41 protein-coding genes are annotated in these 45,052 nt (G+C 59.8%); 22 read left to right on the top strand and 19 right to left on the bottom strand.

Annotated elements, in window-relative coordinates; translation table 11 throughout:
* Positions 1-431 precede the first annotated feature (431 nt).
* The 4 genes from IG617_RS21975 to IG617_RS21285 all read right to left on the bottom strand — a co-directional run bounded on the left by IG617_RS21975 (position 432) and on the right by IG617_RS21285 (position 2,770).
* Complete coding sequence (locus tag IG617_RS21975) at positions 432-959, bottom strand: site-specific integrase (protein ID WP_209008675.1); 528 nt, start codon at positions 957-959, stop codon at positions 432-434.
* A complete protein-coding gene (locus IG617_RS21500; protein WP_209008674.1) occupies positions 928-1,407 on the bottom strand; it encodes a hypothetical protein in 480 nt (159 codons plus the stop codon). Before IG617_RS21500 ends, IG617_RS21975 begins: the two co-directional genes overlap by 32 nt.
* A gap of 277 nt (positions 1,408-1,684) precedes the next feature.
* A complete protein-coding gene (locus IG617_RS21290) occupies positions 1,685-2,029 on the bottom strand; it encodes a hypothetical protein (RefSeq protein WP_153771111.1) in 345 nt (114 codons plus the stop codon).
* A gap of 240 nt (positions 2,030-2,269) precedes the next feature.
* On the bottom strand, positions 2,270-2,770 hold the full coding sequence (locus IG617_RS21285; protein WP_192111257.1) for a lactoylglutathione lyase family protein: 501 nt from the start codon (positions 2,768-2,770) through the stop codon (positions 2,270-2,272).
* Between the two features lie 100 nt (positions 2,771-2,870).
* On the opposite strand from IG617_RS21285, the gene IG617_RS21280 reads away from it, so the two are divergent.
* The 4 genes from IG617_RS21280 to minE all read left to right on the top strand — a co-directional run bounded on the left by IG617_RS21280 (position 2,871) and on the right by minE (position 6,074).
* Positions 2,871-3,770 carry a LysR family transcriptional regulator gene (locus IG617_RS21280; protein ID WP_192111256.1) on the top strand — a complete coding sequence of 300 codons (900 nt, stop codon included), beginning with the start codon at positions 2,871-2,873 and terminating at the stop codon, positions 3,768-3,770.
* Between the two features lie 359 nt (positions 3,771-4,129).
* Complete coding sequence (minC, locus tag IG617_RS21275) at positions 4,130-4,918, top strand: septum site-determining protein MinC (RefSeq protein ID WP_192111255.1); 789 nt, start codon at positions 4,130-4,132, stop codon at positions 4,916-4,918.
* Between the two features lie 65 nt (positions 4,919-4,983).
* Entirely contained in the window at positions 4,984-5,805 is an 822-nt protein-coding gene (gene minD / locus IG617_RS21270; protein WP_192111254.1) for a septum site-determining protein MinD, read from the top strand.
* A complete protein-coding gene (minE, locus tag IG617_RS21265) occupies positions 5,802-6,074 on the top strand; it encodes a cell division topological specificity factor MinE (RefSeq protein ID WP_153771118.1) in 273 nt (90 codons plus the stop codon). Before minD ends, minE begins: the two co-directional genes overlap by 4 nt.
* Before the next feature lie 123 nt (positions 6,075-6,197).
* Here minE and IG617_RS21260 read toward each other — a convergent pair whose 3' ends face one another.
* From IG617_RS21260 to IG617_RS21245, 4 genes are all read right to left on the bottom strand, one after another.
* Positions 6,198-6,713, bottom strand: coding sequence for a redoxin domain-containing protein (locus IG617_RS21260; RefSeq protein WP_192111253.1), 516 nt, complete (start codon positions 6,711-6,713; stop codon positions 6,198-6,200).
* A 118-nt stretch (positions 6,714-6,831) separates the two neighbouring features.
* Positions 6,832-7,530 carry a pseudouridine synthase gene (locus IG617_RS21255; protein ID WP_192111252.1) on the bottom strand — a complete coding sequence of 233 codons (699 nt, stop codon included), beginning with the start codon at positions 7,528-7,530 and terminating at the stop codon, positions 6,832-6,834.
* A 1-nt stretch (position 7,531) separates the two neighbouring features.
* Positions 7,532-8,572, bottom strand: coding sequence for a class I SAM-dependent methyltransferase (locus IG617_RS21250; RefSeq protein WP_192111251.1), 1,041 nt, complete (start codon positions 8,570-8,572; stop codon positions 7,532-7,534).
* Positions 8,573-8,720: 148 nt separating this feature from the next.
* Positions 8,721-9,365: a class I SAM-dependent methyltransferase gene (locus tag IG617_RS21245; protein WP_192111250.1), complete on the bottom strand. Its 645-nt coding sequence runs from the start codon at positions 9,363-9,365 to the stop codon at positions 8,721-8,723.
* Between the two features lie 101 nt (positions 9,366-9,466).
* On the opposite strand from IG617_RS21245, the gene IG617_RS21240 reads away from it, so the two are divergent.
* On the top strand, positions 9,467-10,414 hold the full coding sequence (locus IG617_RS21240) for a LysR family transcriptional regulator (RefSeq protein ID WP_192111249.1): 948 nt from the start codon (positions 9,467-9,469) through the stop codon (positions 10,412-10,414).
* Here IG617_RS21240 and IG617_RS21235 read toward each other — a convergent pair.
* Both IG617_RS21235 and IG617_RS21230 read right to left on the bottom strand, forming a co-directional pair.
* Complete coding sequence (locus IG617_RS21235; RefSeq protein ID WP_192111248.1) at positions 10,392-10,982, bottom strand: GDYXXLXY domain-containing protein; 591 nt, start codon at positions 10,980-10,982, stop codon at positions 10,392-10,394. The two genes, IG617_RS21240 and IG617_RS21235, sit on opposite strands and share 23 nt — an antisense overlap.
* A complete protein-coding gene (locus IG617_RS21230) occupies positions 10,979-12,331 on the bottom strand; it encodes a DUF2157 domain-containing protein (protein ID WP_192111247.1) in 1,353 nt (450 codons plus the stop codon). The genes IG617_RS21235 and IG617_RS21230 overlap by 4 nt, the downstream gene beginning before the upstream one ends.
* 131 nt (positions 12,332-12,462) lie before the next feature.
* On the opposite strand from IG617_RS21230, the gene IG617_RS21225 reads away from it, so the two are divergent.
* The 4 genes from IG617_RS21225 to IG617_RS21210 all read left to right on the top strand — a co-directional run bounded on the left by IG617_RS21225 (position 12,463) and on the right by IG617_RS21210 (position 16,745).
* Positions 12,463-13,800 (top strand): NAD(P)H-dependent oxidoreductase, encoded by a 1,338-nt coding sequence (locus IG617_RS21225; protein ID WP_192111246.1) that lies wholly within the window; start codon positions 12,463-12,465, stop codon positions 13,798-13,800.
* 269 nt (positions 13,801-14,069) lie between these two features.
* On the top strand, positions 14,070-15,080 hold the full coding sequence (locus IG617_RS21220) for an ABC transporter substrate-binding protein (protein WP_192111245.1): 1,011 nt from the start codon (positions 14,070-14,072) through the stop codon (positions 15,078-15,080).
* 109 nt (positions 15,081-15,189) lie between these two features.
* Entirely contained in the window at positions 15,190-15,981 is a 792-nt protein-coding gene (locus IG617_RS21215; protein ID WP_192111244.1) for an ABC transporter ATP-binding protein, read from the top strand.
* Positions 15,978-16,745 carry an ABC transporter permease gene (locus IG617_RS21210; RefSeq protein ID WP_192111243.1) on the top strand — a complete coding sequence of 256 codons (768 nt, stop codon included), beginning with the start codon at positions 15,978-15,980 and terminating at the stop codon, positions 16,743-16,745. Before IG617_RS21215 ends, IG617_RS21210 begins: the two co-directional genes overlap by 4 nt.
* A gap of 79 nt (positions 16,746-16,824) precedes the next feature.
* Here IG617_RS21210 and IG617_RS21205 read toward each other — a convergent pair whose 3' ends face one another.
* The 3 genes from IG617_RS21205 to IG617_RS21195 all read right to left on the bottom strand — a co-directional run bounded on the left by IG617_RS21205 (position 16,825) and on the right by IG617_RS21195 (position 21,175).
* Positions 16,825-19,353, bottom strand: a complete 2,529-nt coding sequence (locus IG617_RS21205; protein WP_192111242.1) for a DUF3141 domain-containing protein — start codon at positions 19,351-19,353, stop codon at positions 16,825-16,827.
* 13 nt (positions 19,354-19,366) lie between these two features.
* Positions 19,367-20,131, bottom strand: coding sequence for an enoyl-ACP reductase FabI (gene fabI / locus IG617_RS21200; protein WP_192111241.1), 765 nt, complete (start codon positions 20,129-20,131; stop codon positions 19,367-19,369).
* Positions 20,132-20,254: 123 nt separating this feature from the next.
* On the bottom strand, positions 20,255-21,175 hold the full coding sequence (locus IG617_RS21195) for an alpha/beta hydrolase (protein WP_192111240.1): 921 nt from the start codon (positions 21,173-21,175) through the stop codon (positions 20,255-20,257).
* Positions 21,176-21,503: 328 nt separating this feature from the next.
* On the opposite strand from IG617_RS21195, the gene IG617_RS21190 reads away from it, so the two are divergent.
* A complete protein-coding gene (locus IG617_RS21190) occupies positions 21,504-22,208 on the top strand; it encodes a ParA family protein (protein ID WP_192111239.1) in 705 nt (234 codons plus the stop codon).
* A gap of 84 nt (positions 22,209-22,292) precedes the next feature.
* Here IG617_RS21190 and IG617_RS21185 read toward each other — a convergent pair whose 3' ends face one another.
* On the bottom strand, positions 22,293-23,795 hold the full coding sequence (locus tag IG617_RS21185; protein WP_192111238.1) for an aldehyde dehydrogenase family protein: 1,503 nt from the start codon (positions 23,793-23,795) through the stop codon (positions 22,293-22,295).
* A gap of 282 nt (positions 23,796-24,077) precedes the next feature.
* On the opposite strand from IG617_RS21185, the gene IG617_RS21180 reads away from it, so the two are divergent.
* From IG617_RS21180 to IG617_RS21165, 4 genes are all read left to right on the top strand, one after another.
* The gene (locus tag IG617_RS21180) at positions 24,078-24,599 is read left to right on the top strand and encodes an isoprenylcysteine carboxylmethyltransferase family protein (protein WP_192111237.1); all 522 of its coding nucleotides are present in this window, start codon (positions 24,078-24,080) and stop codon (positions 24,597-24,599) included.
* Between the two features lie 193 nt (positions 24,600-24,792).
* Positions 24,793-26,379 carry a peptide chain release factor 3 gene (locus IG617_RS21175; RefSeq protein ID WP_192111236.1) on the top strand — a complete coding sequence of 529 codons (1,587 nt, stop codon included), beginning with the start codon at positions 24,793-24,795 and terminating at the stop codon, positions 26,377-26,379.
* Positions 26,380-27,059: 680 nt separating this feature from the next.
* Complete coding sequence (locus tag IG617_RS21170; protein ID WP_192111235.1) at positions 27,060-27,260, top strand: hypothetical protein; 201 nt, start codon at positions 27,060-27,062, stop codon at positions 27,258-27,260.
* Between the two features lie 89 nt (positions 27,261-27,349).
* Entirely contained in the window at positions 27,350-28,003 is a 654-nt protein-coding gene (locus IG617_RS21165; protein WP_192111234.1) for a class I SAM-dependent DNA methyltransferase, read from the top strand.
* 881 nt (positions 28,004-28,884) lie between these two features.
* Here the strand turns inward: IG617_RS21165 and IG617_RS21160 are convergent.
* Together IG617_RS21160 and IG617_RS21155 are read right to left on the bottom strand one after the other, a co-directional pair.
* Complete coding sequence (locus IG617_RS21160; RefSeq protein ID WP_192111233.1) at positions 28,885-29,547, bottom strand: FAD-binding oxidoreductase; 663 nt, start codon at positions 29,545-29,547, stop codon at positions 28,885-28,887.
* A 72-nt stretch (positions 29,548-29,619) separates the two neighbouring features.
* Positions 29,620-31,437, bottom strand: a complete 1,818-nt coding sequence (locus tag IG617_RS21155; protein ID WP_192111232.1) for an ABC-F family ATP-binding cassette domain-containing protein — start codon at positions 31,435-31,437, stop codon at positions 29,620-29,622.
* 211 nt (positions 31,438-31,648) lie between these two features.
* On the opposite strand from IG617_RS21155, the gene IG617_RS21150 reads away from it, so the two are divergent.
* The 5 genes from IG617_RS21150 to IG617_RS21130 all read left to right on the top strand — a co-directional run bounded on the left by IG617_RS21150 (position 31,649) and on the right by IG617_RS21130 (position 37,734).
* The gene (locus tag IG617_RS21150; protein WP_254170670.1) at positions 31,649-32,125 is read left to right on the top strand and encodes a BA14K family protein; all 477 of its coding nucleotides are present in this window, start codon (positions 31,649-31,651) and stop codon (positions 32,123-32,125) included.
* A 211-nt stretch (positions 32,126-32,336) separates the two neighbouring features.
* Positions 32,337-33,923: a peptide ABC transporter substrate-binding protein gene (locus IG617_RS21145; RefSeq protein ID WP_192111231.1), complete on the top strand. Its 1,587-nt coding sequence runs from the start codon at positions 32,337-32,339 to the stop codon at positions 33,921-33,923.
* Positions 33,924-34,038: 115 nt separating this feature from the next.
* A complete protein-coding gene (gene oppB, locus IG617_RS21140) occupies positions 34,039-34,962 on the top strand; it encodes an oligopeptide ABC transporter permease OppB (protein ID WP_192111230.1) in 924 nt (307 codons plus the stop codon).
* A gap of 11 nt (positions 34,963-34,973) precedes the next feature.
* A complete protein-coding gene (locus tag IG617_RS21135) occupies positions 34,974-36,101 on the top strand; it encodes an ABC transporter permease subunit (protein WP_192111229.1) in 1,128 nt (375 codons plus the stop codon).
* A 10-nt stretch (positions 36,102-36,111) separates the two neighbouring features.
* Positions 36,112-37,734: an ABC transporter ATP-binding protein gene (locus IG617_RS21130; protein ID WP_254170669.1), complete on the top strand. Its 1,623-nt coding sequence runs from the start codon at positions 36,112-36,114 to the stop codon at positions 37,732-37,734.
* Between the two features lie 42 nt (positions 37,735-37,776).
* On the opposite strand, the gene IG617_RS21125 is transcribed toward IG617_RS21130, so the two are convergent.
* Entirely contained in the window at positions 37,777-38,523 is a 747-nt protein-coding gene (locus tag IG617_RS21125) for a GntR family transcriptional regulator (RefSeq protein ID WP_192111227.1), read from the bottom strand.
* Between the two features lie 477 nt (positions 38,524-39,000).
* Positions 39,001-40,074, bottom strand: a complete 1,074-nt coding sequence (locus IG617_RS21120; protein ID WP_192111226.1) for a dipeptidase — start codon at positions 40,072-40,074, stop codon at positions 39,001-39,003.
* Between the two features lie 216 nt (positions 40,075-40,290).
* On the opposite strand from IG617_RS21120, the gene IG617_RS21115 reads away from it, so the two are divergent.
* Positions 40,291-41,028, top strand: a complete 738-nt coding sequence (locus tag IG617_RS21115; protein WP_192111225.1) for a L,D-transpeptidase — start codon at positions 40,291-40,293, stop codon at positions 41,026-41,028.
* A gap of 90 nt (positions 41,029-41,118) precedes the next feature.
* Here the strand turns inward: IG617_RS21115 and trhA are convergent, their stop codons facing one another.
* Positions 41,119-41,769 (bottom strand): PAQR family membrane homeostasis protein TrhA, encoded by a 651-nt coding sequence (gene trhA / locus IG617_RS21110; protein ID WP_192111224.1) that lies wholly within the window; start codon positions 41,767-41,769, stop codon positions 41,119-41,121.
* Between the two features lie 269 nt (positions 41,770-42,038).
* On the opposite strand from trhA, the gene IG617_RS21105 reads away from it, so the two are divergent.
* Together IG617_RS21105 and IG617_RS21100 are read left to right on the top strand one after the other, a co-directional pair.
* Positions 42,039-42,887, top strand: a complete 849-nt coding sequence (locus tag IG617_RS21105) for a HamA C-terminal domain-containing protein (RefSeq protein WP_276529846.1) — start codon at positions 42,039-42,041, stop codon at positions 42,885-42,887.
* 10 nt (positions 42,888-42,897) lie between these two features.
* Positions 42,898-44,931: a DEAD/DEAH box helicase gene (locus tag IG617_RS21100; RefSeq protein ID WP_192111222.1), complete on the top strand. Its 2,034-nt coding sequence runs from the start codon at positions 42,898-42,900 to the stop codon at positions 44,929-44,931.
* Positions 44,932-45,052: the final 121 nt, after the last annotated feature.

Here is a 45,052-nt window from a genome sequence, read left to right as displayed (position 1 = left end):
CCCGCCTCATGCTCGGCGAGGATCCCGATGATCTGCTCGTCCGTGAATCTTGTTCGCTTCATTGTCCGTCCTCAAATTGGGTCGGACTCTAATCGACAGTGGAGGAAAAATCCCGTGGCAGGTCACACTCATCACGCAAGTTGTTCCGCAGCCCCAAGAAGTTAGTATGTAATGACCAGCGAAATTTACACGGCCTTTGGCGGCATTTCGAAGTCGGGTTCGATAATCTCTGGCGTAGCTATGCGATGAAAGGTTAGGGGTGCTAACCGGGCCTCGATATACATCTACGCTAAAGGAACGAAACTTCGGAACGCCCGAAGCCGCATGCGATAGCGGAGTTGTTAGGGGTAGCCAAAAGGTTGCTAAGACAATCCATTGAGCAATCGAGCCTAAGGTCCTCATAAGCATTTTATTATCTCCAAAATGAATAGTTAGGCGGCGTCGAGCGCGGACAATTTCGCAGCCACATCGTGCGATTTTAGATGCGTGTATCGAAAAAGCATGCGTGGGTCTTTGTGGCCACTGATCAATGCGACTTCGGCAACGTTCAGTCCTCTCTCAAAAAAACGGCTGACCGCTTCATGCCTAAGATCATGAAAACGAAGGTTACTTATACCGGCTCGATCTACAAGCCTATCCCAAGCCTGCCGGAGTGCGGTGTCGGTAGTTGGCAAAACCCGTTCATTGCAGCGGGGGAGCTGCGTCAAGGTTGTCTGAGCAGACGTTGTTAACGGAACTTGTCGTGGATGCCCATTCTTGGTGTCTGGCAGTAGTGCAAGGTTGTTGTCCAGGTCGACGTTGGTCCAAATCAGCTTTAGCAATTCTCCTCGGCGCATAGCGGTTTCAATCGCTAGTTCGATTGCAGGCCAGAGGAAAGGCGAACGACTATGTTTCGCAGCTTCACGCAGAGCCTCGTACTCGCCGTGTTCAAGACGGCGGTTTCGCGATTTGATCCCCATCGGTATCCGGATTTAGTGGGAGCATCACACCCCATTCTTTCCTTGCGATTTCGATCGCGTGCCTGATCAGCACCAGATCGTATTGGCTGGCTCTAAGGCCATCTTTGTTGCGTCGGTCCCGAAACTTGCAAAGGGTAGGAGCGTCAAGATAGGCAATCGGAGTGGTGGCAATCCGGTCCCGTCGCAGACGTGATAGTCTACGCTCTTCTACCGCTCGTCCTTTTTTCGATGGAGTGATTTCGCGCTCATACTTCTCAAGCAGAGTGCCAAGAGTGACGTCGGCGAAGGTCGCCGCCTCAATAGGCTTGCCTAGGTCGATATTACTTTCGACTTGCCGTGCCCATTTCTCCGCGTCTTTACGCGAAGCAAACGACTTGTTTTGTGGCTGGGCACCTTTGCGCCGTACCTGCACTTGCCATTTATTCCCGCGCTTCCGAATGGTCGCCATTGATCATCTCCTGTGACACCAGTGTGACAGGGCTGATCGTCGGGTTATCTAAGGTGTTGCGCCTGTTGAACTATCAGTGTTCTCAGAGGGGGATTGAAAATCCGCGTGTCGGTGGTTCGAATCCGCCTCCGGGCACCACTTTTCCCGAAGATAAAATACGGCGAAACTAGCGGCCGGTGTCGCTCTAGGACCTGCCGCGGCCCCTTAGATAGAACCGCAGCATTTTTCTGCCGCGTTGACTGTCCGGCCTAGACTCAAGTTTCAGATCAGTATGCGCTTAGACGAAGACGCGGGCCAGCGATGCGACGGCCATGGCTCTTGCCGTGCGCTCCGGACCCTTGAGCGGGCCGTTGGCGTTTGCGGCCAGCCGGGCCGGCGGGGGAAAGGACAGGCCGTTGAGGTCGGTCGCCTCAAGGTCGTCCAGATCCGTTGCCTTGGCCGCGTCTTCGGCAGCAAAGCGAATGGTGTCGAACAAGGTCACCACCGCCTGCCAGACCTCGATCGGCGGGCTGTCGTTCGTTGTGCACCAGCGAACGATATCGGCAGGTTCAGCCTTCAGGTATACCGCAGCCTCTTCGGCCGAAAGTCCGAAAAGGTCAATAATAGCCTTGAAGTTGCTCATGGTTTGCACCGGTTCTCTCCGTTCACGCTTCAATATTGCACTGCAATATGGCGAAAGTCGAGCCGATAACAGATTGGTGGTTAAGTTGTTCGCTGGTTAAACGCGCCGCAGGGGTCATTTCGCCAATGGGGACGCAGTCCTGCGGAGGTTCTCCGGGCGGTCTGCGGGCGCTGTCCTGAATGGCGGAAAACCTGGCCGAACGGCGGGGAAGGCGCCGATGCAGCCAGGGATCCAGGTGCCTCAGTGCTCGTAGGCGCCGGCCGAATAGGTCAGCTCATAGCCGTGGCTGTAGATTTCAAACACGATGCCGAACGGATCTTCCACATAGACCATGCGATAGGGCTTCTCGTCCGGGAAATATTCTCGAACCGGCATGCGCTGTTTTCCGCCTGCTGCGACAATCTTCTTGGTCAGGCCCTCGACGTCCGGATCCTGGATGCAGAAGTGAAACAGACCGGTGGTGCGGTAGTCGAGCTTGTCCGCAGGGGCGCGGTTGCCCTTGAATTCGAAGATCTCGATCCCGATCCGGTCGGATGTGGACATATGCGCAATGCGCAGGCTCCCCCAGCCTTCGCCGAAGACGTCGGTGCACATGCGGCCGATGTCGCTGTCGTCTTCCGTGATCTCCGTCGGCGGCATGATCAGATAGAAGCCGAGTGTTTCGGAATAGAATTTGACGGCGGCGTCGAGATCGGGAACCGACAGTCCGATGTGTGAAAAGCTCTTGGGATAGGGTGTCATCCTGGACCTCCTTGGCGTTGCGATAGCTGCAATTTAGGGATTGAGGTTCAGAATAAAAAATTATTATAATTAATAGATATCATAACAAAAAGTTTTGATCATGCTGAATGCGACCTGGCTCGAGACGTTTGTGACCCTTGCCGAAGAAGCGAGCTTCACCCGCACGGCGGCGCGCTTGAACATGACCCAGCCCGGGGTGTCCCAGCATCTGGCCAAGCTTGAGGCCGCGGTCGGTGTGCCGCTGGTTCAGCGCATCGGCAAGACCATCGTTCTGACCGATGCCGGCAACGCTCTCAGGGACCATGCGCGGGTGCGGCAGGCCGAGGAGCAGGCGCTGCTGGAACGTATTGGCGAGGATCGACCGGATGTCGGGGCCGTCGGCATTGGCGCCTCTGGCAGTTTCGCCACGGTGCTTTACCGCCGCTTGCTGCCGCATCTGGTCGCTGCGCGAGAGTTGATCGTGACGCTGGAGGCCGCGCCCCAGTCACGGGTGATTGAAGCCGTTGCCGCCGGACGGCTGGACCTCGGGGTCGTGAGCCGGGATCCGCGGCAGACCCGGCTGGAGGCTGAGAAGATCGGCGTTGAAAATCTCTGTCTTGCCTTGCCATCGGGTGCGGGCTCCACCACGCCGGATCTGGAGGAGCTGCAGGAGATGGGCTTCGTCGACCATCCAGATGGCGCAGCTTATGCTGAGATGCTGATGCCGGAAAATTTCGACGGCTTTCAAAGTGCCCAGGCCCTGCGCCGGCGTGGTTTTGTCAACCAGATCAGCCAGATCCCGGCGCTCGTGGCAGCCGGTGCCGGCTATACCATCTTGCCCCGCAGTGGCATCGATGGCTTTGCCGGGCCGGCGTCGCTGCAGATCGCGGCCTTGCGCCATCCGGTCCATCAGGAGCTGTGGCTGATCCGCCGGGCAGGGCGCCTCCTGCCGACCCGCTGCCTCTGGGCAATGGCGGAAATCAGATCCCTTGCCGAGGAGCTTCATGCGCCGTCAGCGTGAGCTTTTATCGTCTGGTTTTTCGACGCACCGATTCCCTGCGGGGCCGTGCGATTCTTCAGCCCGCGCGTCGTTTCGCGGCAAAACGGCTCAAAAACATGAGGTCGGCGTACTTTGGGGTCACGGAGTTCGCCGATAGGGCTAGGTGATTGTTGCAGTTGCGTTTCCGCCCCATCTGCCGCTCGTCCGGGGCTCTTTGTCGGCAGGTTCCTGATTTGTCCAATTTGCGTTCCTGGCCGGTTTTGCAGCCATTAACAGTGGAAAACAGCGCGCCGCCTAATTGTCCCGCGCCAGGAATGATACCTCTATAAGATCAGAAACAGACCGCGTGTCTCCAGCCTTGAAAGCGCCACGAGCCCCTTATGAAGTTCAAGGGTAAGTCCTTTATCGCCATCGTTCTCACGCCGGAGACGCCCTCCGACGCGTGGTTTGCCGAGCTTGACCGGATCATCTCCCGCACGCCCGGCTTCTTTATCGATCGGCCGATCATTCTGGATGTGCGCGGCCGGAAGATGCCGATCGAGGACCTGGAAGAGCTGCTTGCAGGTCTCGCCGAGCGCTCCATCCGCGTCATGGGCATCGATGGGGTTTCCGGCACGCGCCTGAAACCGGGCATGCCGCCAAGCTTCGGCGGCGGGCGTCTGGCGTCCGACGTAGAGGTGCCCGATCCCCAGCCCGGAACATCTGATGAAGCTGAAGAGGACAAGCCTGAGGCGCCAAAGGCCAAAGGCACACAGGCATCAGCCAGGAATGGGAAGAACGGCAAGACCGAGGGCGCTTCGGAAGAGCCGATAAGAGTGGCGACCGGGCCTGCTCCGGACGGCCAGTCCATCGTCATCACCGAGCCCGTGCGCTCGGGTCAGAGCGTCATGCATCCGGCGGGCGATGTGACGATCCTCGGATCGGTCTCCTCTGGCGCCGAGGTCATTGCGGGCGGGTCTATCCATGTCTACGGCGCCCTGCGCGGCCGGGCTCTGGCTGGCGTGTCTGGCAACGACAATGCACGGATCTTCTGCACAAAGCTGGACGCCGAACTGGTCTCGATCAACGGTCTCTACCAGATCGCAGATGATTTTAGCGGCGACGTTCTGAGCAAGGCGGCCCAGATCAGGTTCGAAAACGAGAAACTGATCTTCGAGCCGCTGGCCTGAACAGTCGCCGATCAAAGGGTTTTCCGGGGTCGCACCGGGAAAATTGGAAAACAGGAAAGCACACCATGAGCAACGCCACAGTCATCGTGGTCACTTCGGGCAAGGGCGGCGTCGGCAAGACGACCTCGACCGCCGCCATTGCCTCTGCGCTGGCCAAACAGGGATACAAGGTATGCGCGGTCGACTTCGACGTCGGCCTGCGCAACCTGGACCTGATTATGGGCGCCGAACGCCGGGTGGTCTTTGACCTCGTCAACGTCGTGCGCGGCGAAGCCTCGATCAAGCAGGCGCTGGTCCGAGACAAGAAGCTGGACAATCTCTACCTGCTGCCGGCCTCCCAGACCCGCGACAAGGACGCGCTCACCGACGAGGGTGTCGCCAGCGTCATCAACGAGCTGCGCATGTATTTCGACTGGATCGTTTGCGACAGTCCGGCCGGCATCGAGCGCGGCGCGACCCTGGCCATGCGCTATGCGGATGAGGCGATCATCGTCTCCAACCCGGAAGTCTCTTCCGTGCGTGACTGCGACCGGATCATCGGTCTTCTGGATTCCAAGACCGTGGTTGCCGAAGACGGTGGACGCATGCCAAAGCACCTGCTGATCACGCGCTATGACGTGGAGCGGGCAAAGCTCGGCGACATGCTCGCGGTCGATGATGTGGTCGATATTCTGTCCGTGCCGCTGATCGGGGTTGTGCCTGAAAGCCGCGACGTGCTGAAGGCGTCCAACGTTGGCCTTCCGGTCACTCTGTCGGACGAGGCATCGCCGGCGGCCAAGGCCTATATCGAGGCCACCCAGCGGCTTCTGGGAGAAGACATTCCGGTCACGATTCCCTCCGAGAAGAAGGGTCTGCTTGGCAAGCTCTTCAGGGGGAGGGCTGCATGAACATCATGGCCTTCTTCGGCAGGCGCGATGACAGCGCCTCCGTCGCCAAGAACCGCCTGAAGATCCTTCTCGAGCACGAACGTGGCGGCAACTCCTCCTCCGACGCCAAGCTGATCTCCTCCCTGCGCGAGGATATCCTGGCCGTCGTTGCGCGCCACATCAACATCGATCCGGATGCGGTGCATCTGGAAATGGACCGCACCGGCGACACGACGACCCTGGGCATCGACATAGAGCTCCCGGACACCGACATCCGCAAAAGCGCCTGAAGAGGGCGGCAGCAAAGCGCGCGAGGCTACACCTCGCCGCTTCGCCGCGCGATGCAGCTCTACCTCCCTCGCGGCCCACTCACCCACCCTGCCTTCGCAGGGAAGGCAGGGTGGGTGAGTGAGTTACGCCGTGCCTCTGACCGGGCGGTTGTTGGTGATGTTGAAGATCATGCCGTCAAGCAGCTCTTCAAGGTCGGGCCGGGCGGCAGGGCCGTTGGAAATATCCACCAGCATGAGCGTTCCATCAGGGCGGATGGCAAAGGCGCCGGGCTCTGCGAAGTTTTCGGTGGTTTCGGCCTCAGACAGCGGTTCGGAGACGTAAAGGCCGAGCGCTCGCATCTGCGCTTCGCTCATGCCGTAGCAGAGATCGAAATCCCAGCCGAATTCGTCCATATCCGCCTGTGCCTTTTCTTTTGTGTCGGCGGAAACAACGAGGACGTCCATGACCTCGGTCCAGGCCGGCAGGACGGCGTTGAGCTTGTTCAGGTAGCGCTTGCACCGCGGGCAATGCTTGCCACGATAGACAAACAGCATGGTCCAGCGGTCCTTGGGTTGGCCGATAGAGATCGTATCTCCCGAAAGAGACGGAAAGCTGGTCGGTTCAATTGGTGCGCCTACGTGCGGCTTGGCCGTTGTCATTGCAGATCCTTTGGTGCTGGCAAATCCAGATGATGAGATCGTATCTGTTGATCACCCGGTGCCGTCGCAGACCAATAACATTTGCGCGAGCTGCCAGCCAGGGAGGTGACCAGCGCCGTCAGGCGAAGATCTTTGCGAGCTGGTCCTCGTCCAGAAGCATCCATTCGCCCTCGGACACGCCGTCGAGACCAAGCCTGCCGATATGGGTGCGGGTGAGGGCGGTCACGTGGTTGCCGGCGGCGGCGAACATGCGGCGGACCTGATGATAGCGGCCCTCGTGCAGGGTGAGGCGCACATGGGTGTCATCAAGGACTTCAAGTTCAGCCGGTTTCAGCGGCTTGTGCTCATTTTCCAGCATCATCTCGCCGGAGGCAAAGAGCGTTGCTTCAGAGCCGTTCAGGGGGCGGTCGAGCTCGGCCTCGTAGATCTTGGGCACATCGGCCTTTGGCGAGATCACCCGGTGCAGCAGATCGCCATCGTCGGTGAAAAGCAGGGCGCCCGAGGTTTCCTTGTCGAGCCGTCCGATCGTCGACAGGGCAGGCTTGCGGACCCTGAAGCGGTCAGGCAGCAGGTCATAGACCAGCTTGCCCTGATCCTTCGTCGAACATGTGTAGCCGAGCGGCTTGTTCATCAGGACCACCATGCCGACAGCCGGGTCCAGAGGTTCATCATCGAACAGGATGTCTTCATGGGCCGTCTTGGCATCGGCCTTGAGCGTGTTGCCGTCCCGGTCGGTCACCCAGCCGTGCTTGATCGCGGTCTGGATTTCCTTGCGGCTGCCGTAGCCGAGGTTCGCGATGAGTTTGACCAGGCGCATGTCACTTGCCCTTCCGCTTGATCGCGCGGATGACCTTGTAGCCACCTTCATCGGCGATCATTTCGACCACGCCGAAGACGTCGTTCAGCGTCGCCTCATAGGGCAGGTGGCGGTTGGCGACCATGTAGAAGGTGCCGCCGCTGCGCAATCCGCCCGCCGCTGTCCGGATGAAGGCCTGGCCCACATCCGAGCGGTCGGCCTTGCCGGTCTGGTGGAACGGCGGATTGGAGACGATGAAATCATAGGGGCCTTCGATGCCCTTTGTGACGTCCGACCAGATGCCATTGAGCACTTTCTTGCCCTTGAAGGCAGCAAGGTTCTGCTCGGCCAGGTCGAGCGCGCGTTTTTCTGCTTCGTAAAGGTCCATGGCCGCAACGCCCGGCGCGCGTTCCAGAACGGTACGGGCGAGATAGGCAAAGCCGCAGCCCAGATCCGCGCCCTTGCCCGCAAGTGTCTCGGGCAGGTTGTCGGTCAGCAGTTTGGAGGCGGCGTCGATCCGGTCCCACGCGAAAATACCTGGCCTGCTGAAATAGGCCCCCTCCAGGATCTCGCGCGGTGCGTCCAGCTGAAGCCATTCGTCGAGCAGTGCGGTGTTGATCGTGCCCGGCGACACGGTTGCCCAGAAGACGCGGCATTTGTTCTTTGACAGTTTGCCGGTCAGGCCGGCCAGCGCGTCGAGATCAGCCTCGGCGGTCTTTGCGCCTTCGGTGTTGGGCGCGCAGGCCAGAACAATGCCGCCGGCTGCGGCCTTTTTAACAGCGCGTGCAAGCAAGGCACGCGATTCCTGCCTCTGCCGGGTCGGCAAGGCAAGGACGAGCGAAAAACCCGTCTCGTCTGTTTCGGCGACAACCTTGTAGCCGGCCTGGTCCAGAGCATCGCGGTCTGGCGCGAAGCTTTGCTCGCACGTGAGCACTGCGGCGGGGATCGTTCGAAGTTCCCGGCCCATCCTGGCGCGCAAGAACAGGGCCTTGTCGCCATCAGAAAGGCCAAGCATGCCTTCATCAAGAGGCAGCATCAGGGTTTCAAGCACGGTATCGGTCATTGTCGCCAATCATAATGAGGCGCACGGATCATGAGCCAGCGCACCTGGGAATTGGCGGAGCTATAGGCATCTTCACCGGCAAGGTCAAAGCCAAGCGGTAGAAGAGGGCAGGAAAACCCGCCGGTCGGCGGGTTTTCAATTGAAACGCTCAGAGGGCGGGTTTGTGCGCGACGACGAATTGGCTCGGGATTTTCGGAAAGGTGATGGTCTCGATGAGGTCCAGGCCATTCGCCGTCATCAGATCATCCACATCGCCAGTGGTCATGAAGCGCACCGTCGGTGCCTTGCCGAAAAGGCGCAGTGCCCAGACCAGCGGGCCGAAAAGGATCTTCTTGTGACCGAGGCAGACGGTCTTTGTGATCAGCAGGCCGCCCGGTTTCACAAGCTGCGTCAGTCGCCTGGTTGTGGCGGCGGGATCTTCTGTCAGATGCAGGAAGTTGAAGGCGAGCACCGCGTCATAGCCGCCGTCGGCGCCATTGGCTGCCGGTGCCAAACGCTCGTCGAAGGGATCTGCCTGCACAAAGCGCAGATTGGCCTGCGGCTCCTGCGCGAGCTTCTCGTTTGCGATCTCGATCATCCCGGCGGCAAAGTCGGTGGACAGATAGGATTTCACCGTGGGCGCAAGCAGCAGAGCTGTCGATCCGGTGCCGCAGCCGACTTCCAGAACGTTGCTTTCTGGGCCAAGGTGCTCACGCACCCGGGCCAGCCACCGCTCATAGCCGGCCTGATCCTTGATTGGCGTCTTGGCGTAGCGACGGGCAAGTTTGTCCCAGAAGGGGGCGCTTGAGGTCATGCGGGCTCGGCTCACAGGCTGTTCATAAGATATTGAATAGGTAGCGGACGCAATCCCTTCGCGAAATTGCGGAAAAATGAAGACGTGATATACATATTTGCATGAATTGGCAGGCTATCTCTTTTGACTGGAACAACGCGCGGGCATTCCTTGCCACCGCTGAAGAGGGCTCTTTTTCAGCTGCGGCCCGTGTCCTTGGGTTGACCCAGCCGACCCTTGGACGGCAGGTGGCAGCGCTTGAGGCGGAGTTGGGCGTTGTCCTGTTCGAAAGGGTTGGCAGATCTCTGAAACTGACACCTTTCGGCACCGATCTGCTGGACCACGTCAGAGGCATGGCAGAAGCGGCGCGCTGTCTCTCGCTGGCCGCATCGGGTCAGGCCCAGTCGAGCGATGGCAAGGTCTGCATTTCCGCCAGCGACCTGATGGCGGCCTACCTGCTGCCGGAGCTCATCGGCGAACTGCGCCGGCGGGAACCGGGCATCCACATTGAAGTGCTGGCGTCCAACGCGCTGAGTGACTTGCGCCAGCGCGAAGCCGATATTGCCCTGCGCCATGTGCGTCCGGACCATCCGGAATTGATTGCCCGCCTGATCCGCGAAATGTGCGCCAGTTTCTATGCCTCGCCCCGGTACCTGGCTGAACATGGACGCCCGGAGACCTTTGAGGACATGGCGTCCCACGCGCTGGTCGGCTTTGTCGACGATGGCGTGTTGCTGGACCATCTGAACCGCAGCGGTGTGCCCGTGACCAGTGCCAATATCATCTGCAACTCCGCTGACGGCAATGTTGCCTGGCAGATGGTGCGCGAAGGCCTGGGCATCGGCATCATGGCCGACGATATCGCCGAGCGCTGTCCGGATGTCGAGCGCCTGTTTCCCGGGATCGACCCTTTCCGTTATCCCCTGTGGCTTGTCACGCACCGGGAGCTGAACACAAGCCGCCGGATCCGGCTGGTGTTCGATTTCCTTGCCGATGCCTTCAAGCAACCCAGGCCGGTGAAACGGCGGGCGGCTGACCGTCCGACCCTTAAAACGCCTGCTCGGACTTGAAGGGCTGACCGTCGACAAGCAGCCTGACCGGCAAGGAACGGCCATCGTCGGCGACACGCGCCACAAGCCGAATGCGGGAGCTGTCCATGCGCTCGATCTCAAGCCCGGTGCCCTCGGGCACATAAAAGGCATCCAGATCATAGTCGACCACCACCGTCGCATCGGAGACGGAGCGAACGATACCGGCAATGGCCAATGGCCCTGCCACTGATCGGTTCGCCGTGATCAGGGTCGGTTGACTGAGCCCATCTCCATCTGCGTCCACACCCACATAGACCTTGTCGCCCGATGAGAGGGTCTCGCCGGATTTCGCAAGACCGGCGTCCAGGCGCGTGATGGCAAGGTTGATGATGACGTAGTCGCCGCGCAGGAGGTCACGTGGATCGATCGGCCGAACCTCAAGCGTCACTTCGGTGCCGGTCATCTGCACGTTCAGGCGATCGGCAAGGGGGATGGCAATGAACGCCAGCTGGATCAGGGCCAGGATCCCCCATTTCAGCCAGGGCGATTGCCAGAGTGAGCGGACGGTCGTCTCGTCGGGTGACTGTGTTATGGATGCGCTGGTCATGACCGTGCCTCCTGGGCAGTGGCTTGCTGGGGCGCTCGACGCCGCAACATGCGTGTGACGGCAAAGGCGAGGCCGAGCAGAACCACGCCTGCGATCAGGAAGAAGACCGATTGTCCGAGGAGGCTCCCGACAGTGACGTCAAGAAGCCAGAGAACGGCAGCTGTCAGGCCGGCATAGCCGCATAGCGTCCAGAAACTGTTGTTGTGGAGCGTGCCCATCAGACTGATCGCGACCAGCGCTGAAAGGTTCAGGGCGGCGACAAGGACAATATTGGGTGAAATCACCGGGATCAGAGCCGCCAGGAGAGCGAGGAGCACTGCTGCGAACAAGACCCTTGATTTACCGGTCTTGAAGGAGAGGAGAAAACCGGCAGCGTTCATGGCAATCGCCAGCCCGACCGTCAGGACGACCGGCGCAGTCGTCAGCGGGCTCCAGAGCGGGGCATGGCCGAACTCCGAGTGGAAGAGCAGCACAAAGACCAGCAGGCCGCAGAGCAGCGCAACGCCCACATCCTGCAGGCAGCTCGCCAGCAGCCAGCGACCGTGGCTCCTTTGCGGATAATAGTCCGACCATTTGACCAGAAGTTCGCCGATCTGGCCAAGCTGGACAAGGGAGGCGGCCAGTCCGGCAAAACCGGCAATCGCCATGGCAAACAGGATCGAATCTCCGGCCTGGAGGGCTTCACCCGTGTCCGCGAGCCAACGGCCAAAGGTGATCAGCAGCAGGGATGTCGCGGCCCAGCGGCACAGGCGGTTCGGATGGACGACCGGATGCGCAAGGATCGCGAGCAGCAGGACGAGGCCGATCAGGCTTTCCAGCAAGGGGGTCGCTCCAATGTCCGAGCGCCCGATTTGCCAGGAGATGGCTGCAACAGCTGCAACAATCAGCGAGGTTCGGGAGCCTGCAATCCATGCTGCAGCCAACGCGCCGAGGCAGACCAGGAAGGCACCACCCGGCCAATTTGTCGGAAGATGGAAAATCTGGCCGACAAGGGCCAGCGCGCCGACGAAGACGAGGGTTGCGAAGGCCGTCGCCAGATCGGCAAGACCCTTGCGTCCCGAAGCGGCGGACCAGGCGGCCAGACCATGGGAGCCGAGCACGCAGGCAATAATGCCGATGAGCTTTACGTTGCGCGGGATCGCGCCCCAGTTGGCGGCAATGAAGGCCGCCAGGGCCAGCGCGATACACAGGACCCCGATGCCGCCAAGCACCATGGGCACCTTCGATCGGCCGTCTTCTAAGGCTGTGGAGGCAAGGATGTTGGCTGCGCCATCAGATGTGAGCCAGCCTTTCTCCACCCAGGTTTCAACGTCGTCGCGCAGGCGCTTCTTGTAAATCAGGTCGAACATCTAACGGGCCATTTTTGTTTTTCGGTCGAAGACATACCCCAGTGCCGATCATGTTGACAGCCAAGTTTGTTGAGAGTTCGATGGGGTTGGAGGAATAGGGTTCCGCCCTCCGGAGCCCGGGAGGACCACATATGAACCTATCACGCATGCTTGGCCAAAGGGCCGAGGATGGCCGTCCTGTTCGTGTCGGCCTGATCGGAGGCGGCAAGTTCGGCTCCATGTATCTGACCCAGGCGCGCCTGACAAAAGGGATCCAGATCCTCGGCATTGCCGATCTTGATCCCCAGCGCCTGCGCACCACCTTGAAGCGCGCCGGCTGGCCGGACGAGCAGACCGACACGTCGTCTTTTGCCGCGGCCTATCAGTCGGGCCGGACCTATATCACCGACAGCGCCGATGACCTGATCGCAGCCGACGGTCTGGACGTTCTGATCGACGCGACCGGTGATCCCGCCGCCGGTATTCGCCATTGCCTGGCCGCGTTTCGGCACGGACGTCATATCGTCATGGTCAATGTCGAGGCCGACGCATTGGCTGGGCCATTGCTGGCAAAGCACGCCGACGCAGCCGGTCTCGTCTATTCGCTTGCCTGGGGGGACCAGCCTGCACTGATCGCCGAGCACGTGGACTGGGCCCGTACCTGCGGGTTCAAGGTCGTCTGCGCGGGCAAGGGGACGCGGTATCTGCCGAGTTACCACCACCTGACGCCGGACACGGTCTGGGACACGCTGCGCACCTATCTGGCCCTAGATCATCCCGATCAGATAAACCTCAAGATGTTCAATTCCTTTCTGGATGGCACCAAGTCGGGCATCGAGATGACCGCGGTCTGCAACGCCACCGGCCTTACGCCGCAAGAGGATGGCCTGGCCTTCCCGCCGGCGACGCGCTTCGAGCTGTCTTCCGTCTGCAAGCCAAGGGAGAACGGCGGAACATTGAGCCGCAGCGGCACGACGGAAGTCACCTCGTCGCTCTACCGCGATGGCACGGACGTGCCGCATCATCTGGCCATGGGCACCTATGTGGTGATTGAGGCAGAGACTGATTATGCGCGTCAGTGCTTCACCGAGTATCACATGCTCGAAGATGACAGTGGTCAGTTCGCAGCCCTCTACCGGCCGACCCACATGATCGGAATGGAGCTGGGTGTTTCCGTTGCATCGGCTGCTCTGCGCAGGGAACCGACCGGCGCGCCCACCGGATTTCATTCAGATGTGGTGGCAACCACCAAGAAGGCGATGAAGGCGGGCGAAATGCTGGACGGCGAGGGCGGCTTCACCGTCTGGGGCCGTCAGTGCCCCGCAACGGCATCCCTGGCGGCCGGTTACCTGCCTTTGGGCCTTGCAAGTGAGGTCGCGCTGACCCGCGATGTGGCCGAGGGACAGATGCTGACCTGGTCCGATGTGACGCTCGATACTGCCGACCCGGCCTATCTGTTTCGCAGGGAAATGGAGCAGACCTTCGGCTGATTAGGCGGCATTCGACCTGTTGTCTGCTTTAATTTTTGGCTGCATGGTCAAAAAACAGTGCGAGACCGGGCTGATTTTCAGCCAATGCGCGAAAATCGGCCCGGTCAAAGCCTCAAGGTTTCATGGCTTTATATCCATTTAAATTGATATTGCCCAATCGAGTGGCAGTGTTATGGTGATTTGATGGGCAGATGGAAAACGTGTTTGCTTTTTGAGCAATTGCCTCTCAAAAATTGAAACCAACAGCAATCCAACCAAGGGGCATTCTCATGCGTCGTATCCTGGGCATGGCCGCAGCCATCGCTATGTCGGCAACCTCCGCACTGGCGGCAACGGACATCAAGTTCACGCTGGACTGGAAATTCGAAGGTCCGGCAGCACCGTTCTTCATCGCGCTCGACAAGGGCTATTTCGCTGATGAAGGTCTGAACGTCACGATCGACACCGGTGCCGGATCGCGTGAATCCATTCCCCGGGTTGCCACCGGCACCTATCAGATGGGCTTTGGCGACATCAACGCGCTGATCAAGCTCATGGACGAACAGCCGGACCTTGGCGTCAAGGCCGTCATGATGGCCTACGAGCGTCCGCCTTTCGCCGTGATCGGCCGCAAGAGCCTCGGCATCACCGATGATCCGAAGTCCCTGGAAGGCAAGAAGCTTGGTGCTCCCCCGCCCGATGCAGCTTTCGGCCAGTGGCCGGCCTTTGCCCAGGAAGCGGGTCTCGACACATCCACAATCACCATCGAGAACGTCGGCTTCCCCGTGCGCGAACCGATGCTGGCCCAGGGCAAGGTTGACGCCATCTTCGGCTATTCCTTCTCTTCCGTCCTAAACCTCAAGGCACAGGGCATTGCTGACGACGAGATCGTCACCCTGCTGATGGCTGAAAACGGCCTCGACATGTATGGCAACGTCGTCATGGTCAACACGGCCTTCGCCGAGGAAAACCCGGACGCGGTCAAGGGCTTCATCAAGGCGCTGGTGAAGGGCTATCTGGAAGCCATCGCCGATCCGGCAGCGGCCATCCCCTTCGTGCTCGAGCACAATGAAGTTCTCGACAAGGACCTTGAGACCGCCCGTCTCGAGATGGCCATCGACGGGTCGATCGCGACCCCGGCAGCCAAGGCCAACGGCTTTGGTGGCGTCGATATGGACAAGCTCGCCAAGTCCATGGACTTTCTGAAGATCTCCATGGGCGTCAGCGACACGCCGCCGGCACCGGAAAAGGTCTTTGATCCAAGCTACCTGCCGCCGGCTGAAGAGCGCATGATCAAGTAATCGACCTTTCGAAATGTCGATAGATCTGCCGGGTCGGGCCATGTGCCCGGCCCGGCACACAGGTTGAATGCAATAAAAAGGCGGCCACAGCCGTCATAAGGACTTTTGAGTGACCGGATTTGTTGAACTGAGAGATGTCCGGCTGACCTACGGCGGGAAAGCGGATGGAACGCTGGCCCTCGACGGGCTCAGCATGAGCGTCAAGAAGGGCGAATTTGCAGCGGTTGTCGGGCCATCTGGCTGCGGCAAGTCCACCTTGATGAAGCTGGCGACCGGGCTGATCAATCCCCAGTCGGGAACCGTGGAAGTCGCCAACAAGGAAGTCTCCGGCCCGGTGTCCATTGCCGGCATGGCCTTCCAGAACCCGTCCATGCTGCCCTGGCGCACGACGCTCGAGAACGTCATGCTGCCGCTCGAAATCGTTCAGCCGCATCGCTCCAGGCTCAAGTCCGAAAAGAAGGCCTACATCGAGAAGGCCGAGTCTCTTCTGGAACTCGTCGGCCTGAAAGGCTTCGGCGACAAGTTTCCCTGGCAGCTGTCTGGCGGTATGCAGCAGCGCGCCAACCTCTGCCGTGCACTGGTGCACGATCCCGCGCTCCTGATGCTCGACGAACCGTTCGGGGCGCTCGATGCCTTTACCCGGGAAGAACTCTGGCAGGTGATGCGCGATCTGCACGGCGAAAAGCAATTCACTGTCGTTCTTGTAACCCATGACCTGCGCGAAGCGGTGTATCTCGCCGACCGTGTTTTCGTCATGAGCGCCCGTCCGGGCAAGATGATCAACGAACGTCACGTCGAATTTGCCCGTCCGCGGCCCATCGATCTGACCTATGAAGCCGCCTTCAACGACATCGTCCACGAGTTGCGTGGCCAGATAGCTGATGCGAGGGCTGCGGCATGACCAACGAACGCTGGATCAAGGCAGCTCCCTGGCTGTGGTCAATCGGCCTTTTTGTGGTCTGGGAAGCCGCCGTCCATATTTTCGAGTTTCCGGTCTATATCCTGCCGGCGCCGAGCGACATCTGGGGCGCCATCGTCAAATACTGGTCGCCGATCTGGAAGAACTCGCTCCAGACAATGTTCACGACCCTGCTCGGCTTCCTTCTGGCTGTCGTCGGTGGTCTCGCTCTTGGCCTGGCCATCGGCTGGAGCCGGGCCATCTACGCCGGGCTTTACCCGCTGATGATCGGCTTCAACTCGGTGCCGAAAGTGGCTGTCGTGCCGATCCTGGTGATCTGGTTCGGCATCGGCACGGTTCCTGCCGTGATCACCGCCTTCCTCATCGCCTTCTTCCCGATCGTCGTGAACGTGGCCACTGGCCTGGCCACGATCGAGCCGGAGATGGAGGACGTTCTGAGAGCGCTGGGCGCCAAGAAGATGGACATCATGCTGAAGGTCGGTATTCCCCGCTCGATGCCGTATTTCTTCGGCTCGCTGAAGGTGGCGATCACGCTGGCTTTCGTCGGATCGGTGATTTCCGAGACGGTGGCTGCAAACTCCGGCATCGGCCACATGATGCTGTCGGCGCAATCCCAGTTCAATGTACCGCTGGTCTGGGCCGGGCTCTTCGCCCTCGCGGTGCTTGGCATCGTCATGTACGCGATCATGGCCTGGCTGGAAATGCGCATGACCGGATGGGCGCACCGCTCCGGCAATCGTCCGTAATGGGGAGACGCCGCTTTGGCGCTCGGACCTGGAATGAGAAAAGGGCGGCCAGGTGCCGCCCTTTTTGTTTTGGTATCATTCATTCACCCGCGGGTGTCGTCTTCCGAGCCGCAGGGCGTTTGGTGCTGGTCCTGCGCCGCGCGGTCACCGCTTTCGGCTTGGCTGGCTTGTCGGAGAACTCCCGCTCATCTTCGTCAGGTGAGGCATCGATCAGGCCTTTGACGGCAAGCGGATCTTCGGTGATGTCTTCGGTCAGGGGCGGCAGCTCGAGAACCTCGCGGAACCTTTGCAGCATGTCCAGCGTATGCGGGGCCATTTCATCGATGGCTCCGGGCACATATTGCACCACCTCCGCCGCCAGCCTCCGCTCTTCCTCGGTCTTGAGCAGTTTCGGCAAGGTGTTGATCGCATCTTCGCGGGAAAACTCGATCACCAGGTTCTGTTCGTGAAGGATCAGCGAGCGCTCGTCGACGGTCAGCGACTTGAACGGTTCATCCTTGGTCAGCACCCTGGCCGAGCGCTCGAGCCGGTCGCGGCGCACGCTGCCGCGCGAATCCGCCAGAAGGATCAGCATACGGATCACCGCTTCGCAGAAGCCGCCCTGCTCGATATGGCGGAGCGCCAGACGAACCGCCGGCAACGTCTTGAGTTCTTCCTTGTCCTTCAAGGTTCTGCCCGGCTGGTGCGTGCGGCCGAACCAGCGCGCATAGGGGGTGCCCCAAAGGCTGTAGAAGCTCATTTCATAGGCCGTGTCGCGAAGATCCCGGTACATGTCGAGAGACTGTTCGAACAACTCTGCGCCGATGCGCTCCGCCTGCACGAAGGGGTTGTCCGCTTCCGCCGGCTGGCGCGCGGCACGGGTTCTTTCGGCAAGATCGGCGAGCGGGGCGACAATCGGGTTCTGGCTGGAGAACAGGGCGCGTTGCATGCGCAAGGGATGGGTCCGGCGCCGGAAATCGGCGCTCTGTTCGGTGACGAAGGCCTGAACGAAGGGGCGCACGGCGACGTCATAGATCTCCGCCTGGTGTTCCGAGTGGCGCGCAACCGCTGCAAAGGGCACCTCGTCGGCGCGGCCATCGTCCAGCTCGGCGATGTCTTCCATCTTGCGTTCGTGGAAGCTGACCGTGAACGTGCGCTCTGCCAGTGGGCCTTCGAAGTCATCGATCTTCATCTCGTAGAGACCGGGCGCGAGCGCCTCGATCGTCTTCAGCGTGGAGGTGACTTCCGTATGCTCCTTGAGGGCGATCTTTGAGGACACGAAGATGCCCAGGTGCCCGACCTGCTCGTGCACCATATAGACAATGCGCTGCCCGCGGATCGCGATTTCGCGCTCGTCCGTATAGGTGTCGATGATCCAGTTCAGCGCCTGTTGCGGCGGGGTGATGTTGTCGCCGTGGCTGGCAAAGACGATGATCGGCGAGCGGATCGCCTTGAGGTCCACATGGCGCCCGGTTTCCAGGTTTGCCTCGTTCTTCGCGAGCCGGTTGCCGACGAACAATTGCTCGACGATCCAGCGCATTTCCGCTTCGTTGAGCAGGAAATATCCGCCCCACCAGCGTTCGAAATCCAGGAAACGCTCCGGTTCCGTGTCGGCCTTGGCGTAGAGGTCGAAATACTTGCCGAAAAAATTCCGCGATGGGTTCAGCATTTCGAAGTTCTGGACGATGTCTGCACCATCGAAGACCCCGTGGCCGAGGTCGGAGTAGAGCATTGCGTTGGTGGTGCCGCCCAGGATGCCGCCATTGTAGCGCATCGGGTTCTCGCCAACGCGGCCCGCCCAGGTCTGGACCGGAGCGCCATTGAGCAGGATCGGACCGGTCAGGTCCGGGTTCATGGCCGCCAGCAGCAAGGTCGCCCAGCCACCCTGGCAATTGCCGGTGATGATCGGATGGGCCGCGTCCGGGTGCAGTTCCATGACCTTGCGCACGAAGGCTGCTTCGGCGCGGGTGACATCGGCCAGCGTCTGGCCTTTTTCCGGCATCCGGCGGAAGCTGACGAAATAGACCGGATGGCCGTCATGCAGGGCAACACCAACCTGGCTGTCCGGCTTGAACCCGCCGATCCCTGCGCCGTGACCGGCCCGCGGATCGATTATGATGTAGGGCCGCTTCCAGGGCTTGAGCTCGACACCTTCCGGCGGAAGGATTTTCAGCAGCATGTAGTTGCAGGGACGCGGCAGGTTCTTGCCGTCGACGGTCACCTCATAGTCGTAGATGAGAACAGGCGGGCAATCGGCTTCTTCATGTTCGACGAAGTTGTCGCCGCGCCGGCGCAGGGTGTCGAGGGTCAGGACCATCCGCTGGGCGCTGTCGGTGAGATAAGTCTGCCAGGCATCCATCAGACCGCCGGCTTCCGGCCTGTCGTTGAGGGACTGCGTGACCTCGGTCATCTTGGCCAGGCTCTGCTGGGTGCGCGCGCCATGGGTCGCGGAAATGTTTTCCAGATGCTTGGACAGGCCGCGAAGCATCATCTCGCTTGTGGCCGATATCTCGGAGAACTGCGCCTGATAGGCGGTCATCCGGTCGCTGGGCGACCAGGCCGTGGCATCGGTAAGCCGTTTTAGAAGTTCGTTCTGGCCTGCTTGCAGGGCGTCGAAGATGTCCTTCATCTTGGTCTTCCTCTTATCCGATGATGCTGTAACCGCCGTCGATGGGATGAATCCCGCCGGTGACATTTGCTGCCTCACGGCTGGCAAGGAACGCGGCATAGGCGCCGACGTCCTCAATGGTGGCCAGGTGATGGGTGGGCGCGCGTTCGGCGGCGTCATTCAACAGATTGTCAAACGCATCGATGCCCGAGGCCGCGCGGGTCTGAAGCGGTCCGGGCGACAGTGCGTGTACGGAAATGCCCTTCGGCCCCAGTTCCGCCGCTGCATAGCGGGTTGCCGCTTCGAGAGCGGCTTTTACCGGGCCCATGATGTTGTAGTGCTCGACAACCCTTTGCGCGCCCATGAAGGAGACGGTCATGCAGGTGCCGCCATTTGGCATCAGGGGTTCGGCGCGCCGGATCAGCCGCAGGAACGAATGCACCGAAATGTCCATGGCAAGGCCGAAGCCTTCGGCGGAGCAATCGACCACGCGGCCATGCAGATCGTCCTTCAGGGAGAAGGCGATGGAATGCACCAGCGTGTCGAGCCTGCCCCAACGCTCCGTGATCTCGTCAAAGAGTGCGTCGGTGTCCGCCTCGCTGCGCACATCCAAAGGCGCGATGATCTCGGCGCCCAGGCTTTCGGCCAGCGGGCGCACATGGGGTTCAGCCTTGGCGTTGAGATAGGTGATGGCCAGCTCGGCACCCTGTGCCTTCAGCGCTTTGGCGCAGCCCCAGGCGATGGATTGGTCATTGGCCACGCCCACAACAAGGGCTTTCTGGCCGGTCAGATCGAACATCGGCAGCTCCCGGCTTCCCTCCGGCCGCGCCGAAGGTCTCTCCAGGATCCATATTGCACTGCAATATTGTTTTTATGAAGCTCTGATGTCTTTTTGCCGGATTGGTAGTGCTACGGATGCGCCTCAGCGCGAGAGCATCCAGTTCAGCACCAGCCGCCAGTCAGTCATCCGGATCGGCGTGCCATGGGTGCCTGTGTCAAACAGTGTGAAGCGGATCGGATAGCCGGACGCAGACCCGCGGATCTGCTTGAAGAACTTGGCCTGGGTTTCCCAATTGTAGACGCTGTCGTCGCTGCCATAGCCCATGTAGAGTGGTACGCGGCGTGACAGGGCACCCGAGGAAAGAAAACCGGGATCCTTTGGCGCGCCGAACAGCATTATGCCGCTCAGCATCGAGGCGTAGTTCCGGTTCTTCAGAAGGTTCCAGCAGATGATGCCGCCCATGGAGCCGCAGGCCACGACAACCTTTGCACCTGGCGAAACCTGCTTCTGCTGCTGGATGAGGGCTGCAATGTCCTGGGTGCCCTTATCGCCGAAGCTGGAAAACTCGGGCGACAGATAGGCGCCGCCATTGCGCACCATCAGGTTCTTGATGCGGTTGAAGTTGCCGCCAAAGCTGACATCGTTCATGCCCTGAAAGCGGTTGCCGCCCTGGCCGTGGATGTAGATCACGACCGCCTTGGCGCCGCCCTTGGCCTTGCCGACGCCCATGTAGCGGATCGAGCGGCCATTGGCCTGAAGCGTGTAGTCTTTCTGGCTGCGGCGCGGTTTGTAGGAGACGTAGTGGCCGAAGACCTCGCGCTCGTCCACCTTGTCCCGGTCCCGCAGGTCTCTCTGCTTGGAGTATTCGACCACCGTGAAGTCGCCGTTGAACAGCGTCTCGGTCACCTTGGGATAACGGAACAGCTTGTCCTTATATGGCGCGAGCACTTCGGCTTTTGCCGCACCTGTTGCGCCACTCAGGGTGGCGCCGGTCGCAAGGGCCAGGCAAAGAGCCATGCAAGCGGCGGAAAGCAACTGTCCGAAACTGGTCTTTTGAGACATCGCTGGGTTCCCTCAAGGCGTGTCGAACAAGGCGTGCGTGCGTTTCGCACAAGCCTAACGTGGGCCCGCGCCCCTCGCAATCGCCCACAGGGGCGGGTCAACAGGGATCTTGACCCTGCCAGAGGCGGACGCCTTGGCTGCGGCAGCACCCAAGAAACCTCGTCAATTCTCCCGAGGAGCTTGTGCCTGGAAACACTTGGCAGCCTAAGCGATTGAAGCAAAACGCATTATGCAACAGGTATTAAGGGATTGGTAACCATAAACTGGAGACAATCTAATCAACATATCGGACCAGAAGGACCGGTTGTTTGAAACCAGGAGAGATGAGATGCCAGTGATTTCCTTCGCGAACGCAAAAGGTGGAGCGGGCAAGACCACCGCGGCCCTTTTGCTGGCAACGGAAGTTGCCGATCGTGGGAAAAGCGTGACCATCTTCGATGCCGATCCGCAGAAGTGGATTTCGCATTGGGCAGACCTGCCGGGCCGTCCCGCCAAAATCGACGTGGTCAGCCAGATCACGCCTGCCTCGATCACCGAGCAGATCTTGGATGCCAGCGAAAAAGCCGACTACGTCATCGTCGATCTGGAGGGCACGGAGAACCTGGTGGTTGCCAACGCTCTGTCCGTCTCTGATCTGGTCGTGGTGCCGATCCAGGGGTCCAGCATGGATGCCAGGGGCGGCGCCAAGATCCTGACGCTGATCGCCAAGCTGGAAAAGATCGTCAAGCATGACATCCGCCACTGCGTGGCGCTGACCCGTACCAACGCGGCGGTCACCACACGGGCGCTCAAGGCGGTTCAGGAGTTCCTGGCGGTCAAGGGCATCGATGTGCTGATGACCCCGATCGTCGAACGGGCGGCCTATCGCGACCTGTTCGAATTTGGCGGCGGCTTGAAGTCACAGGATCCCAAGACCATCACCAATCTGGACAAGGCGCGCGAAAACGCGGCCATGTTTGCGGCCGAAATCCTGGAGCGCGCCGAAGTTCAGCCGCGCCGCAAGTGGTATCAGGTCTTCAAGAAGGCATCCTGATCGGCCTGAAGACAGACCGGGCAACAGACAGGGCATCTGCGCCCTGTCTGCAGTGTTCCGTCTGCTGATCTTCGGGATCGCGCCCTAGAACGGGTAATCCCGCGGGGTCGACTGGACCGTCACCCAATGGGTGCGGGTGAATTCCTCCAGAACCCATTCGCCGTTGAAACGGCCAAGCCCCGAATTCTTCTCGCCGCCGAAGGGTGCTTCCGGCTCGTCCGCCACCGTGATGTCGTTCACATGGGTCATGCCGGCACGAATGCCGCGGGCAAAGGCGACACCGCGCTCGCGGTCGCCCGAGAAGACCGCGCTCGATAGGCCAAAGTCCGTGTCATTGGCAAGCTCCAGAGCATGGGCCTCGTCACGTGCCTTCAGGATCGGCAGGACCGGCCCGAAGCTCTCGTCCCGTGCAATCGACCACTCCGGACGCACATCCGTAAAGACATGCGGCGGAACGACGTTGCCTTCGGTTTCACCGCTGAGCACATCGGTCGCTCCGTCTTCGCGGGCCTTGCGGATTACTTCCTGAACGCTCTTGACCTGGCTGGCGTTGATGATCGGTCCGACGACGGTCTCGGGGTCCTGTGGGTCTCCGGCCTTCAGCGCCTTGGTCCGTTTGACGACGGCCTCCACGAACGCATCGTGAATGCTCGCGTCAACGATCGCCCGGTTCGTGCTCATGCAGATCTGGCCCTGGTGGAGAAAGCGGCCGACGACGGTCGCGTGCGCCGCCTGTTCGACATCCGCATCATCAAGAACAACGATCGGTCCGTTGCCGCCCAGTTCCAGCGCGATCCGCTTGAGCCATTCGCCGCCGGTTGCGAGTTTGGCGAGGTTGCGGCCGACTGGCGTGGAGCCGGTGAAGGAGATCAGCTGCGGGATCTTGTGTTCAACAAAGTGATCGCCAATCTCGCCGCTTGGGGCGGTCACGACGCTCAGGAGCGCTTTCGGCAGGCCGGCTTCCTCGAAGATCTTGCCAAGCAGAAGCCCGCCGGTCACCGGCGTGTCGCTGGCTGGCTTGAGCACGACCGCATTGCCAAGCGCCAGGGCCGGGGCGACCGAGCGCATGCTGAGGTGAAACGGAAAATTCCAGGGGCTGATCACGCCGATGACGCCGAGCGCCTCGCGGTACACCCGGCTTTCCTTGCCCGGAACATCTGACGGGATCAGCTTTCCCCCCGCGCGCTGCGGGAAGGTCGCGGACGTGCGCATGATGCCGATTGCGGCCTGCACTTCCATGCCGGCCTTGATCACCGTGCTGCCCGATTCCGTCACCAGCCAGTTGATCAGTTCTTCCCGGCGCGCCTCGACGATGTCGGCGGCGCGGTCAAGCACATTGGAACGCTCTGAGGCGGGCTTTGCAGCCCACGCCTTTTGCGCTTCGGCGGCCGCTTCATAGGCTCTGTCGACGTCATCGGCATTGGCACCGGCAATCTCCACCAGCGTTTCACCGGTGAAGGGATTGGTGTCTGCCCGCATCTCGCCGGACGCGCCCTTGCGCCATTCGCCAGCGATCGGCTGCAGGTCGAAATCGGAGTAGGGGGCTGGTACCCAGTTGGAATGATCGTAAATGGACGGAGCGTTCATGGTGTGTGCCTTCCTGGTCGTCTGTGCCGGACTGTTCGGTCGCGCCGGAGCATCTGGTTCCGGTGCGAGATCTCGGCAGGCAAACGGGATCTGTGGACGACAGTTCCATCGCGGCATCGGACAAAAGGTCACGCTCTGATGAACGGCCCACAGACCAGCGGCTGTTGCCGGTCGCGCCGGTAAAAAAGCGTCCACAACTGACAACCGCGGCGTGAGCGTGTAGGGAGCGCGGATGCCTATTGTCGGAATTGCCGGGTAGGGGACCAGGTAGGGAGAGTCTGGATGCCGAATGTCATGATTGCTTTCATCGCTCTGGCCATTGTCTTGCGCCTTGGCGCGCTGGCCATTTCCATGCGCAACGAGAAGCGTTTGAAGCAGGATGGCGCGGTGGAATATTGCGCGCGGACATCCGCGATCCTGGCTCTGACGCATATTGTCTTCTACCTGGCCGCCATCACGGAAGGTCTTTGGCGCGGGGCGCCTCTGTCGTGCGTTGCCGTCTTTGGAATGGCGCTCTACGGCCTTGCCATGTGCGCCCTGGTCTGGGTGATCGTGGTGCTCGGCCGGTTCTGGACGGTCAAGGTGATTGTCGCCAGGGACCACGTACTGGTGACGAACCGGTTTTTCAACCTGATCCGCCATCCCAACTATTTTCTCAACATCCTCCCCGAGCTGATCGGCTTCTCTCTCGCGCTCCAGGCCTATGTCACCCTACTCGTCGGAGTGCCGATCTATCTTTCCGTTCTCCTCCTTCGCATTCGTCAGGAGGAAAAGGTGATGCGGGACAGGTTCGCGCAGTACTGATCGCGCGGTCATTGCGGTGAAGACGGTGCCCCGATCGCATTCTTCTCTGGCCTTTTTCGCCTCGTCCTTCTATGACCTTGCGCCAACGAACCATCAATTCGATCCGTGGTCGAAGACAATGTGCGCCCGGAGTGAAAGCTCCGACGAGCGCCGTTTCTCGCGCCCCGGTCCAAGGCTTTCCGAGGAGCCCTGAATGAGCGCCAGCTACGAAAACCGCCGCACCTTTGCGATCATCTCGCACCCGGATGCCGGTAAGACGACCCTGACCGAAAAGCTGCTTCTGTCGGGTGGCGCGATCCGGGCAGCCGGTCAGGTGCGCGCCCGTGGCGAGCGCCGCCGCGCGCGCTCCGACTGGATGAAGATCGAACAGGAACGCGGCATCTCGGTGTCGTCCTCGGTCATGACCTTCGAGCGGGGCGGGGTCATCTACAACCTGCTCGACACCCCGGGCCACGAAGACTTTTCCGAAGACACCTACCGCACGCTGACCGCCGTCGATGCGGCCATCATGGTGGTCGACGCCGCCAAGGGCATCGAGGCACAGACCCGTAAGCTGTTCGAGGTCTGCCGCCTCCGGGACATTCCGATCATCACCTTCGTCAACAAGATTGACCGCGAGGGCCGGCATGCGCTGGAGATCCTCGACGAGGTTCAGGAAGCCCTGGCACTCGACGTCTCGCCCCAGACCTGGCCGGTCGGCATGGGGTCGGATTTCTTCGGCGTCTACGACTGGCAGGCCAAGAAATTCCACACCTCCGACGGTGAGCGCGGCGGGCCTTACACCCAGACGAAGGACGTCACCGGACTGGACGATCCGATCCTGACGGAGTTTGCCTTCGACCGGATCATGGAAGAGCTTGAGGAAAATGTTGAGCTCGGGGCAGAAGGCTATGCCGCTTTCGATCACGAGAGCTTTCTGGAAGGTCACCTGACGCCTGTGTTCTTCGGCTCGGCCCTGCGCGACTATGGCATCGAGGAACTGCTCGACTTCATCGCCAAGTTCGCGCCGCCGCCCCATTCCCAGTCCGCCACCGGCGGGCGCACGATCACGCCTGATGAAAACAAGGTCACCGGCTTTGTCTTCAAGGTGCAGGCCAACATGGATCCCAAACACCGGGACCGCATTGCCTTCTTCCGCCTGTGCTCTGGCACGTTCAAGCGCGGCATGAAGCTGAAGCACGTGCGCGCCGGCAAGCAGATCGCCGTCACAGCTCCGATCCTGTTCTTCGCCGAAGAGCGCGAGATCGCCGAAGAGGCCTTCCCGGGCGATGTTATCGGCATCCCCAACCACGGTCAGCTGCGCGTCGGTGACACGCTCACCGAGGGCGAGGACATTCACGTCACCGGTCTTCCGGCCTTTGCGCCTGAAATCCTGCGCCGGGTGCGTCTGGGTGACACCATGAAGGTCAAGCAGATGCGCCAGGGCCTGCAGGATCTCGCGGAGGAAGGCCTGGTCCAGATCTTCAAGCCGGACCTTGGGTCCAACTGGATCGTCGGCGTCGTCGGCGTTCTGCAGCTCGATGTTGTGGTGGACCGTCTGAAGGCGGAATATGGCGCGGAGATCGGCTTCGAGCCGGTCAATGTCTCCACGGCCCGCTGGATCGAGACCGATCCGGCGACGCTGCAAAAGATGATCGAAACCCACCGCATGTCCATCGCCAATGACCGCGATGACCGGCCCGTGTTCCTGTTCAAGAACGCCTGGGAAGTCGGCTATGTCGGCGAGAAGTACCCAGATGTGAAATTCCGCGAAACCCGCGAGATCGTCCATACGGCATAAGGAGAGGGCTCGCCTTTCTCAACGTCTTCCCGGATGAGCGCAGCGGAGATCCGGGATCCAGTACGCCCGGACCTCACGGCTCATGCCGAAGCGCCGGCGACTACTGGATCCCTGCCTGCGCAGGGAAAGCAAAGAGGGCGCGGCATTCGCTGAAACCTCTAGCCCCCGAATGAAGCCATGGCCAATGCAAAGCCCCTCATCCCCTCCGTCATGCCATGGCTCGACCATGGCATCCATGCCGTGACCTTGCCACGCAGAATCACTTCGATTTTACGACACGGAACGGCATGGATTGCAGGATCAAGTCCTGCAATGACGGCGGAGGGGGTGGATCACCATCTGGCCGACGACAGTCCTCTCCTTTGTCATTGCCGGGTTTGTCCCCGAACCACCCGCGGTCATCCCCGGCTTGTACGGGGATCCAATCCACATCGCTATCAGATGAGCAGTCGTGAGTGAGTTGGAAGTCGCCGCCGCGCGTCCTGCTTTGATCTCCACGCCTCGGGAACCAATAGCTCCCCGCACAAGGCGGGGATGACGTCCCAGATTGAAGCGAGACATTGCGGTTGAAAACACACTCTCCGTCGTCATTGTCGGGCTTGTCCCGGCAATCCAGGAAGGTTCGCGGCAGACACAGGAAGAGTGGATCCTCGGGACACGCCCGAGGATGACGCCAGTGGATGTGGCAGGTCCTTGCCACAAACTCCACGCCTTCCCGGACGAGCGCAGCGGAGATCCAGGATCCGGTACGCCCGGACCTCACGGCTCATGCCGAGACCCTCGAGCTGGCTTTCTTGAACGCGATCCTGGCCTTGCATGACAACTCGGCGCTGTTAGTCTCGAGGCTTCAGCCCTTTGACGCGTTGGAAGACACTGTCTGATGTCAGACGGTGTCTTTTCGCTGTGCCTGGGCTGACACGCGACCAGACACGGCACACAAGACCGCCCAAGACATTGCCAAGGATTTGATATGACAAGCGACAGCACCTTAGAGCCAGCCGGTTTTGTCTCCCTGAAGCAGGGATCAAGCGACCCAGATGCCATCGGCGATTACTACAACAAGTGGGCGGGGTCCTATGACGAGACGCTGGCCACCTGGGACTATGCTGCGCCGGAAGAGGTGGCTGCACTGACCGCGCCGCATCTGGAAACGGGCGCTGCCATCCTGGATGTGGGTTGCGGCACCGGATTGGTGTCAGAGGCGCTCGCGCGCCACGGCCGTTTTGACATTCACGGCATTGACCTGTCCGAGGTATCTCTTAAGCAGGCCGAGGCGCGCGGCACATATGCCCGGCTCACCTGCTACAACATGAAGAACCTGCCCCTTCCGTTTGAGGAGGGGGGCTTTGATGCGGCACTTTCGGTTGGCGTTCTGACCTATATCGAGGATGCCGAACCCCTGCTGCGCGATCTGTGCCGCTGTGTCCGCTCCGGCGGCGTCATTGCCTTCACCCAGCGCACGGACCTGTGGGAGACGCGCAACTTCAGCGCCTTGCTCGAGCGCCTGGTGAAAGACGGGCTTTGGACCGTGCTGCACAAAAGCGAGCCGCGCAGCTACCTGCCCGGCCACGAGGACTTTGCAGACGAGATCAAGGTCATCCACACACTCTGCCAGGTCGTGTAACGAGCCTCGACGGATCGCGCGCGGGGCACTCTGGCGGGGTATCTCCGGTCCAGGTGAAGAGGCTTCAGTATCCCCATGGTCGTTATTGTCGGGCTTGTCCCGGCAATTCAAGAAAACTGGCCGCAAAGCATGGAGCAATGGATCCTCGGGACAAGCCCGAGGATGACGCCAGTGGGTGTGGTCTAGCCTTGCCCGTCGCTCCCGCCTTCCCGGACGCAGCAACGCGGAGATCCGGGACCCAGTGTGCCGGGACCCTATGGTTCCTAGCGCACCGCCTGCGATTACTGGATCCCTGCCTACGCAGGGAAGGCAGATAAGAGAAACAGAGCTCATTCCTTACTCGGATGGTACCGAGCTTATCCCTCATTCGGGTGGGGATAGACGCCAAGCAAAGTATTGAAAACACGCCCACTGCCTATGAATAGCCGAAACTTATCCTCCCCCGCAGGACCTGTCGTATCATCCATGATGTTCCTGCCATCACGGGGCCGAGTACGGACCGTCCGTTCGCGGTGGTGGGGACCGGGTTTCGAGGGGCTTTCTGCCGTGTAACGGACGGCGGAGGGCGCCGGTGACTGGCAGATTGGGCTTGCAGCGGGGGGTGACGCTGCAGATCTCAGGCGCGTCTCGTATCTGGCAAACCGGAGGACGCTCTACCTCCGGCGCGCAGAAAAGAGAAAGGCGCGCGCTCAGTCATTTGGGACACGGAACCTGGGCAGGCGCAACGGCCTTGCACATCCCAACTTCCTAACCACCGTCCGGCAAGTCCGGAGCGCCTGCCATCCCGTTTCTGACGGGAAACTGAGACAAGCCGAAACGCCGGGGAGACATCCTGCGGCGGGATTGGTGCTGGCCGAACGGCAAACGCACTCCGACAGACCTCAGTCGCTCAGGTCCACCGCATCGGCTTCGACGCCAAGGTCGGACAGAGCCGTCTGGACCGCGTCCATCATGGGCGGCGGGCCGCAAAGGTAGAAGCGCTGGTCGAGATCATCGACGACGGAGCGGATCAGCTCGGCATCCACATGGCCGTGGCGCATGCCCGGCTGGTGTTCCTGCGACAGGACGTGGGTGACGGTCAAACCGCTCATGGCCTCCAGCTCCTCCCGGCAGATGATGTCGCGGGCGCGGCTGTTTGCAAAGATCAGGTGGTAGCCGGTCAGACGGCCTTTACCGTCCAGGTCGCGCAGGATCGCCAGGAAGGGGGTGATGCCCGCACCGCCGGCAATGAAGACGCCTTTGCCCTCGTCACGAAAGGTCTTGAAGGGCGCGTCGATCAGAACCGTGTCGCCAGCCTTCAGGCCGTGCAGGCGCGTGGTCACGCCATCATGCGCGGGGTAGCCCTTGATGGTGAATTCGAGTGCGCTGTCGCCCGGCCCGGAGGTCATTGTGAAGGGGCGTTTTTCATCGCGCCAGCCCTCCATATCGAGCGCCAGTTCGGTGGCATCACCCACCTGATAGTCGAAATCCGCGGGCCGCTTGAAGCGGAAGCGTTTGACGTGGTGTGTCACCGGATCGCTGGCAATAAGGGTCGTCTTGTGCATGGCTCGTCTCCTCGTTTTCGTGAAGGAGAACGTGAGGACTGCGCAAGAGTTCCCGTCGCCGGAGGAGGGAGCTCAGCCCTCGTTCAGCATTTCCAGCTCGAGCCACTGTTCTTCGGCAGTGTCTTTTTCTGTCGCGAGATCAGATATTTGTGCGGAGATCTTGGCAAATTTATCCGGGTTCTTCACGTAAAGCTGCGGGTCGTTCATCTCCAGCTGAAGCTGCTCAAGCTTCGCTTCAAGTTTTGCGATCGTGTTTGGAAGGGTCTTCAGAAGATGCTGCTGGGTGAAGGAGAGTTTCGACTTCGTCGCCGGCTTGGCCGCGGGCTTTTCGCCGGGCAGTCCGTCCTTCTGTTTCAGCGCCGCCTGCTTGGCAGCCTTCTCGGTCTTGCGGGCGGTCACGCCTTCGCCGCGTTGGGTCAGCATGTCGGAATAGCCGCCGGCATATTCGCGCCACAGGCCGTCGCCTTCAGAGATGATGGTCGAGGTCGCAACCCGGTCGAGGAAGTCACGATCATGCGAGACGATCAGGGCCGTGCCCGGATAATCTGCCAGGAGTTCCTGCAGGAGATCGAGGGTCTCAAGGTCGAGGTCGTTGGTCGGCTCATCGAGCACCATCAGGTTCGACCGGTTGGCCAGCGCTCTGGCCAGCATCACGCGGGCCCGCTCGCCGCCGGACAAAACGCCAACCGGCGTTCGTGCCTGCTCCGGGGAGAACAGGAAGTCCTTCATGTAGCCGATGACGTGTTTGGTCTCGTCGCCGATCACCACCGTGTCGCCGCGCCCGCCGGTCAGGACAGAGGACAGCGTGTCATTGGGGTCAAGGTTCTCGCGCTTCTGGTCGAGGGTGACCATCTCCAGGTTCGTACCCAGCTTGACCGTGCCGGCATCGGGTGCGAGCTCCCCGGTCAGCATCTTGAGCAGCGTCGTCTTGCCGGCGCCGTTTGCCCCCACCAGGCCGATGCGGTCGCCGCGCTGGATTCGGGTCGAGAAGTCGGTGACGATGGATCGCTCGCCGTAGGTCTTGGAAACATGCTTGGCTTCGATCACCAGCTTGCCGGAGACCTCGGCCTCGGTGGCCGCCAGCTTGGCTGTGCCCTGGGGCCCGCGGTGCTCGCGCTTCTGCTTGCGCAAGTCCGCCAGCTCGCGCACCCGGCGCATGTTGCGCTTGCGCCGTGCGGTGACCCCATAGGTCATCCAGTGCTCTTCGCGCTTGATCTTCTGGGCAAGCTTGTGCTGGTCCTGCTCTTCCTGTTCCAGCACTTCGTCGCGCCAGGCTTCGAACTTGCCGAAGCCCTGGTCCATGCGCCGGGCCGTGCCCCGGTCGATCCAGACCGTTGCCCGCGACAGGTTTTCCAAAAAGCGCCTGTCGTGCGAGATGATGACCATGGCGGACTTCAGGCTCTTCAGCTCGCTTTCAAGCCACTCGATCGCGGGAAGGTCCAGATGGTTCGTCGGCTCGTCGAGCAGAAGAATGTCCGGTTCCGGCGCGAGGGTGCGCGCCAGGGCCGCCCGGCGTGCCTCGCCACCCGAAAGGTTCGACGGGTTCTCCTTGCCGGTCAGCCCCAGAACGTCGAGGAGGTATTGGGCCCGGTAGGGGTCATCTCCGTCGGTCAAGCCCTCGTTCACATAGTCGAGGGTCGTCGCATAGGCGCTGAGGTCCGGCTCCTGCGGCAGGTAGCGGATGGTGCGGCCGGGTTGAAAGAAGCGCTCGCCGCTGTCGGCTTCAACAATGCCGGCTGCGATTTTCAGCAGCGTCGACTTGCCCGAACCGTTGCGGCCAACAAGACAGATGCGCTCGCCTTCGGACACGGACAGCTCGGCGCCGGTCAAAAGCGGTGTTCCGCCGAAGGTCAGATGAATGTCGCGCAGGATCAGAAGCGGTGGGGCCATTATGGATCTTTGACTGTCTTGTGATGTGCCGTCCGGGCGGGGCCGGGTGCGGGCAGGGTATGAGTTTGCGACAGGAAAACGATCCGCCCGCCAGTTGCAAGCCTTTTTGATCGGAAGTGATCCAGATTTTGGCGCGATTTTCAGTTAAGATGACGATCTGCGCTCGAGGAAGCGGCAGCGGGGTTCGGGGGCGAACCGCGGGAGTGACCGAATGACGAGGCAGTTAGAGCCAGGGAAAATCGCACCAAACTTCATGCGCGTGAAGGCTGCCTTTCTGGCGTCGATCGCCAGCGCAGGCCTGATGTTGACGGCCATTCAGGACGCTGAGGCCGGTGGGCGTCATCACAATTACCGCGGCTATCACGGCGGGTTTTATGTCGGCAATGGCGCCGCTGTCGCGGGCGTGATCGGTCTTGCCGCAGGCGCGATCGTCGGATCGGCACTGGCCGCCCCGCGTTATTATGGCGGTCCGGTCTATTACGCTCCGCGCCGCTATGCCTATCCCTCAAGGGTCTATGTCGCGCCGCGTCCGCGCTATCGGGCGCCGGTTTACGCGCCGCCGGTGCGCTACGGCGCTGCGCCGTTCACGCCCGAGTGGATTGCCTATTGCGCCCGCAAATACAAATCCTTCAATCCGAGAACTGGCACCTATCTGGCCTACAGCGGCAAGGTCCGTATGTGCCGCTAAGGTTGTGTTGCGGTTGAACTGATCGGGTAATATTTTCGAAAAGTCACGCGCGATCGAAATTATTTTTCGATCTGTAATATTGCAGTGCATTATTTTCATTGTGGACGCTTAAGTTGTGGAAGATTTCCTTACGGAACGGTTGCTTACGCGCTGTGACCATGGAATCGTGCGGCCATCGTTTCAGATGTCAAAACAATGAGGGGAGATCGAAATGATGAAATCTTTGCGCATGTCCGCATTGGCCGCGGTTCTCATGGCCACCACATCCGTCGCCGCCATGGCGGAAGTCGTCTATCACCGCGGCAACGCCGCGGACCCGGAAACACTTGATCAGCACAAGACCTCAACCGTCTATGAGGCGCATATCCTGCGCGATCTCTACGAGGGTCTCGTTGCCTATGGCGCCGATGGCAAGGTCATTCCAGGTGTTGCCACCGATTGGGCGGTTTCCGACGACGGCACGACCTACACATTCACCCTGCGAGACGATGCCAAATGGTCCAATGGCGACCCGGTCGTCGCTGGTGATTTCGTCTATTCCCTGAAGCGGATCATGTCGCCTGAAACCGGCGCGAAATACGCGACGGTGCTCTACCCGATCCTCAATGCAGAGGCGATCAACAAGGGCGAGAAGCCGGTTGATGAGCTCGGCGTCAAGGCGATCGACGACACGACGCTGGAGATCAAGCTGGCCTCCGCGACGCCCTATTTCATCGACCTTCTGGGTCACCAGACCGGATTGCCGGTGCACCCGGCCACTGTCGAAAAATTCGGCACGGATTTCGTCAAGCCGGAAAACATCGTCACCAACGGTGCCTACACGCTGACCGAATTCATCCCCAACGCCCATGTGAAGGCGGAAAAGAATCCGAACTTCCACGGTGCAGCGGATGTGGCCATCGACACGGTCTATTTCTATCCGACCGAGGATCGTGGCGCGGCTCTGCGCCGCTTCCAGGCCGGCGAGCTTCACACCAACAATGATGCCCCGACCGAACAGGTCGACTTCATGCGCAAGGAGCTTGGCGATCAGTTCCGTGTCGCGCCTTATCTGGGAACCTATTATTACGCCCTGAACCACGAGGATGAGGCGCTGTCCAATCCGGATGTGCGTCAGGCGCTCTCCATGGCGATCGACCGTGAATTCCTGGCCGATGAGATCTGGGGTTCCACCATGGTCGCCGGCTATTCCTTTGTGCCGCCGGGCATCGGCAACTACGGCGAATCGGCTTTCGCCGACTACAAGGACATGTCCATCATCGATCGCGAAGACAAGGCGATCGAGCTGCTGACCAGGGCCGGTTACGGTCCTGACAATCCGATCACCCTGACGATCAACTACAACACGTCCGAAAACCACAAGAACACGGCTGTCGCCATTGCCGACATGTGGAAGCCGCTTGGGGTCGAGGTCGAGATGATCAACACCGACACCAAGACCCACTACGCCATGCTTCGCGACCGGGGAGACTTTGATGTCGCCCGCGCCGGCTGGATCGGTGACTATTCCGATCCGCAGAACTTCCTGTTCATGGTCGAAAGCGACAACGACGGCTTCAACTACGCCCGCTACAACAATCCGGAATACGACAAGCTGATGGATGATGCTGCGGCGACCGTTGATCTGGAAAAGCGCGCCGACATGCTCAAGCAGGCCGAAGCGATCTTCATGCGCGACCTGCCGTTCATCCCGCTGATGTACTACGGCTCCATGAACCTGGTCTCCGATAAGGTCGCCGGTTTTGAGGACAATCTCCTCAACATCCATCCGAGCCGCTGGATGAGCATTTCCGAGTAAGGCATGATAGAAGGCCGGTGGGGTGATCCCGCCGGCTTTTGTGCCGGCTGCTTTGAGGCAAGGTGGCGTCAGACCACCGAAAACAACAAGAACCTAAAGTATCAAGGGCCAGGTCATGCACCGCTATGTGCTGGGACGACTGTTGGGGGCGATCCCGACCCTCTTTCTCATTGTCACGATTTCATTTTTCCTCATCCGCATAGCTCCTGGAGGCCCCTTCGATCTGGAGCGGCCACTCGAAGCCAAGGTGATGGAAAATCTCAATCGGATCTACCATCTGGATCAGCCGCTCTGGAACCAGTATCTGCTCTATCTGAAGAGCATTGCTGCACTCGATTTTGGCCCGAGTTTTTATTTTCGCGACTTCACGATCAACGAGCTCTTCGCCCAAAGCCTGCCGATCTCAATTCAGCTGGGACTGACTGCTCTGTGCGTCGCTCTTTTTATCGGCGGCGTACTTGGGATCATCGCAGCTCTGCGTCAGAACCAGGCCACTGACTACACGGTCATGACCGCAGCAACCTTGGGCGTGACCATTCCCAATTTCGTCATTGCCCCGATCTTGACGCTCACCCTGGGCGTCTGGCTCGGCTGGCTTCCGGTCGGCGGCTGGAACGGCGGGGCATTCCTCAATGTGATCCTGCCGGTGGTCACATTGGCTCTGCCTCAGGTGGCGGTGGTCGCGCGCCTGACCCGGGGGTCGATGATCGAGGCCTTGAGGTCAAATCATGTGCGCACGGCGCGGGCTTATGGCCTGACCAACTACATGGTCATCGTTGTCCACGCCCTGCGCGGCGCGGTCCTGCCCGTGGTGTCTTATCTGGGGCCCGCAGCCGCCGCCCTGCTGACCGGCTCGGTCGTGGTCGAAACCATCTTCGGCATCCCCGGCATTGGCCGCTATTTCGTTCAGGGCGCGCTCAACCGTGACTACACGCTCGTCATGGGGACTGTCGTTGTCGTCGCCTGTTTCGTCATCCTGTTCAACCTCATCGTGGATCTGCTCTATGCGCTGCTCGATCCGCGTGTGCGCTACGATTGAGGAGAGCCGGCATGACCCCAACTTCACTAGAGACCGGCAAGACCCCGGCCAAGGGACGCTCACTTTGGGATGACGCCCGCGACCGCCTGCTTGCTAACCGGGCCGCTGTCGCCAGCATGATTGTTCTTTCGGCAATCACCTTGATCTCCATCCTTGGCCCGATGCTGTCGCCTCACTCCTTCGACAAGGTCTATCGCGGCTATGTCAAGGTGCCGGCCAGCCTGTCGGCCTATCCCAAGCCTGACGAGATCGAGCCGGCGTTTCGCACCCTCCTGAAGCGCGCGCGGGTCACCATCGTTGACTATGCCCGCGAAGGCGATGAGGTGGTCGTGGACATCACCTCCAAACGCGAGATCGATCCGCGAACTGTCCGCTACGTCGACCGCAGCGACATGTTCGAAAATGCCGTGCTCGAAGGCTTTGCGGCGGACAAGAAATCAGCGGTCCTCAGGGCGGACATCAACTTCGTGCACTTCTATTTCGGCACGGATGCAAACGGCCGGGACATGATGACCCGAACCTTCATTGCCGGGCGTGTCTCCCTGACCATCGGTCTTCTGGCGACAGTGGTGGCGATCACCATCGGCGTCATTTATGGGGCTACGTCCGGCTATCTCGGTGGCCGGATCGACCAGATGATGATGCGGGTCGTTGATGTGCTCTATTCGCTGCCCTTCATCTTCTTCGTCATCATGCTGGTGGTCTTCTTCGGCCGGAATTTCATTCTGATGTTCATCGCCGTCGGCGCAGTGGAATGGCTGGATATGGCCCGCATCGTGCGTGGCCAGACGCTGACCATCAAGCGTCAGGAGTATGTTCAGGCGGCGGAAGCCATGGGCGTCAGCGATGGCGGCATCCTGAAACGGCATATCATTCCCAACACGCTCGGACCGGTCGTTGTGTACATGACGCTGCTGGTGCCAAAGGTCATTCTCCTGGAGAGTTTCCTGTCCTTCCTCGGCCTTGGTGTCCAAGAACCGATGACCAGCTGGGGTGTTCTGATTTCCGAGGGCGCGCGGAACCTTCAGGGTGCGCCCTGGATGTTGATCTTCCCATCGATCTTCCTGACCTCAACGCTGTTTGCATTGAATTTCATCGGTGATGGTCTGCGCGATGCGCTGGATCCCAAGGACAGGTGAGGCGAAGATAATGACCGAAACAGACACCAATCCGGTTCTCACGATCAGCGGTTTGACCGTGGACTTCGACACCCCAACGGGCCCCGTTCACGCTGTGCGTGGTGTAGACATCAACGTCAGGGCCGGTGAGACCGTTGCCATCGTCGGTGAGAGTGGTTCGGGCAAGAGCCAGACCATGATGGCCGCAATGGGACTGCTGGCCTCAAATGGCCGGACGTCGGGCGAAGTGACCTATCAGGACCGGAACATCCTCGGGATGTCGGTCCGTGAACTCAATCAGGTGCGCGGCAAGAAGATCACCATGATCTTTCAGGAGCCGATGACCTCGCTGGACCCGCTTTACACGATCGGTCGCCAGCTGGCAGAGCCCATGGTGGTTCACGGCGGACTGTCCTGGAAAGCGGCACAGGCGAAAGCGCTCGAGCTGCTGGCGCTCGTCAACATTCCCGAGCCCGAGCGCAAGATAAAGGCCTATCCTTACGAGCTGTCGGGCGGTCAACGCCAGCGTGTGATGATTGCCATGGCGTTGGCCAATGACCCGGATGTGCTGATTGCCGACGAGCCAACGACCGCGCTTGATGTCACCACGCAGGCCCAGATCCTGGAGCTGCTGGCGGATCTGCAAAAACGCCTCGGCATGGCGGTTATTTTCATCACCCACGACCTCGGTATCGTCCGCAAGATCGCCGACCGTGTCTATGTAATGAAGGACGGTGAAGTTGTGGAGACAGGTGAGACCAGGCCGATTTTCGAGACGCCGGCCCACCCTTACACCCGCATGCTGCTGGACGCCGAACCAACCGGATCCAAGGCGGTTGTGGACCCCAAAGCGCCAATCCTTTTGGAGGCGCAGAAGATCCAGGTGGCCTTCGCCCTTGATGCCGGGTTTCTGACGCCTTCGCATGTGTTGAAGGCGGTGGATGATGTGTCCTTCTCGCTGCGCCGTGGCCAGACGCTCGGCATCGTCGGAGAGAGTGGATCGGGCAAGTCGACCCTTGGCCGAGCCGTCCTCAATCTGCTGCCGGCGTCAGGCCGGGTCGTTTTCAACGGTGAGCTGATTTCCGGCAAGAACCGGGCCTCCATGCGCGCCCTGCGCCGGAACATGCAGCTGGTGTTCCAGGATCCTTTCGGCTCTCTCAGCCCACGTCTGACCGTCGGTCAAATCATCTCTGAGGGTCTGTTGGTGCACGAGCCGTCCCTGTCGGCCAGGGAGCGGGACGAAAGGGCCTGTCAGGCGCTGGAAGAGGTCGCTCTCGATCCGGTCATGCGCAACCGCTATCCGCATGAGTTCTCCGGCGGGCAGCGTCAGCGCATCGCCATCGCGCGCACCATGGTTCTGAAGCCCGACCTTGTGGTGCTCGACGAGCCGACGTCGGCCCTCGACCGGACCATTCAGAAGCAGATCGTCGATCTTCTTCGCGATCTCCAGACCGCTCATGGCCTGACCTATCTCTTCATCAGTCATGATCTCGCCGTGGTGCGTGCAATTGCCGACACGGTGATGGTCATGCAGCGTGGCAAGGTGGTTGAAGCCGGCCAGACGGAAGATATCTTCGAGGCACCGCAAAGCGCCTACACCCGGGAACTGATCGGCGCAGCACTGTTGACCCAGAGCCATCTGGCCGAGGGGTAGCGCGCGTCGATCGGCGTTTCTGAGCGAAGCGTCAAGGCCGTTTCAGGCGCTTATGGCGGGCAGATGAGGCATTGCGTCGTCTGCGAAGACGGTCTTGTGGACTTCCGGCGCCAGTTTCTCCAGGGACAGGCCGATGTGATCGCTCAAAACACGTTGGGCGCAATCGGCCTCGCGCCGCGCCATCGCATCGACAATCTCGCCGTGAGGGTCTGACTGAAGTTCTTCCCAGAGAATGTCGCCCTGGTGCCTGGAGACCACAAAGCGGTGCAGCTGGATCAGCGTGCGCTGCAGGATCGGTTCAAGCATCGGCATATCGGCAATCTGGAAGATGCTCATGTGAAAGGCCCGGTCGACCTCCGTGCAGGCAAAGACATCGCGCTCTGCCCGGCATGTCAGATAGAGCGTCGCCAGCTCGCGCAACCGCTCGCAATCGCAGTTGGTGGAGCGGGCGACGGCCCTTTCCATGCCGGCACATTCCAGATTGAAGCGGATCCGGACCAGAACGGCGGCTTCCTCGTCGGTGGTCCGGGTCACATAGGTCCCTTGATAGCCGCGGCGGTCGACGAGGCCGTTTTCCTGCAGCGAAAGCAGGGCCTCACGGACCGTTCCCTGGGAACAGTCGAATTCGGCGGCAAGGGATTGTTCGGTAATCGGACTGTCAGGCGTCAAAATGCCCAGCAGGATCTGCCGTTTGAGTGATCTGTAGACCACGCTTGATTTTCGCGCGCCTTTCGGCCCTGAAAACGGGTTTGTCCCAACCTCGGCTGCCCCGACCTCGGTAAATGTCATATGCCTGCTGTCCCCCCCAGCAACGGCACGACACATCTCTTTGCATGTCAGGCACCAGCGTCCTACCCAAAAGGCAGGTGCCCAAACGTTCTATCCATGGTTTGAGCCAATGACTCACCCCATGGGAACAGCGCTATCGATGGGGTCGTGCGTGTCCCTTTTTCCTGCCCGCCGCGCGTCCGGTTGCGTGTCTTATCCTTGAAACGGGCAAGTTGCTTTTCAGCTGGTGCCCGGCAGCGGCCTGTTTCGGCCTTTCAGGTGCGACATCTTCATCCGGCGTTGCTGCAGGTTGTGTTTCGTTATGGTCGCCAAAATCGGTTTTGACCCGGAGATCAGGCTGCTCTCACCTACTGAAATGCAACCACACCGATTAGCGTTTGTCGCAAAAGTGTAACAAAGGTGGTTCCAAAATCCTCCGAAACTTTCCGAAACTGACAATGTATAAGATCACAAATGCGCGAGCAGAGGCGTTTTCGATCAATTCTGTGTGCGCTCAAGCACGGAGAGCCAATTTTTATACGCAATTTTTACAATAAGTGCGTCTCCGAACCCGGCCGCGCGAAACGCTTCGATCAGAGCCGGCAATTTGGCCGAGTCGGAAACCGCGCTGGGTGTCATGCAGCCGTCGAAGTCCGAGCCGAGCGCGACGCCGTCCTCACCCAGCCTCTCCACCAGATAGGCCACATGGCGAACCATGACCTCCACGGGCGTATCGCGCTTGTAGGCGCCGTCCTCGCGCAGAAAGGCGACGTGGAAATTCAGCCCGACCAATCCCTTGCTCTCGGCGATCGCATCCAGCTGCTTGTCCGTGAGGTTGCGCGCATTCTGGCACAGAGCATGGACATTGGAGTGACTGGCGACCAGCGGCGCGTCGCTGAGACCGGCCACGTCCCAAAAGCCCTTCTCGTTGAGGTGGGACAGGTCGATCAGGATGCGCAGGTCATTGCAGGCGGCAACCAGCGCCTTGCCCGCATCGGTCAGGCCCGGGCCAATGTCGGGGGAGGCGGGGAACTGCATCGGCACACCATGGGCAAACACGTTGTTCCGGCTCCAGACCGGCCCGAGTGAGCGCAGGCCCACCCCATGGAGAACCTCCAGCGCGTCGAAATCGGTATCGATCGCCTCAGCGCCTTCGATGTGAAGGGAAATCGCCAGAATGCCGCGCTCGATACAGTCCCGGATCTCGCGCACGGTCCGGCAGACGCGGATCTGGCAGTTGGACTGGCGCTCGAGCCGGTAAGCCTCCGCAGCCATCTTCATCGTGAAGCCGAGCGCCTCGGCCTGACCGATCTCGACATAGTTCTGCGGATCGTTCGGATTGTAGGGCTTGGAGAAATCCTGGTGGATGTTGGAGGGCACGAACATGGCAAACAGCCCGCCGGCAAAACCGCCTTCGCGGGCCCTTGGCAGATCCAGATGACCGGTCTCCGCGCGCTGAAAGAAATCGGTCGCCCGGTCCGTGCCCCGGGCAACCACCCGTTTCAGGAGCGTGTCATTGTGGCCGTCGAAAACGGGAATGGGGGCTGAGGCAGACGGGGAGGTGGCAGTCATGAGATATCCGGCAAAAGAGGAGGCCCGGAAAATGAGGCGGGCAAAAACAGGAAGGACCCTAAAGGTGGCCCTTTTTGAGCGCGCTGGAAAGACCTGGTTATCGAAAATGTGACCGTATGGCAGGGCCTTGCCGCACAAAGCACCTTGCCAAGACGCGCCCTTCTGGCCCATGACAGGGGCATTGCTGCATCTTTTTATAAAATCATCGGAGTTTTCATGCCGAGGAAGTTGAACGACCCGTCCCCATTGGGCGCCCAGTCAGGCGATGGGTCTCATGTGTCGCGCCGCCTGTTCACGCTGGGCGGTCTGGCGGGCCTCGCCCTGCCGCTGGCCGGCTGCTACACCGTCGGCCTTCCGGGCCAGCCGCCCCTGCCGGACGAAACCTTCGACTATGACGCCGCCTATGCGGAACTTCCCGACGGCGAATTCACCTGGCCGGCCATCAACTACAAGGCCTTCGACCGCAAGTTCCTGCGCCAGGTGGTCGACTTCAAGTCCCGCGAAAAGCCGGGCACGATCATCGTCGATCCCTACAACAACTTTCTCTACTGGACCTTGAGCCCGAAAAAGGCCCTGCGCTATGGCATTGGCGTCGGCCGGGCCGGCTTTGCCTGGTCGGGAGAGGCGCTGATCCGGGTCAAGCGCGAACATCCCATCTGGCGCCCTCCACGGGAAATGATCGCCCGCAAGCCGTCCCTGGAACGCTACTGGAAAGACGGCTATCCCGCGGGCCTGAAGAACCCGCTCGGTGCCCGGGCGATGGACCTGTGGCAGGGATCGGTGGACACGCTCTACCGCATCCACGGCACCAACCAGCCCAGCAGCATCGGCAAGAGCGTTTCCTCCGGCTGCATCCGCATGTGGCAGCAGGACGTGATCGACCTGTTCGAGCGGGTGCCGCTCAGAACCAAGGTCATCGTGCTGCAGAAGGACGAGGAAGACAGCGAGGCCTGAGAAGGCCCGTTTTAGAGACCGAACACGGCGGGCGCTGCCTGGACCCTCAAGGAACCGAGGGGCCCGGGCGGCGCCCGTTTCTTTTGAAAATCAGCTGCCTGAAACCGGCCCCAGCGCCACGTCGTTCAGCACTGCCGAGAAGTGGCAGACGGCAGCGGCCAGAACGAAGGCGTGCCAGATGGCGTTCTGGAACGGCAGCCGCTTCCAGGCGTAAAACGCCGTGCCGACCGTATAGAGCAGGCCGCCGGCGATGATCATCCAGAAGCCGAAATTCGACGCATTGTCCATCAGCGGCTTGAAGGCGAAGACCACCACCCAGCCGAGCGCGAGACACAGCGGCACGGTGATCTTGTCGATGCCCTGAAGCGGGGTCAGCTTCAGGATCGCCCCGGTCAGGGCGCCGGTCCAGATCACCGCCAGAAGGATGCCGCCGGTCCAGCCGCCGATGATCATGGAGGCCAGCGGCGTATAGGTGCCGGCGATCAGGAGAAAGATCGCCGCATGGTCCAGCTTGCGCAGGATGCCGGTCTTGTTGTCCTTGGCCAGCATGTTGTAGAGCGCCGAGCAGATCAGCATGGCCAGCAGGCAGCCGGCATAGATGAAGACCGACACCTGCCGGCCCAGATCGGCTGTGTTCCACAAGACGGCCACAAGGGTGATTAGGGCCGCAATCCCCAGACAGATCCCGATCACATGAATGGTCCCGTCGGCAATCTTCTCCGGCATAGTCTGAACGCGCAAAGGCCCACCCTCTTCCTTTTACGTTAAGGTGAGCCAAGGGTGCCCCAAGCGGCGCGGAACTTCAAGATGGGGTGTAGAGGAATGGGGGAGTAAGCGACAGCTCGTTCCGTTTTTCAGCAACGTGGCAATCTGCCACAAAACGATGACGACAAGGGCAACTATCGATCAGTGGGATCTGGTTTAGTTGTATTAAACTTGTGATTATGATTTAGGTTGTATTGAGCTTGCCTTAAGTTGAAGGGCAATTCGAATGAGCTACACAGAGCAGCATGCACCCCTATCTGACTAAGCCAGCCTGCATTTTATCTCTTGTGACAGACAAAGATGAGAGCGCGGAAAGCTACTGCGCTGGCTTTGAATTGAGTGAATGGCGGTGTGATGGGCTCGCAGATAATCTCATGGAATGGATTACTGACTACGCACTTAAATCAGATGAGTTGCGCAACACCAACCACGCAAACATCTATGTTCGCTTACAGCAAGCCGCCTCAAGGGTATACATTAGTGAAAACTATAAACGGCGCGGTGAGGTGGGTGAGATTGCAGCCCACGCAATTTGCCGAACCTTCTTTGATACGATGCCAGTTGCTGCGCGGGTCAACTATCTAAGTGCGTCAAACGATCCGGTTAAAGCATTCGACTTGGTGCATGTTCGCTATCTAGAGGGCGACAAATTCGAACTTTGGCTGGGTGAGGCCAAGTTTTTTAAGTCCCGTGATGCCGCCGTTAAGGATGCCATCGCGTCAATTGAAAGCCATGTCAACGCAGGATTTCTCAAAAACGAGAAGCTGCTGCTTGGACCGCAAATCTCAGACGATATCCCACACAGCGATAGGATTAAGGCGTTACTCGCTTCAGAGACCTCGTTGGATGCTCTGATCGAAAATGCCGTTTTCCCTGTAATAATCGCGGCAAACAGCGATGCAGCCGTGAACAATTCTAGGCCATGCGATGCATATGCGGAAAGCATAACCGATGAGATGAATGCGCTTTGGGGCCGGCTAGCGTCATCAGGGCTTACTAAGAAGATCAAGCTGAGACTGATTTATGTGCCTCTTGCTGACAAAGATAAACTCAACGCTGCGTTCGATACTCGCCTAAAAGGGCTTCAGAATTAAGGCGAACAACATGCCTACACTTGATATTGATTGGAGTGCGCTAAACGCACTGCGAGGAGCGGAGTTAAAGCGAGCCACCTTCAAGGCTATTCAGCAGGCGGCTTTTTGCATTCAAAGCACGGACATTGACGATCCATCTGTACTTGAAGCCGTGCCGAGACTCTCTGAGCTTGTTAGCCTCCATCAACACGAACTTGGTGCGTACAAACAGCTGGTTAGTTCACTCGCAAGGTCAACTGGCTTGTGGAATTACATTGATATAGAAAGCGCCGACGCAAGCGACGCTTTCGTAGCTGAGGCTGCAACCGCACATGAGCTTGGGGACGTCACTTTTCATCGCGAGCAGATAAATGCACTGGACGCGCTACTTGCGGGACGAAATCTTGTGCTGAGTGCGCCGACCAGTTTTGGCAAAAGCCTGCTCGTCGATGCTCTGCTTGCGACAGACAAATATAACCGTATTGCCGTAGTGTTACCTACAATCGCACTTCTCGATGAGTTTCGGCGGCGTTTCAGGGATCGTTTTGCTGACAAGTTTAATGTGGTGATGCATCAAAGCGAGACGTCAACAGATGGTCCAACGATATTCCTAGGTACGCAGGAGCGATTGATTTACCGCGAAGACTTTGGCCAATTGGACCTAACTGTTGTCGATGAGTTTTATAAACTTGATCCGGCCCGACGTGATGATCGCAGCGTGACCCTGAATGCGGCAGTGTATCGCTTGCTAAAACGCTCGAAACAGTTCTTTTTCCTCGGCCCCAACATCGATAAGGTTTCCGTCGCACCTGATGCAAGATGGAACTTCGAGTTTCTCAGGACGCGGTTTTCGACCGTTGCAGTAGACACGCTTGATCTCCAAAAGGTCAAAAACAAACGTGAAAGACTGATTGAGGAGATTGGCGAAGATCGAAATTGGCCGGCACTCGTTTTCATTTCATCGCCGGGGAAAGCAAATAAACTGGCCATCGAGCTTTCAGAGCAAATGGCAGTTTCTGAATTTAGCAGCGAGTTTTCGAAATGGTTGAAGGAAAACATCGGCCCCAAGAATTTCCTATCTGAGGCCGTTGACTATGGTTTTGGAGTTCACCATGGCCGTATCCCACGCGCAATTGCAGCGCATATGGTTCGACTATTCAACCAGCGGAAACTTCCAGTTCTCTTGTGCACGTCAACCCTTATTGAGGGTGTGAACACAGCCGCAAAAACCGTGATGATTTTTGATAAAACCATTAACCGCGACAGTTATGATTTTTTCACATTCTCGAACATACGGGGACGTGCGGGCAGGCTGGGAGAACATCATGTGGGACAGGTGATGGTGTTCAATGATGTGCCAGAACAAACCGAGCTGGAAGTTAGTCCTACCATGTTCGCTGACGATGATGACTTGCCTGATGAGTACATCATCCACATTGATAAGCCAGACAGGTCAAGTCGTTCTGACGACCGTTTCCGCCACTATAGGGACCGTCTTGAGCTTGATGGAGATGACCTGAAACTTGCATCTTCGATCGGCCTCGAAACAGCTATTCAGATCAAAGAAGCAGTGCACAGATCACTGAGCCAAGAGGACTTACTGATTTGGAGCAACTGGCCACGATGGCCAGAGATACATGAAGTATGCGAGGTTTTTTGTGAGCCACAGAAAGTGGGTTCATTCGGGGCATTCAACACAAGGCAACTCGCAACACTAATCAACAAACTTAGGCATGCGACGTCGCTTAAACGATTTTTGCTTGACCAAGATGCAAGCTATCCCGGCAGGCCGGAAGAGCAAGACAATATCTTCAAGTTCTTAAGGGCCTGCGAGTATGGATTGCCACAGAACTTTGCTCTTGTAGAGCTGTTCGTTCGTCAAATTGAGCCTAGCGCTGATTATAGCCTCTTCCTTGGAAGTGTCGCCAGTTGGTTTCGACCCGAAATTCTAAAGGAACTTGACGAGGAAGGCGTCCCAATTCAAATTTCAGAACGGTTTAATGTTGAAGGGTTTAGCAAGTCAGAACTTAGGGCGCGGCTCTGGAGCGAATGCAACTCGCCGTGACCTGCCACTGAACTTTCATCCAGCTGCGACTTGAGCCCGATTGGTGCTTACGCCATTCGACGCAGGTAGAGCAATCGCCCGTCGCGCGGAGCTGTCAGATCGCGTAGCGGGTCGGGCGATT

The organism is Roseibium polysiphoniae (genome assembly GCF_014842925.1).
Classification (GTDB): domain Bacteria; phylum Pseudomonadota; class Alphaproteobacteria; order Rhizobiales; family Stappiaceae; genus Roseibium; species Roseibium polysiphoniae.
The sequence above is the reverse complement of the archived record's forward strand: the minus strand, read 5'-3'. Positions and strand labels throughout refer to the sequence as shown.

Coding starts and splice junctions, on each gene's coding strand:
- IG617_RS21975 (WP_209008675.1), bottom strand. CDS start 959: ATGGGGATCAAATCGCGAAACCGCCGTCTTGAACACGGCGAGTACGAG.
- IG617_RS21500 (WP_209008674.1), bottom strand. CDS start 1,407: ATGGCGACCATTCGGAAGCGCGGGAATAAATGGCAAGTGCAGGTACGG.
- IG617_RS21290 (WP_153771111.1), bottom strand. CDS start 2,029: ATGAGCAACTTCAAGGCTATTATTGACCTTTTCGGACTTTCGGCCGAA.
- IG617_RS21285 (WP_192111257.1), bottom strand. CDS start 2,770: ATGACACCCTATCCCAAGAGCTTTTCACACATCGGACTGTCGGTTCCC.
- IG617_RS21280 (WP_192111256.1), top strand. CDS start 2,871: ATGCTGAATGCGACCTGGCTCGAGACGTTTGTGACCCTTGCCGAAGAA.
- minC (WP_192111255.1), top strand. CDS start 4,130: ATGAAGTTCAAGGGTAAGTCCTTTATCGCCATCGTTCTCACGCCGGAG.
- minD (WP_192111254.1), top strand. CDS start 4,984: ATGAGCAACGCCACAGTCATCGTGGTCACTTCGGGCAAGGGCGGCGTC.
- minE (WP_153771118.1), top strand. CDS start 5,802: ATGAACATCATGGCCTTCTTCGGCAGGCGCGATGACAGCGCCTCCGTC.
- IG617_RS21260 (WP_192111253.1), bottom strand. CDS start 6,713: ATGACAACGGCCAAGCCGCACGTAGGCGCACCAATTGAACCGACCAGC.
- IG617_RS21255 (WP_192111252.1), bottom strand. CDS start 7,530: ATGCGCCTGGTCAAACTCATCGCGAACCTCGGCTACGGCAGCCGCAAG.
- IG617_RS21250 (WP_192111251.1), bottom strand. CDS start 8,572: ATGACCGATACCGTGCTTGAAACCCTGATGCTGCCTCTTGATGAAGGC.
- IG617_RS21245 (WP_192111250.1), bottom strand. CDS start 9,365: ATGACCTCAAGCGCCCCCTTCTGGGACAAACTTGCCCGTCGCTACGCC.
- IG617_RS21240 (WP_192111249.1), top strand. CDS start 9,467: ATGAATTGGCAGGCTATCTCTTTTGACTGGAACAACGCGCGGGCATTC.
- IG617_RS21235 (WP_192111248.1), bottom strand. CDS start 10,982: ATGACCAGCGCATCCATAACACAGTCACCCGACGAGACGACCGTCCGC.
- IG617_RS21230 (WP_192111247.1), bottom strand. CDS start 12,331: ATGTTCGACCTGATTTACAAGAAGCGCCTGCGCGACGACGTTGAAACC.
- IG617_RS21225 (WP_192111246.1), top strand. CDS start 12,463: ATGAACCTATCACGCATGCTTGGCCAAAGGGCCGAGGATGGCCGTCCT.
- IG617_RS21220 (WP_192111245.1), top strand. CDS start 14,070: ATGCGTCGTATCCTGGGCATGGCCGCAGCCATCGCTATGTCGGCAACC.
- IG617_RS21210 (WP_192111243.1), top strand. CDS start 15,978: ATGACCAACGAACGCTGGATCAAGGCAGCTCCCTGGCTGTGGTCAATC.
- IG617_RS21205 (WP_192111242.1), bottom strand. CDS start 19,353: ATGAAGGACATCTTCGACGCCCTGCAAGCAGGCCAGAACGAACTTCTA.
- fabI (WP_192111241.1), bottom strand. CDS start 20,131: ATGTTCGATCTGACCGGCCAGAAAGCCCTTGTTGTGGGCGTGGCCAAT.
- IG617_RS21195 (WP_192111240.1), bottom strand. CDS start 21,175: ATGTCTCAAAAGACCAGTTTCGGACAGTTGCTTTCCGCCGCTTGCATG.
- IG617_RS21190 (WP_192111239.1), top strand. CDS start 21,504: ATGCCAGTGATTTCCTTCGCGAACGCAAAAGGTGGAGCGGGCAAGACC.
- IG617_RS21185 (WP_192111238.1), bottom strand. CDS start 23,795: ATGAACGCTCCGTCCATTTACGATCATTCCAACTGGGTACCAGCCCCC.
- IG617_RS21180 (WP_192111237.1), top strand. CDS start 24,078: ATGCCGAATGTCATGATTGCTTTCATCGCTCTGGCCATTGTCTTGCGC.
- IG617_RS21175 (WP_192111236.1), top strand. CDS start 24,793: ATGAGCGCCAGCTACGAAAACCGCCGCACCTTTGCGATCATCTCGCAC.
- IG617_RS21170 (WP_192111235.1), top strand. CDS start 27,060: ATGTGGCAGGTCCTTGCCACAAACTCCACGCCTTCCCGGACGAGCGCA.
- IG617_RS21165 (WP_192111234.1), top strand. CDS start 27,350: ATGACAAGCGACAGCACCTTAGAGCCAGCCGGTTTTGTCTCCCTGAAG.
- IG617_RS21160 (WP_192111233.1), bottom strand. CDS start 29,547: ATGCACAAGACGACCCTTATTGCCAGCGATCCGGTGACACACCACGTC.
- IG617_RS21155 (WP_192111232.1), bottom strand. CDS start 31,437: ATGGCCCCACCGCTTCTGATCCTGCGCGACATTCATCTGACCTTCGGC.
- IG617_RS21150 (WP_254170670.1), top strand. CDS start 31,649: ATGACGAGGCAGTTAGAGCCAGGGAAAATCGCACCAAACTTCATGCGC.
- IG617_RS21145 (WP_192111231.1), top strand. CDS start 32,337: ATGATGAAATCTTTGCGCATGTCCGCATTGGCCGCGGTTCTCATGGCC.
- oppB (WP_192111230.1), top strand. CDS start 34,039: ATGCACCGCTATGTGCTGGGACGACTGTTGGGGGCGATCCCGACCCTC.
- IG617_RS21135 (WP_192111229.1), top strand. CDS start 34,974: ATGACCCCAACTTCACTAGAGACCGGCAAGACCCCGGCCAAGGGACGC.
- IG617_RS21130 (WP_254170669.1), top strand. CDS start 36,112: ATGACCGAAACAGACACCAATCCGGTTCTCACGATCAGCGGTTTGACC.
- IG617_RS21125 (WP_192111227.1), bottom strand. CDS start 38,523: ATGACATTTACCGAGGTCGGGGCAGCCGAGGTTGGGACAAACCCGTTT.
- IG617_RS21120 (WP_192111226.1), bottom strand. CDS start 40,074: ATGACTGCCACCTCCCCGTCTGCCTCAGCCCCCATTCCCGTTTTCGAC.
- IG617_RS21115 (WP_192111225.1), top strand. CDS start 40,291: ATGCCGAGGAAGTTGAACGACCCGTCCCCATTGGGCGCCCAGTCAGGC.
- IG617_RS21105 (WP_276529846.1), top strand. CDS start 42,039: ATGCACCCCTATCTGACTAAGCCAGCCTGCATTTTATCTCTTGTGACA.
- IG617_RS21100 (WP_192111222.1), top strand. CDS start 42,898: ATGCCTACACTTGATATTGATTGGAGTGCGCTAAACGCACTGCGAGGA.